At 68.7% G+C, this 47,725-nt stretch carries 34 protein-coding genes and 1 pseudogene; 21 read left to right on the top strand and 14 right to left on the bottom strand.

Annotation, left to right across the window (positions count from 1 at the left end):
• The first annotated feature begins 79 nt into the window (after positions 1 to 79).
• The gene (locus tag AC07PA_RS31170) at positions 80 to 1,048 is read left to right on the top strand and encodes a hypothetical protein (protein WP_494655416.1); all 969 of its coding nucleotides are present in this window, start codon (positions 80 to 82) and stop codon (positions 1,046 to 1,048) included.
• A gap of 137 nt (positions 1,049 to 1,185) precedes the next feature.
• Here the strand turns inward: AC07PA_RS31170 and AC07PA_RS31165 are convergent, their stop codons facing one another.
• Positions 1,186 to 3,861, bottom strand: coding sequence for a DUF1631 family protein (locus AC07PA_RS31165; RefSeq protein WP_494609575.1), 2,676 nt, complete (start codon positions 3,859 to 3,861; stop codon positions 1,186 to 1,188).
• Positions 3,862 to 4,289: 428 nt separating this feature from the next.
• On the opposite strand from AC07PA_RS31165, the gene AC07PA_RS31160 reads away from it, so the two are divergent.
• On the top strand, positions 4,290 to 6,209 hold the full coding sequence (locus AC07PA_RS31160; protein WP_494609576.1) for a glycosyltransferase family protein: 1,920 nt from the start codon (positions 4,290 to 4,292) through the stop codon (positions 6,207 to 6,209).
• A 217-nt stretch (positions 6,210 to 6,426) separates the two neighbouring features.
• On the opposite strand, the gene ettA is transcribed toward AC07PA_RS31160, so the two are convergent.
• Positions 6,427 to 8,088: an energy-dependent translational throttle protein EttA gene (gene ettA, locus AC07PA_RS31155; RefSeq protein ID WP_145697775.1), complete on the bottom strand. Its 1,662-nt coding sequence runs from the start codon at positions 8,086 to 8,088 to the stop codon at positions 6,427 to 6,429.
• 253 nt (positions 8,089 to 8,341) lie between these two features.
• Here ettA and AC07PA_RS31150 point away from each other — a divergent pair, with 253 nt between their 5' ends.
• Together AC07PA_RS31150 and AC07PA_RS31145 are read left to right on the top strand one after the other, a co-directional pair.
• Complete coding sequence (locus tag AC07PA_RS31150; RefSeq protein ID WP_494609577.1) at positions 8,342 to 10,189, top strand: DEAD/DEAH box helicase; 1,848 nt, start codon at positions 8,342 to 8,344, stop codon at positions 10,187 to 10,189.
• Entirely contained in the window at positions 10,179 to 10,868 is a 690-nt protein-coding gene (locus tag AC07PA_RS31145) for a Rossmann-fold NAD(P)-binding domain-containing protein (RefSeq protein WP_494609578.1), read from the top strand. The genes AC07PA_RS31150 and AC07PA_RS31145 overlap by 11 nt, the downstream gene beginning before the upstream one ends.
• 22 nt (positions 10,869 to 10,890) lie before the next feature.
• Here AC07PA_RS31145 and AC07PA_RS31140 read toward each other — a convergent pair whose 3' ends face one another.
• Complete coding sequence (locus tag AC07PA_RS31140; protein WP_494609579.1) at positions 10,891 to 11,325, bottom strand: hypothetical protein; 435 nt, start codon at positions 11,323 to 11,325, stop codon at positions 10,891 to 10,893.
• Positions 11,326 to 11,653: 328 nt separating this feature from the next.
• Between AC07PA_RS31140 and AC07PA_RS31135 the strand changes: the two genes are divergently transcribed.
• Positions 11,654 to 12,073: a hypothetical protein gene (locus AC07PA_RS31135; protein ID WP_494609580.1), complete on the top strand. Its 420-nt coding sequence runs from the start codon at positions 11,654 to 11,656 to the stop codon at positions 12,071 to 12,073.
• Positions 12,074 to 12,075: 2 nt separating this feature from the next.
• On the opposite strand, the gene AC07PA_RS31130 is transcribed toward AC07PA_RS31135, so the two are convergent.
• Complete coding sequence (locus AC07PA_RS31130) at positions 12,076 to 12,441, bottom strand: VOC family protein (RefSeq protein ID WP_494609581.1); 366 nt, start codon at positions 12,439 to 12,441, stop codon at positions 12,076 to 12,078.
• 221 nt (positions 12,442 to 12,662) lie between these two features.
• Here AC07PA_RS31130 and AC07PA_RS31125 point away from each other — a divergent pair, with 221 nt between their 5' ends.
• Positions 12,663 to 13,958, top strand: a complete 1,296-nt coding sequence (locus AC07PA_RS31125) for a hypothetical protein (RefSeq protein WP_494609582.1) — start codon at positions 12,663 to 12,665, stop codon at positions 13,956 to 13,958.
• Positions 13,955 to 14,737 carry a DUF2491 family protein gene (locus AC07PA_RS31120; protein ID WP_494609583.1) on the top strand — a complete coding sequence of 261 codons (783 nt, stop codon included), beginning with the start codon at positions 13,955 to 13,957 and terminating at the stop codon, positions 14,735 to 14,737. The genes AC07PA_RS31125 and AC07PA_RS31120 overlap by 4 nt, the downstream gene beginning before the upstream one ends.
• 67 nt (positions 14,738 to 14,804) lie before the next feature.
• Here AC07PA_RS31120 and AC07PA_RS31115 read toward each other — a convergent pair whose 3' ends face one another.
• From AC07PA_RS31115 to AC07PA_RS31100, 4 genes are all read right to left on the bottom strand, one after another.
• Positions 14,805 to 15,779, bottom strand: coding sequence for a magnesium and cobalt transport protein CorA (locus AC07PA_RS31115; protein WP_494609584.1), 975 nt, complete (start codon positions 15,777 to 15,779; stop codon positions 14,805 to 14,807).
• A 135-nt stretch (positions 15,780 to 15,914) separates the two neighbouring features.
• Positions 15,915 to 16,970 carry an aminoglycoside phosphotransferase family protein gene (locus AC07PA_RS31110; protein ID WP_494609585.1) on the bottom strand — a complete coding sequence of 352 codons (1,056 nt, stop codon included), beginning with the start codon at positions 16,968 to 16,970 and terminating at the stop codon, positions 15,915 to 15,917.
• A 48-nt stretch (positions 16,971 to 17,018) separates the two neighbouring features.
• Positions 17,019 to 18,791, bottom strand: coding sequence for an ATP-binding response regulator (locus tag AC07PA_RS31105; RefSeq protein ID WP_494609586.1), 1,773 nt, complete (start codon positions 18,789 to 18,791; stop codon positions 17,019 to 17,021).
• Positions 18,792 to 18,799: 8 nt separating this feature from the next.
• Positions 18,800 to 25,936, bottom strand: coding sequence for a HAMP domain-containing protein (locus AC07PA_RS31100; protein WP_494609587.1), 7,137 nt, complete (start codon positions 25,934 to 25,936; stop codon positions 18,800 to 18,802).
• Positions 25,937 to 26,169: 233 nt separating this feature from the next.
• Here AC07PA_RS31100 and AC07PA_RS31095 point away from each other — a divergent pair, with 233 nt between their 5' ends.
• From AC07PA_RS31095 to AC07PA_RS31070, 6 genes are all read left to right on the top strand, one after another.
• On the top strand, positions 26,170 to 27,123 hold the full coding sequence (locus AC07PA_RS31095) for an alpha/beta fold hydrolase (RefSeq protein ID WP_494609588.1): 954 nt from the start codon (positions 26,170 to 26,172) through the stop codon (positions 27,121 to 27,123).
• A 28-nt stretch (positions 27,124 to 27,151) separates the two neighbouring features.
• Positions 27,152 to 27,607: a hypothetical protein gene (locus AC07PA_RS31090; RefSeq protein WP_494609589.1), complete on the top strand. Its 456-nt coding sequence runs from the start codon at positions 27,152 to 27,154 to the stop codon at positions 27,605 to 27,607.
• Between the two features lie 59 nt (positions 27,608 to 27,666).
• Positions 27,667 to 28,059: a hypothetical protein gene (locus AC07PA_RS31085; protein WP_146187953.1), complete on the top strand. Its 393-nt coding sequence runs from the start codon at positions 27,667 to 27,669 to the stop codon at positions 28,057 to 28,059.
• A gap of 36 nt (positions 28,060 to 28,095) precedes the next feature.
• Entirely contained in the window at positions 28,096 to 28,419 is a 324-nt protein-coding gene (locus AC07PA_RS31080) for a hypothetical protein (RefSeq protein WP_494609590.1), read from the top strand.
• A 212-nt stretch (positions 28,420 to 28,631) separates the two neighbouring features.
• Entirely contained in the window at positions 28,632 to 30,296 is a 1,665-nt protein-coding gene (locus tag AC07PA_RS31075) for a DUF2142 domain-containing protein (protein WP_494655415.1), read from the top strand.
• 120 nt (positions 30,297 to 30,416) lie between these two features.
• Positions 30,417 to 31,043: a BON domain-containing protein gene (locus tag AC07PA_RS31070; protein WP_494609591.1), complete on the top strand. Its 627-nt coding sequence runs from the start codon at positions 30,417 to 30,419 to the stop codon at positions 31,041 to 31,043.
• Between the two features lie 46 nt (positions 31,044 to 31,089).
• Here the strand turns inward: AC07PA_RS31070 and AC07PA_RS31065 are convergent, their stop codons facing one another.
• The 4 genes and pseudogenes from AC07PA_RS31065 to AC07PA_RS31050 all read right to left on the bottom strand — a co-directional run bounded on the left by AC07PA_RS31065 (position 31,090) and on the right by AC07PA_RS31050 (position 36,297).
• Positions 31,090 to 31,791, bottom strand: a complete 702-nt coding sequence (locus AC07PA_RS31065) for a Crp/Fnr family transcriptional regulator (RefSeq protein ID WP_494609592.1) — start codon at positions 31,789 to 31,791, stop codon at positions 31,090 to 31,092.
• Positions 31,792 to 31,938: 147 nt separating this feature from the next.
• Positions 31,939 to 32,259 (bottom strand): annotated as a pseudogene (locus tag AC07PA_RS31060) (Crp/Fnr family transcriptional regulator); the annotation flags it as partial.
• 178 nt (positions 32,260 to 32,437) lie between these two features.
• A complete protein-coding gene (locus tag AC07PA_RS31055) occupies positions 32,438 to 35,254 on the bottom strand; it encodes a cation-translocating P-type ATPase (protein WP_494609593.1) in 2,817 nt (938 codons plus the stop codon).
• A 5-nt stretch (positions 35,255 to 35,259) separates the two neighbouring features.
• Positions 35,260 to 36,297: a zinc-dependent alcohol dehydrogenase family protein gene (locus tag AC07PA_RS31050; RefSeq protein ID WP_494609594.1), complete on the bottom strand. Its 1,038-nt coding sequence runs from the start codon at positions 36,295 to 36,297 to the stop codon at positions 35,260 to 35,262.
• Between the two features lie 250 nt (positions 36,298 to 36,547).
• Between AC07PA_RS31050 and AC07PA_RS31045 the strand changes: the two genes are divergently transcribed.
• The 7 genes from AC07PA_RS31045 to AC07PA_RS31015 all read left to right on the top strand — a co-directional run bounded on the left by AC07PA_RS31045 (position 36,548) and on the right by AC07PA_RS31015 (position 43,415).
• Complete coding sequence (locus AC07PA_RS31045; protein WP_494609595.1) at positions 36,548 to 37,618, top strand: endonuclease/exonuclease/phosphatase family protein; 1,071 nt, start codon at positions 36,548 to 36,550, stop codon at positions 37,616 to 37,618.
• 100 nt (positions 37,619 to 37,718) lie between these two features.
• Positions 37,719 to 38,270: a DUF4124 domain-containing protein gene (locus tag AC07PA_RS31040; protein ID WP_494609596.1), complete on the top strand. Its 552-nt coding sequence runs from the start codon at positions 37,719 to 37,721 to the stop codon at positions 38,268 to 38,270.
• A 171-nt stretch (positions 38,271 to 38,441) separates the two neighbouring features.
• Positions 38,442 to 40,319, top strand: a complete 1,878-nt coding sequence (locus AC07PA_RS31035; protein ID WP_494609597.1) for a M14 family metallopeptidase — start codon at positions 38,442 to 38,444, stop codon at positions 40,317 to 40,319.
• A 141-nt stretch (positions 40,320 to 40,460) separates the two neighbouring features.
• Positions 40,461 to 40,892: an energy transducer TonB gene (locus tag AC07PA_RS31030; protein ID WP_494609598.1), complete on the top strand. Its 432-nt coding sequence runs from the start codon at positions 40,461 to 40,463 to the stop codon at positions 40,890 to 40,892.
• A gap of 301 nt (positions 40,893 to 41,193) precedes the next feature.
• Positions 41,194 to 42,357, top strand: a complete 1,164-nt coding sequence (locus AC07PA_RS31025; protein WP_494609599.1) for a diguanylate cyclase domain-containing protein — start codon at positions 41,194 to 41,196, stop codon at positions 42,355 to 42,357.
• 21 nt (positions 42,358 to 42,378) lie between these two features.
• Entirely contained in the window at positions 42,379 to 42,798 is a 420-nt protein-coding gene (locus AC07PA_RS31020; protein WP_494609600.1) for a GFA family protein, read from the top strand.
• Positions 42,799 to 43,040: 242 nt separating this feature from the next.
• Positions 43,041 to 43,415, top strand: a complete 375-nt coding sequence (locus AC07PA_RS31015) for a hypothetical protein (RefSeq protein WP_494609601.1) — start codon at positions 43,041 to 43,043, stop codon at positions 43,413 to 43,415.
• A 36-nt stretch (positions 43,416 to 43,451) separates the two neighbouring features.
• Here AC07PA_RS31015 and AC07PA_RS31010 read toward each other — a convergent pair whose 3' ends face one another.
• Positions 43,452 to 44,447 (bottom strand): LysR family transcriptional regulator, encoded by a 996-nt coding sequence (locus AC07PA_RS31010; protein ID WP_494609602.1) that lies wholly within the window; start codon positions 44,445 to 44,447, stop codon positions 43,452 to 43,454.
• Positions 44,448 to 44,570: 123 nt separating this feature from the next.
• On the opposite strand from AC07PA_RS31010, the gene AC07PA_RS31005 reads away from it, so the two are divergent.
• Entirely contained in the window at positions 44,571 to 45,674 is a 1,104-nt protein-coding gene (locus AC07PA_RS31005) for an alkene reductase (protein ID WP_494609603.1), read from the top strand.
• A gap of 53 nt (positions 45,675 to 45,727) precedes the next feature.
• Here AC07PA_RS31005 and AC07PA_RS31000 read toward each other — a convergent pair whose 3' ends face one another.
• Positions 45,728 to 47,611, bottom strand: coding sequence for a DNA/RNA non-specific endonuclease (locus AC07PA_RS31000; RefSeq protein ID WP_494609604.1), 1,884 nt, complete (start codon positions 47,609 to 47,611; stop codon positions 45,728 to 45,730).
• Positions 47,612 to 47,725 lie beyond the last annotated feature (114 nt).

Here is a 47,725-nt window from a genome sequence, read left to right as displayed (position 1 = left end):
CCCCCCCCCCCCCCCCCCCCCCCCCCCCCCCCCCCCCCCCCCCCCCCCCCCCCCCCCCCCCCCCCCCCCCCGCCCCCGCATGCTGGTGGGGCTGGGGGCTGTGGCCGTGGTCGTGGTCTTTCCGCTGCTGTTCGCGGTGCAGGCCTATGCGGACTGGATGGCCTACACGCGCTTTCTCTGGGTTCCCTGGGCCGCCGCGTGCGTGCTGTGGTCGCTGAAATGGCCCGCGCGCCTGGCCCGCTGGAAGCTGGCCGCCCTGCTCGTCTTCGTGGCGGCGGTGGCGCAACAGTCGCTGGCCCAGCGCGCGCACGACCGGCCCATCGACGCCATGTTCGAGGCGCACTACGCCTTTGCGATGCAGCCGCCTGCGGGGCAGATCCTGGCGCCGTTCGAGTTCTTCTCGCCCATCTCCATGACCTCGATGATCATGAACGCGCATGCGGCGCAGGGGGTGCTCGAACCGGGCCAGCCCCATGCCCGCCCGGCCCTGCTGCGCACGCCCCCGACCGATGCCGCCGAGCGCGCGCGCATCCGGGTGTGGAGCGAGGCGTGCCTGTGCCTGGTGCCTCTCGACAGCCTGCCGCCAGACAAGCAGGACGACGCGATCCGGTCCCAGCTGTCCAATGCCGGGGCCGTGCTGTCGCTGGGCAAGACCCTGCCGCGCGTGGCCCATGGGTATGCAGGCTCCATCGACGCGATGACCGTCGCGGGCCGCCAGCTGCACCTGTCCGGCTGGACGCCGACCATCGGCCCCGGCCGCAAGCTGGTGATCACGGGCCTGCCCCCCGAGGCCCAGGCCCGCCTGGAAGAACTGGTCAGCACCGAGCGCCCCGACATCGTGAAGGCCTACCAGCGGCCCGACATGCTGCACGCGGGCTTTCGCGCCACGCTGGGCTTTGCCGACGAAGCCAGCGCCCAGGCGGCCAGCCAGGCGCTGTGCGCCCTGGTCACCGGCCACCTGCCGGGCCAGGAGCACCAGTTCTTGCTGCTGCCCGTGCAGGGCCACAAGCGCTGCGACCGGGTGCTGATACCTCCACCCACCCGTTGAGGATGGGTGGCGGGGCTGCAGCAGCAGCCCGGGCGCCCCGACACGCCTGAGCGCGGGGCTGCGCAAGCCCGCTGCACTGCCTTGGTGTGTGTTCTGCCCTGGGCGGCCGAGGCACGCTGCCAGGACATGGGTGCCGCTCAGCGCCCCTTGGAAGACGACGGCTTGCCCGACAGCGGTGCCTGCTTGCTGCTGGGCGCGCTGCCAAGCTTGCCGCGCGAGGTCTCCAGCGGTGCCGGCAGGCTGCCGCGGGTGGTGGCGATGCCGCCTGCCCGCGTGGGCGCCGGCACCGGTGGGCGCACCTTGGGGGCGGGCACCACGCGCAGGGAGCCTTCGTCGGCCAGCTTGTCGCGCATGCGGCGCGTCATGGACTGGGTGCTGTTGTCCGGCGCGGTGAACAGGAACAGCGTGCCGTGCGGGCTGGTCCAGGTGAGCTGGGTGCGCACGGCGCGGCCGTTGGTGATGAGCTCGACCCATGCGCCGACGACGAATTCGGCATAGGGCTCGGCAGGGGCGGCTGCAAGCGCCGCAGCCGCTGCCGGGGCAGCGCTGTCCACCGGGGCCTGGGCGCTGTCGTCGTAGCCAGCGACCGCTGCCACGGAGTCCATGGGGTCGCGCGAGTCCGGCGCACGGGAAGCATCCTCGGGATCGAGGGTGATCTTGGCGAAGTTGGCGCGCTCGAAGGCGTCCTGGTGCAGGCCCACCAGGCGCTCCAGGAAGGCGCTGGTCTTGGCGGCCGGGTGGTCGATGGTCTGCAGGCCTTCGCGCAGCTTGACGAGCAGGCCGGGAATGGCTTCGGACAGGCGTTCGGGCTCGGTGCGGGTGAGCTCGGGCTGGGCGCTCCACAGCAGCACGGGCACCAGGGCCAGGTAGCCGCCGGGGTCGTCCTCGCCGCCATCGGCCTGCGAGACCTGGGCCAGGGCCACCACCTCGGCCCAGGGGCCGGCGGCGAAGTCGAGCACGTCGGCCGGCACGCGCTCCAGATCGGGCAGCTTCCTGATGTCGGCGGCGATCTTGCCGGCCAGCATTTCGCGCTGCTCGGCCAGCAGCGCGGCCTTGTCCTTTTCGGCCTGGCGGGCCTTGGCCTTCTGCACCTGCGAGTTCCAAGCGGCCTGCAGGGCCTTGAGCACGGTCTCGAACGGGGTGGCGTCCTTGATCTCGATGCCGGCCAGGTAGCCCACGGATTCGTTGAGCAGGCGGATGAATCGGGCGAAGCCGGGGGCCTTCTCGTCAGGGAAGGCCAGGCTGCGCTGGGTCATCTCGTCGAGCAGCACGCGTGCCGGGTGGCCGGGCTCGGTGAAGAAGGTCTGGTCGCGGCGCACCAGGTGCTTGAGCGCGGGTTCCAGGTTCTGCACGGCGCGCTGCACCGAGGGCAGCAGGCGCGAATCGCGCGCGATGTTCTCCATCATGCGGCCCACCACTTCGGCGGCCATGGCCGGCGGGTCGTGCGGGGCCACCGCGGGCACGGTGTAGATCTGCTGGTAGGGCATGCCCGGCACCGTGTACAGGTGCTGGGGTGCCGTGCCTGGCGTGGTGGGGGCCCAGCCGCCCTGGGGCACCTGGTGACCCGGCACCATGACCTGGGGTGCCTGGTGCCCAGGCACCATGACCTGGGGCATGGCCGGGGCCTGCTGCCCACCGGCCAGGCGGACGACCAGGCGTTCGAGCTGGGCCATGTCGTCGATGGCCTCGGCTGCCGCTGCGGCCGCGGAGTTGCTGTAGCCACTGCTGCCGCCCAGGCCCGAATGCATGCTGGCGGGCTGCGACGGAACGCCGCCGCCCATGCCCGGCCCGCCATAGGAGCGCGGGTCGAACGGATCGCCGCCGGCCAGCATCTGGCGCAGGATGCCCACGGTGAGCAGCGCCTCCTCGGCGGCCGCGGCCTGCGGTGACATCATGGGCACCTGGGCATCGCCGTTCCAGTTGTTGCCGGGGTCGCCGCTCCAGTTGTTGTTGCCACCACCGCCGCCATAACCGCCGCGGCCGTAGCCGGTGTTGCCATAACCGGTGTTGCCGTAGCCCGGGCTGCCAAAGCCGCTGGGGCCGGCCATGGGGCCGCCATGGCTGTGGCCCACGTAGCCACCGCCATAGCCGGCGCTGCCGGAATTGCCACCGCCGCCCTGCAGGCCGCCGTAGCCGGTGCGGGCGCCCGGCGCGCCGACGACGGCGTAGCCCACGGGTTCCACACCGTTGTCGCGCAGGCTTTTGACCATGCCCTTGTATTCGTCGACCAGCAGCTTGCCCAGCAGGTCGCGCATGTGCTGCATCCACAGCCCGCGCACCTCGGCGTTCACGCCGGTCTCGCCCACCACCTGCTGCAGGGCGCGGATGTAGCTTTCGGGCCGCAGCGGGTTGCGCTCGGGTTGCACGCTGCGCAGGCCCTGGGCCGAGCTGACCAGGGTGTTGAGCTCGGCCAGCACCGCCTCGGTGGCGTGCGCGGCCAGTTGCTGGGCACGGGCCAGCTCCACCTGGTTCTGCACTTCGCTCTCGTCCAGGAGCGACAGCTCGCCAAAGTCCATGCCCATGTCATCGGCAGCCCGGGGCTTGCTGCCCGGGGCCGCGGCCGGGCCTTCGGCAAAGATCTCCAGCAGGGCCATGGAGTAGCCCTTGACCAGGGTCGCCTCGTGCTGGCCCAGCAGGCGCAGGCTGTCACTGGCCAGGTTGCGTTGCTGGATGTTGCGGACCGTGCTTTCTTCGGCCGTCAGCGCGCTGCGGGTGACCGCCACCAGCTTTTCCATGAGCACTTCGCCGCCACGCACCGCGTTGACCACGCAGGCACGGAAAACGGATCTCGAACGGGACGCTGGCTGGGACATGGTGGGCGGAAAAAGGCGAAATAGGAAAATTCGAAAAAATCGTTTCCAGCTGCAATCCTACTTGACCTCGGGGCCCTGTGCATAAATCCTTGCCGGCCGGTGGGAACACGGCCACGAACGGACTGCCAGCACCCTGCGCAGGCGCATGGTTCGGGATGCCAGACCCCAGCCACAGCCCTGAAACGCCATGGACCACGCTACCGGTCGTTCGATCTTACAGTGAATGTTCCATGCACAATCGCTGGACTGAGAGACACCCCCGCTTTCACACAGCGGGGAGCCATTCGGCGGAAATGCCCCAGGTCCATGCGCTGGACAGCGCATGCCGCCATGGCGCAGTGGCGTGGTGCGGGTGCAACGCGCAAACGACACCGCCAGCTTAACCCCTGCGCACTGCCGGCTCCGCCGGCTGCGCTTTTGCCTTGCCTATGAATTCATCCTTGCGGACTTCGCAGAACAGCCCACCGTCCTGGCGCGGGCATCTCCTGGCACTGGCGCTGTTGTGCCTGCTGGCCCTGGCACTGCATGGCAGTGCGCTGCAGGGGGGTTGGCGCTGGGACGACGGGCAGAACCTACTGTATTCAACACAGTACTCCCCCGGCTCCGTCTTCCTGGACCCGCAGGTGACCCGCTTCGTCTCCTCCAGCCAGATTGCGCCCTGGAACGTCTTCCTCTACCAGGTCAACTCCGCGCTCTTTGGCTTCAACCCCTGGCCTTATTACCTGCACCACCTGATTTCCCTGTCCTGCGCGGCATGGGCTCTGTACCTGCTGCTGTGCCACTGGCTGGGACGCTGGCAGGCATTGTTGCCAGCCGCCCTGCTGCTCCTGGGCGCACCGGCGTTCCAGATGGCGCAGCAGTTGATGGTGGGGCACTACCTGGACGGCCTGGCATTCGCCTGCCTGGCGCTGTGGGCGCAGGTCCACGCGATGCGGTCCCTGCAATGGCGCTGGAGCCTGCTTGCGGCAGGGATGTACCTGCTGTCATGCCTGTGCAAGGAGATCTATGTCCCCTGGATCGCCCTGCTGTTGTTCGTACCACCCCCAGCTGGCTCGCCATCGGCCCTGGCGCGCTGGCGCTATGCGGTGCCGGCCTTGCTGGTGGCCGTCGCCTACGCAGCCTTTCGCATCCATGTGTTCCAGGGCGTGGGAGGGTACACCCGCGTGGCCCTGGACGGCTGGCAAGCCGTTGGCGGCGTGCTGGGCGCCATCGCCCGGACGCTGAGCGAAGGCCTGCTGGGAGCCGGGACCCTGGGCCTGGTGGCCACCGGCCTGTGCCTGGCATGTCTGGGGGCGGGCCTGGCGGCACAGCCGGCCAACAGACGCATGCCCCTGGCCCTGGGCGCAGGGGTTGCCATCGTGGTCGCGGTTTTCCCGCTGCTGTTCGTGGTGGGGCCCGGTTTTGAATGGATGGGCAACGCCCGCATCCTGTGGGTGCCCTGGGTGGCTGCCTGCGTGCTGTGGGCCCTGCCATGGCCCCGGCGCCTGGCAGGCTGGCACAAGGTGGCACTGCCCGTGTTCGTGGCGGCGGCGGGCCAGCAGGCCTGGGTGCAGCGCCAGCACGACCGCCCCATTGCGGCAATGTTCGAGGCCTACTATGGCTTTGCGCTGGCGCCACCACCCGGCCAGATGCTGCTGCAGCCCCAGGCGCAGGCCAACGGCATGATCCTGCAGGCCATGAGCGTGTTCCAGGCGCGCCAGGCAATGGAGCCCCAGGTCCACCACACCGCACCCGCGCTGGCATGGCACTACCCGGCCACGGCGCAGGAGCGCAGCCGCGTGGTGACCTGGGATGACGGCTGCTCCTGCATGGTGCGATTGGGTGACATTCCGCCTGCACAGCAAGAGGCCGCCCTTGCGGCCCGCATGCGCAGTGACCTCTTCGTGCTGCCGATGAAGCGGCCCCTGCATTCCCTGGCCCATGCCTTTGGCGGCGCCGTGGACAACGTGAGCGTGCTCGGGAACCAAATGAACGTGGAGGGCTGGACCCCCACCCTGGGGCCCGGGCGCAAACTGGCGTTCGTGGGCTTCGAGCAGATGCCCCAGGCCAGCAGCATGGAGACGGTGCAGCGGCCCGACGTGGCCCAGACCTTCGGCCGCCAGGACATGCAGGGATCGGGCTTCCATGCCACGCTGACCTTCGCCACCGAACAGGCGGCCCAGGCCAGCGCCAAGGAATTCTGCGCCATCACCTTCAGCCAGCTGCCCGGGCAGGAACACCAGATCATGATGCTGAAACTGCCCGACAGCCAACGCTGCGACAGCGCCCTGACACCCAAACCGACCCGGGTACAGCGCACGCCCGGAGTCCCAGCTCAAGACCCGGTCCCTCCGAAGAAGGGGCCATAGCACCAGACCTTAGAAACTGGCGCGACCTGAGCCAGTGCTCCCGCGCAAGGGCCGCCCCGCCGCGCTGGGAGCGTCCCCCTTCCCGAATTGCGCAGCAAGTCGGGCGAAGGGGCTGAGGGCCGCGGCTCCAAGCCTGCCTGCGCAGGCTTGGACGTGCCCGAAGGGCCGCCGCCTCTGGCGCAGGCACCGAGGCGCGAAGCGCCTCAGGGGGTTGTACTTATTTCAAAGCCTTGTAGCGCATGCGCTTGGGCTTGGCGCCCTCTTCGCCCAGGCGCTTCTTCTTGTCGGCCTCGTACTCCTGGTAGTTGCCGTCGAAGAAGGTCCACTGGCTGTCGCCCTCGCAGGCCAGGATGTGGGTGGCGATGCGGTCCAGGAACCAGCGGTCATGGCTGATGACCATGATGGTGCCGGCGAACTCGAGCAGCGCGTCTTCCAGGGCGCGCAGGGTTTCCACGTCCAGATCGTTCGATGGTTCATCGAGCATCAGCACGTTGCCGCCCGCGATCAGGGTCTTGGCCAGGTGCAGGCGTCCGCGCTCACCGCCCGACAGCATGCCGACCTTCTTTTGCTGGTCGCCGCCGTTGAAGTTGAATCGGCCGCAGTAGGCGCGACTGGCCATCTGGAACTTGCCCACGTTCAGGATGTCGAGGCCGCCCGAGACGTCTTCCCACACGGTCTTGTCGTCCGAGAGGTCGTCGCGCGTCTGGTCCACGAAGGCCATTTTCACGGTGGAACCGATCTTGACGGTGCCGCTGTCCGGATCCTGCTTGCCGGCGATCATGCGGAACAGCGTGGATTTACCGGCGCCGTTGGGGCCGATGATGCCGACAATGGCGCCCGCGGGCACCTTGAAACTCAGGTTGTCGATGAGCACGCGGTCACCGAAGGACTTGGTGACGTTGACGAACTCGATCACTTCATGGCCCAGGCGGTCGGCCACGGGGATGAAGATTTCGTTGGTTTCGTTGCGTTTCTGGTACTCGAAGTCCGACAGCTCCTCGAAGCGGGCCAGGCGGGCCTTGCTCTTGGCCTGGCGGGCCTTGGGGTTCTGGCGCGACCATTCCAGTTCCTTCTTCAGGGCCTTGGCGCGCGATTCCTCGCCCTTTTGCTCCTGCTCCAGGCGGGCCTGCTTCTGGGTCAGCCAGTCGCTGTAGTTGCCCTTGTAGGGAATGCCGGAACCCCGGTCGAGTTCCAGAATCCACTCGGCCGCGTTGTCCAGGAAGTAGCGATCATGGGTGATGGCCACCACGGTGCCCGAGTAGCGCTGCAGGAATTGCTCCAGCCAGTCCACGGACTCGGCGTCCAAGTGGTTGGTGGGTTCGTCGAGCAGCAGCATGTCGGGCTTGGACAGCAGCAGGCGGCACAGGGCCACGCGGCGCTTTTCACCGCCGGACAGCAGGCCGACCTTGGCGTCCCACGGGGGCAGGCGCAGCGCGTCGGCGGCGATTTCTAGCTGGTGCTCGGAATCGGTGCCGGCCGTGGCGATGATGGCTTCGAGCTCGGCCTGTTCGGCAGCCAGCGCGTCGAAATCGGCGTTTTCTTCACCGTAGGCGGTGTACACCTCTTCCAGGCGGGCCTTGGCGGTCATCACCCGGCCCATGGCGGCTTCCACGCTCTCGCGCACCGTCTGCTCGGGGTCGAGCTGCGGCTCCTGGGGCAGGTAGCCGATGTTCAGGCCGGCCATGGGGATGGCCTCGCCCTCGATTTCCTTGTCCACGCCCGCCATGATCTTGAGCAGGGTGGACTTGCCCGAGCCGTTGGTGCCCAGCACGCCGATCTTGGCGCCCGGGAAGAAGCTCAGGGAGATGTCTTTGAGGATCTGGCGCTTGGGCGGCACGATCTTGCCGACCCGGTTCATGGAAAATACGTATTGAGCCATTTGCTTGAGTCTTGTACCTGCGAAATTTGGGCAGAAGAATTCTGCGTTCAGGGCATGATTATCAGGCCATGCGACAATACGCACCGTGACGGGCTCCAGTTGCCCGCCACATCAGCACACCGCTGGGGACGAAAGAGGCATTTCAGCCTCTGGGCTCCCACCCTTGAACCTCGTCGGCTTGAGACTGGCTCGGCAACCTACCGGTTGTACGACAGGCCGACACCCGGCGCCCCGGACGGGCGCATTCAACGACATGACATTTGACGAACTGAACCTGGCTCCTGCCATCCTGAAGGCCGTGCACGAAACGGGCTACGAAACCCCCACGCCCATTCAGGCCCAGGCCATTCCCGCCGTTCTCGCAGGCCACGACCTGCTGGCCGGCGCACAGACTGGCACCGGCAAGACCGCCGCGTTCACCCTGCCCCTGCTGCACCGCCTCTCGCAAAGTGCAGCGCCCAAGAACAAATTCGGCGGCAAGGGCATCCGTGCCCTGGTGCTGACCCCCACGCGCGAACTCGCCGCCCAGGTGGAAGAGTCCGTACGCGAATACGGCAAATACCTCGATATCAACTCCACCGTCGTCTTCGGCGGCGTGGGCATGAACCCGCAGATCGACCGCATCAAGCGCGGCGTGGACATCCTGGTGGCCACCCCCGGCCGCCTGCTGGACCTGCAGCAGCAGGGCTTCCTGGACCTGTCGACCGTGCAGGTGCTGGTGCTCGACGAAGCCGACCGCATGCTGGACATGGGCTTCATCCACGACGTGAAGAAGGTGCTGGCCCTGGTGCCCCGCGAAAAGCAGAGCCTGCTGTTCTCGGCCACCTTCAGCGACGAGATCCGCGACCTGGCCAACACCCTGCTCAAGAACCCCCAGAGCATCCAGGTCACGCCGAGCAACACCACGGTGCAGCGCATCACCCAGGTGATCCACCCCGTGGGCCGCGGCAAGAAGAAGCAGGTGCTGCTGCACATCATCCAGCAGCACAACTGGAGCCAGGTGCTGGTGTTCACGCGCACCAAGTTCGGCGCCAACAACGTGGCCGAGTTCCTGACCAAGAACGGCGTGAACGCCATGGCGCTGCACGGCAACAAGAGCCAGAGCGCCCGCACGCAGGCCCTGGCCGGCTTCAAGAGCGGTGACATCCGCGCCCTGGTGGCCACCGACATCGCCGCGCGCGGTATCGACATCGACGAGCTGCCGCACGTCGTGAACTACGAAATCCCCAACGTCTCGGAAGACTACGTGCACCGCATCGGCCGCACGGGCCGCGCGGGCAACAGCGGCGAAGCCGTGAGCCTGGTCTGCATGGACGAAGAAGGCTTCATGATGGAGATCGAGCGCTTCACCAAGCAGCAGATCCCCGTGCAGGTCATCGACGGCTTCGGCCCCGAGCCAGGCGAGAAGGCCGAGCCCATCGCCATGGGCCGCCAGACCATCTGGGGCGGCGCAGGCAAGCCCCCGAGCCGTGACGTGATGCAGGCCGCCGCCAAGGCCGCCCGCAGCGAAATGATGGAACGCATCCGCACCAACAAGGCCGGCCAGGGTGCTGGCGGCGGTGGTGGCGGCGGCGACCGCGGTCCCCGCCCTGCCGGTGGTGGCAATGGTGGTGGCGGTGGCGGCCGTGGTGGCCGCGCCGGTGGCGGCGCAGCCGCAGGCGGCGGTGGTGGCGGCAATGGCCCGCGTGGCGCCCGTGCCGGTGGTGGTGGTGGCGGCCAGGGCGGCGGCGCACGTGCCGGTGGCCAGGCCCCTGCACGCGGCCGCTCCGGCGGCGGTGGTGGCGGCGGCGGCGGTTACGAAGGCGGCGGCGGCAGCGGCCGTTACGATGACCAACCACCACGCCCCAATGCCCACCTGGGCACGCATTCGGGCCACAGCAACCCGGGCCATCGCCATTCCGGCAGCGCGGCCGGCGGCCAGCCTGACCCCATGCGCACCAGCGTGGACAGCATGGGCGGCGGCCGCCGTGGCGGTGGCGGCTATCGTGGCGGCAACTCTGGAGGTGGTGGCTATGGCGGTGGTGGCGGCGGCGGTGGTGGTGGTGGCCGGGGCAACGGGTCTCGTGGGCCGGGCGGTTCTCGCGGCTCTTTTGGACGCTGATCGCCCCACGGCGACCGCAGACAACAACAACCCAACGACAGCAGCAACAGCAGCGCCCGGCGCTGCGCCGCCCCAGGTGCATGTCCTGCATGCCCAGGGCCGGCGCGCACCGGACCTTGCACCCCATCCACGGCTGCACCTGCATGCCGTGGACTTCTCCACGCTGGGCGCAAGGCCCGTCGTGCCCGGCCTGCCGGAGCATGTGGACGACGTGTACATCACGCTCGGCACCACCATCAAGGCGACAGGCAGCCAGCAGGCCTTTCGCGCCGTGGACCTGGATGCCGTGATCGCCACGGCACGCACCGCCCTGGCGGCCGGTGCCACCCGCTGCGGCGTGGTCACGGCCATGGGCGCCGATGCCCACTCCCGCATCTTCTACAACCGCACCAAGGGCGAGGTCGAGCAGGCGCTCAAGAGCCTGGGCTTCGCCACGCTGGTGATCGCGCGCCCTTCCCTGCTGCTGGGCGAACGCCAGGCCCTGGGCCAGGCGCCGCGCGCGGCCGAGTCCCTCTCCATCCAGGCCTTCAAGCTGCTGGACCCGATCATCCCCGCCAACTACCGCGCCCGCCCGGGTGCCGACGTGGCGCGCGCGCTGGTGCGGGCCGTGCAGGCGGGGCCGCGCGAGGGGGTGCCGCAGGTGCGGGTGTTGATGGGGCGGGAGCTGCAGCCGGATTGAGCGCCGCAGCCTCGCAGCTTGCTTATTTCTTGCCAGCCAGCGACGCGCGCACCGTATCCGTCTTGGCCACCACCGCATCGGCGCACGCTGCGATGCGCTCGACATCGCAGGTGGCCAGTTGCCGGTCGATGAGGGTGTCCTTGCGGGTCGAGACCCAGGTCGCGGAATAGACGATGGAGCCCGCATCCTGCGCCGACATGGTGGCGATGCGCACCGTGAGCTGGGCCTTGGCGGCGGCGTCCTGGTAGCGCATGGAGCTGCTCTTGCGGATGCCCTCAGTCACCAGGGCCCCCAGGCGCTGGGCCTGCGGGCCATCGGACTCGGCCACGACGGCCACGTCGCGCGCCGTGGCTTGCGCATGGGCCTGCGGCAGCAGGCCGGCCATGGCGGCCGTGATGGCGATGGCCGCCGCGGCGGCGGCTCGGGCGATGGTGGTGCGGTTGTCGTTCTGGGCCATGGTGTTCTTCTCCCTCTGGATATTTGCTTGTTCGTTCTGCGATGCCGCCATGGCAACGCGCCGCAGGCGGCGCCACTGTCCATGGAAATCGCAGCCAAGAATAGGTGCGCGCATCCACCGAACATGCAAGCCTTCGTAACAGCCAGGCCCCTCGGCGCAAAAAGCAACAAGGCCATGCAAGCGCTGCATGGCGGCCTGCGCAGTCACGCATGAAGGCGGCCCGCCTCGCCACCGCCTGCTGCCACGACTTCACGCCCGCCTCATACGGAATGCGGGGCCGCACGCAACAATCGGGCGCCATCCAGAGCACTTTCGCAGCCGCACACCCATGCCACGACCACGCCCCTTTCTTGCACGATTCACCATCGCCGTCCTCGCCGGCTCGGCGCTGGCGCTGCTGGCGCCCCTGTTGGTGGTGGTGGTCGAGTTCTTCTCGCTGCCCCTGCTGCTGCCCGACGGCACACCCGATGATGGCTACACGCGCACCATCTTCATGACCCTGATGGCCTGGCCCGTGCTGTACCTGGTGGTCGCGGTCTTCCACGCCGTGCTGTTCTACCTGCTGTCACGGCTGGGCCTGCTGCGCTGGCCGGTGGCCATGGGGGTGTCCGCCGCCTGGCCGTGGGCCGTGTTCCCGGCGATGGGCGGCGGGATGCTGGCCACGGCGGTGCTCTCCGCGTCGTTTACGGCGGGGGCCTGGGTGGCGTGCCGGATTGCTGCGCCCCCCAAGATTGCGGCCGCAGCCTAAGGCTATTCGATGCTCTGCCCGATGCGCCACAGCACGCTGGTCGGATCGACCAGGCAGAAGTCCCGGATGCCCCAGGGCTGGTCCTGCGGCGCAATCACGCGTACGCCATAGCGGCAGGCCAGGTCCTGGGACACGACCCTCTCCCACCAGGCCTGCACGTCGGCCACCATCAGGTGCATCATGAAGTTCTCGGCGTGCTCCTTCACGTAGAAGTTCTGCAGCAGAAAACTGCAGTGGCCGGCGTTGAAGTAGGCCATGTCCGGTGAGAGCAGTTCTTCGCGAAAGCCGAGGTCGGTGTAGAAGCGGCGCGACAGCGCAAAGTCGCGTGCCGGGACATAGGCCTTGATTTCCAGTGTCTCCATTCCCATGGTGCTTGTCTCCTTCTTCCTTGGCCGCTGCGCACGGGGCGCTGGCCGGGTTCGCTGGAACGGCGGGGTGTGGAATGCCGGCCGGCCCTGGGCCGCATTCTGCCCTCGCCTGAGGGTGCTGCCCCGGCCCGCGGCAGCAGCATCCAGGCGCCCGCAGCATAATGGCCCTCCTGTCCCAACGGCCCGGGGCGCACCCCGGCCTGCACGCTCTTCACCGCCCCATGAGATCTGCCGACCGACGTCCCCGCGTTGATGCCCCCCTGCCCCGCGACGACGCGGCTGGCCTGTCCTCCCAGCGCCACACCGGGGCCCCTCGCTGGACCGGTTTGCTGGCCATCGCCGGCCTGGTGCTGGCACTGGCGGGCGGCCCGGTCCTGGCCAAGGATTCGGGCAGCAAGTCCGGCAGCGGCGGCAGTAACAGCAGCAGCGCGAAGCCCGCACCCTCGTCCGCCCCCCGGCAGAGCTTTGGCTCCTTCGGGTCCTCATCGTCTTCGTCGGCCAAGCGCGAGAGCGCTGCGGCGCCGTCGCGCGCGGCACCAGCGGCGTCCCCTGCGCGCTCCGACGACCGCCCGACCCGCTTCGGCTCGTTCGGCAGCGCGCCCGCCAAGAAGGATGCGGCCCCCGCCGACCAGGCCTCCGGGCGGCCAGAGCGCAAGCCCCAGCCGGCGACCAGTTTCGGCAGCTTTGGCGGCGGCAGCCAGAAGACGGAAGCCACCAAGCCATCCCCCGCAGCCCCGCCCCTGCAGGCGGTCCGGCCGAACAGCTCGGTGGCCAACGACCTGTCGAACAGCACGGCCCGCAACCAGGCGATGCGCTCGTTCGACAACCGGCAGCAGCCCGCGGCACAGCCGTTGCCGCAGGCGGCACGCGCCGAGGCGCAGGCGGCCGCGGCCATTGCCAACGCCCGGCAGCCGAGTGCCGCCCCAGCGGCGCAACTGCAGCGCCAACCACCCGCCCCAGCAGGCCCGAACTTCGGCGGCTATGCACCCGCAGGCGTGGGCGTGGGCGGTGCCACGGCGGCGTATGAGCGTGACCGGCGCATCCAGGCCGAACGGGTGGCCGATCAGCGCCAGCGCGCGCTGGACGAAGCGAACGAGCGGGCCTACCGCGCGCAGCGGCAACAGCAGCAACAAGCACAGTGGCCGGTGGACGACCGCCCCGCGCGCCCCTCGGCCCCGCGCAATGGCATGGGGCTGGGCACGGGAGTGGGCATTGCCGCTGGCGCCGTGGCTGGCGCGGCCCTGGCCACGGCGGCCACTGCGGGAACGGCCCCGCCCTCTGCAACGGGCACCGACAGCGGTGGATCGGCTATCGGGGGCCTGGCCACCGTGGGCGACGGCAGCACCCCGTTCAAGGATGCGGCGGCGCGCGTGCCCCCGGCCCCGGCACCAGCAGATTCGGGGCTGGGCGGTGCGTGGATCTTCATCACGCTGGGGGCCCTGGTGATCGGCCTGTACATCCGGGCCAGGCGGCTCAAGGCGCAGGCCGCAGAGCAGACCCAGAGGTACGTGCTGTGAGCTGGTCCCAGGCCCTGGCCCGGGCGCGGGGTCTTCTGGGCGGGCGCGGCGATGCACCGGCCCCCGCGGCCGATGCCGGCGTGCCCCTGGGCGGGCGCATCGGCGGCTCGATCAGTTTTGACGCCGCGCCCTTCCGCCTGGCGACCGACACGCTGGTGCCCGCCCCTACGGACCTGGTGCAGGTCGAGGCGATCTCGCGCCTGCGCTCGGCCGACCTGCAGGGCGCCGTGCACCGCCTGTACACCGCGCGCGGCGACCGGGGCGACGGCCCGGAGTGCTTTTTGCAGGTCTACACCGACCCCGAGGGCGAGGCCCGGGAGCTGGTCTACTACCACCGCATCCTGCGCCTGATTCCGGCCAGCGAGGAAGAGCAGGCGGCCTTCCTGGGCGAAGACGGCGCGGGCCTGGGGCAGATCCGCTTCAGCCTGCACCGCGCGCAGTTCGACGGGCTGGGCCTGCCCCAGGCCCTGGTGGAGCAGGCCTTCGGTGACGGCGACACCATCGACTACACGCGCAGCGCCGGCAGCCCCGCGCAGGAGCACATCGCCCCCTTCCGTGGTACCGAGAACCGCATCGACGACCGCCTGGGCCGCAACGGCCTGCGCCAGGACGTGGTGTTCATGCCCTACCGCCGCGGCGTGGCGGGCGGCGGCGAGGAGCAGTTGCTGATCTGCACCGAGATCGTCCAGGAGCAGGACGGCGATGCCACGCGCCGCGAGATCCACGTGGACTTCATGGTGGGCCTGGTGCTGGGTGCGGACTTCGTGGCCGTGCACTAAGTGCGTATTTCGGCGCTGCAGGACATGGAGATCGTGATACTCCATGCAGGAGGCCAGCTAGCTAGCGCTACAGCCAACCGGCCTTGCGGAAGCGGTAGTGGACGTAGGAACACACGCTCACGATCAGCAGCAGTGCACCGGGGTAGCCGTAGCGCCATTTCAGCTCGGGCATGTACTCGAAGTTCATGCCCCAGACGCCCACGAAGGCGGTGCAGATCGCAAAGATGCCGGCCCAGGATGCCAGGCGCTTGGTGATCTCGTTGTCCTCAATGGTCACCATCGACAGGTTGACCTGGATGGCCGTGCCGATGGTGTCGCGCATGCCCTCGATCAGGCCGTTGATGCGCACCAGGTGGTCCACCACGTCCCGGAAATACTCCTGCGATCCCATGCAGATCTGCGGCACGCGCCCGCCATGGAGCTTGCTTGCGCCCTCGAGCAGGGGGGACACGGCGTGCTTGAGCAGCATGACGCGCTGCTTGAGGTGGTAGAGCTGCTCGATGCTGTCGCGCGCCGCCTTCTTGGTGAAGATCTGGTGCTCGATCTTTTCGAGCTCGACCTCCAGGGCGTCGATGATGGGAAAGTAGCGGTCGACCACGGCGTCCATCAGCGCATACAGCACGAACCCCGAGCCGTGCCGCAGCAGGTCGGGTTCGCGCTCGCAGCGGTCCCTCACGCCCAGGAACCCCTGCTTGCTGCGATTGCGCACCGACAGCACGTAGTTGGGCCCCACGAAGACATCGACCTCGCCCGCGTGAAAGTGCCCGGGCCGCTCGGGCTCGGGCTCCAGCAGGTGCATCACCACGAACAGCGAGGCGCCGTACTCTTCGACCTTGGGCCGTTGGTGGCCGTGGTGTGCGTCTTCCACCGCCAGTTCGTGCAGGCCGAACTCTCCGCGCATTTCATCGAGCTCTTCGGGCGTGGCGTCGGCAAGCGCGACCCATACGAAGCACCCCGGCCTCACGATGCATTCGCTGATGTCGGCGACGGGGATGTCCCCCAGCTTGGTGCCATTCTCGTACGCAACGCAATTGATCAACATGGGGACCCTCCTGGTTTGTGGCTGCAGGCGGCATGGTGCCACGCGCCCAAGGCAGTCCCTGCAGTCTTTGCCCTCACTGCCGGGGAACCGCCGCCCTCCCCCCGGCCCCGGTCCGGGGATGCATGGGACTGCACCTCAGCCCAGCAGCTCCAGGCAGCCCAGGTCTTCCACGGCATCTGCAACGCGGCCGATCTGCGGCCACCAGACATAGGCCGACATGCCCCGCGCAAAGCGCGCCAGGGGCGTGCGCAGGTGCAGCAGCACCGCCAGCCGGTAGTCCTGCTGCAGGGTCTCGCGTGAATAGTCGCCCACCCCGCTGGCCACGAGCGCTGCATGGTAGCGGTCGAGCAGCGGCATCTCGAAGCGTGCGCGCACGCGGCGGTCCCATTGCAGCGCCATCATGTACGCAAGGTCCCAGACGCCCACGCCCAGGTGCCAGCCGTCCCAGTCGATGAGCTTGGCCACCCCGGCGGCGTTGCCCTCGCGCGGCACCATCCAGTTCCAGACGTGGGCGTCGCCGTGGACCCAGGTGCGCTGGGAGAGCCGGTCGGCGCGCTCCACCAGGGCCCCAAACCCGCGCAGGAACTGGGCGTACATGCCCCGCGTGCGTTCGTCCAGTGCATCACCGGCCTGGGCCTGCAGGCGCTGCCAGGCGCCGTCCTGCCAGTCCGATGCGCGCAGGCGCTCCCACAGCGTGGTGCCGCCCGTGACCGGCGCCTGGCCGGCATCCCGGCCGGCGGCATGAAAGCGCGCCAGCGCCTCGACGATCTGCGCATTGCGTGCCAGGGTCGGCGGCAGCGGCGCCTCGCTGGGGCGCTGGTGCGACTCCGACAAGTCCTCCATCAGCAGCCAGGTGCGTCCCGTGGCTTCGTCCACGCCACCGGCGTAGAAGCGGGGAATCACCGGGCTGGCGAGGCGCGCAGCAATGGTCTCGTAGAACGGCAGCTCCGGCTGGCCGAAGCCGGGGTGCGATACCTTGAGCACGGCGCGTGCCGGGACGCCGGCGACTGCATCGCCCCAGTCCAGCACCACGCCCGTCAGGTCGGAGAGGTAGCCCGGGGCATCGATCTCCCGGGGGGTTGCAGAGCGCAGCGTGGCGCCCTGCAGCGCCAGGTGACACGCCGGTTGACGCGCCATGTGTTCGGCCAGAAAGGCCGGCGCCAGCAGGCGCGCGAGGATGGTGGGGTCCAATGGTTCCCTGGGGTATGGTGGTCGGCGGGTGATTGTGGCCGAAGCCTTTCAGCCCGGCGCGGCAGACCGGGCCGGCGCCGCGTCGGCGAGCATGCCGATCAGCGTATCGGGGCTGACGGGCTTGACCAGGTGGTGGTCGAAGCCGGCCTCGCGCGCCCAGCGCATGTCCTGCGCCTGCCCCCAGCCGGTGATGGCCCACAGCTGCAGCAGGCTTCGGCCCCCGAGGGCGCGGATGGCGCGGCAGGCTTCGTAGCCGTTGAGCCGGGGCATGCCGATGTCCAGCAGCACCAGCTCGGGATCGAAGTGCCGCGCCGCCTCGACCGCGGCCTCGCCATCGTAGACGCAGTGCACCGTGTGGCCCAGCGCGCCCAGCAGCTCGGCCAGGGCGTCAGCCGCGTCCTGGTTGTCGTCGGCCACCAGGATGCGCAGCGGCGCCGCCGCGCGGGCGCCCTGCGCGGCACCGGCGTTCAGCGCCACGGCCGCCCGCTCGGCCGGGCCGACCAGGGGCAGGCGCACCACGAAGGAGCTGCCGCGGCCCACGCCCTCGCTGAAGGCCGCGATCGCGCCGCCATGCAGCTCGATCAGGCGCCGCGTGAGGGCCAGGCCGATCCCCAGGCCGCCGCGCGAGCGCGACAGTGCGGCCTCCTCCTGCGAGAACATCTCGAACACCTTTTCCAGGCGGCCGGGGGCGATGCCGATGCCCTGGTCGGTCAGCGTGACCCGGGCCTCCTCGGCCGAGGTGTCGACCGACAGTTCGATGCGCCCGCCGGCGTCCATGTACTTGGCCGCGTTGAGCAGCAGGTTCATGAACACCTGGGCCAGGCGGGTCGGGTCGCCTTCGAGCGTGAGCGACGCGGGCGGCAGCTGCATCTCCAGCGTGTGCTTTTGCTCGTCGATCATGGGCCGGGCCGCGTCGATGGCGTCCTGCAGAATGCCGGCCAGCGCCACGCGGCTGCTGTGCAGCTGGATCTTGCCCTGGTTGATGCGGCTCACGTCCATGAGGTCGTCGATCAGCCGGCTCATGGACTTGACCTGCCGGTCGATGAGGTGGGCCGCGCGCTCGACATGCGGCGCCTGCTCGCCCTTCAGGCGCAGCAGCCTGAGCGCGTAGCTCACCGGGGCCAGCGGGTTGCGCAGCTCGTGCGCCAGCGTGGCCAGGAACTCGTCCTTGCGCCGGTCGGCCTCGCGCAGCTGCGCGTCGCGCAACTGCAGCGCATGGGTGCGCTCCTGCACCCGGCGCTCCAGGGTTTCGTTGAGCAGGCGCAGTTGCTCCTCGGCGGCGCCGCGTTCCGCGACCTCCTGCACCAGGGCCTGGTTCAGCTGCTCCAGCGCCAGGGTCTTGCGGTACAGATCGGCGAAGATGGCCACCTTGGAGCGCAGCACGCCCACGTTGAAGGGCTTGTGCAGGTAGTCCACGGCGCCGCTGCCGTAGCCTTCGACGACATGCTGGTCGTCGTTGAAGTAGGCGGTCAGGAAGATGATGGGCACGTGCGCCGTCTTCTTGCGCTGCTTGATCAGCTGCGCCAGCTCGAAGCCGGTCATGTCCGGCATGTTCACGTCCAGCACCAGCACCGCGAACTCGTGGGTCATCAGCGCCATCAGCGCCTCGGAGCCCGACGAGGCGTACACCAGGCTGTAGCCCGAGTCCTGGAACACCGCCTCCATCACGGCCAGGTTCGAGGGCTCGTCGTCCACCACCAGGATCTTCACGGGCACGCCGGGGTCCGCCTCGGGCGTGGCGGGCGCGCCGGTGCCGCCCTCTTCCACCGGGGTGGCGGCGGGCACCGGAAGGTCGGGAGAAACAGGGACCATGGTCGTCATGCCCGGGCTCAGCGGTGCAGCCATACGCGCATCAGCGAGAGCAGCTGGTTGGTGTTCACCGGCTTGGCGATGTAGTCGCTGGCACCGGCCTCCAGGCATTTCTCGCGGTCGCCCTTCATGGCCTTGGCCGTGAGCGCCAGGATGGGCAGCGTGCCGAAGCGGCGGTCCTTGCGGATCTCGCGCATGGTCTCGTAGCCGTCCATCTCCGGCATCATGATGTCCATCAGCACCATCGACAGCTCGGGCGTGCGGTCGATGATCTCGATGGCCTGGCGGCCGTTGGTGGCACTGATGACCTCCACGGCATGGTTCTCCAGCACCGAGGTCAGCGCGAAAATGTTGCGCGCATCGTCGTCCACCACCAGCACCTTACGCCCGCGCAGCGCGTCGGACGAGTTGTGCAGGCGCTCGAGCATGGCCTGCTTGTCGGGCGGCAGCTCGGTGATCACCCGGTGCAGAAAGAGCGCGGTCTCGTCGAGCAGGCGCTCGGGCGACTGCACGTCCTTGAGGATGATGCTGCGCGACAGCGTCTGCAGCCGCTCCTGCTCGCTGCGGCTCAGGTCCTTGCCGGTGAACACCACCACCGGCAGCTGCGACCAGGCCGGTTCGGCGCGCACCTGCTCGAGCAGCTCGAAGCCGCTCATGTCGGGCAGGCGCAGGTCCAGCACCACGCAGTCGAAGGGCTCGGCCCGGAGCGCCTGCAGCGCCTCGCCGCCGCTCGGGGCGGGCACGATCTCGATGTCGTCGTTGCCCAGCAGCTCGAGCACGGCCGCGCGCTCGATCTCGTTGTCCTCGACCACCAGCAGGCGCTTGGTGCGTGGCACGATGAAGTCCTTGATGCGGCCAAACGCCGCCTCCAGGCCGGTGGTGGTGGGGCCCTTGACCAGGTAGGCGAAGGCGCCGTGCGACAGCCCGTGCTGGCGCTCCTCCTCCTGGGTGATGATCTGCACCGGGATGTGGCGCAGCGCCGGGTCGAGCTTGAGCTGGTTGAGCACCGTCCAGCCCAGCATGTCGGGCAGGAAGATGTCCAGGCACACGGCCGCCGGCCGGTACTCGCGCGCCAGCGCCAGGCCCAGCGCGCCCTTGTTGGCGACGATGCCCTTGAAGCCGTGCTCGCGCGCCAGGCCCAGTAGGATGCGCGCGTAGTGCGGGTCGTCCTCGATGATCAGCAGCACCTGGTCCTGCGGGATGATGGCCTCGCGGTCGTCGGCCACCTGCTCCTCGCGCAGGCCGCCCAGCGTGGCCAGCGCGCGGCTCGTGGCCTGCTCGGCCAACTCCGCCGGCCCGCGCGGCCCGGTGGCCTCGGCGTCCACATGCTCCAGCGGCAGGTACAGGGTGAACACGCTGCCCTGGCCGAAGACGCTGGTCAGCCGGATCTCACCGCCCAGCAACACCGCCAGCTCGCGGCTGATGGCCAGGCCCAGGCCGGTGCCGCCGTACTTGCGCGAAGTGCCGGCATCGGCCTGCTGGAAGGCCTCGAAGATGAGCCGCTGCTTCTCGGGCGCCACGCCGATGCCGGTGTCCTCCACCGCGAAGGCCACCACCTGCTGCGCCTGGCGCAGCACCGGGTGCTCGGGCGTCCAGCCGACCTTGGCGATGCCCACGCGCACCTCGACCTGGCCCTGGCTCGTGAACTTGACCGCGTTGGACAGCAGGTTCTTCAGGATCTGCTGCAGGCGCTTGGGGTCGCTGGCCATGGAGCGCGGCAGGTCGCGCTCGAAGCGGATGTGGAACGGCAGGTTCTTGGCCTCGGCCACGTGGCGGAAGTTGCGGTCGATGTTGTCGCGCAGCGCCGCGAAGCTGATCTCCTCCACATCCACCGTGACCGTGCCCGATTCGATCTTGGACAGGTCCAGAATGTCGTTGATCAGGTGCAGCAGGTCGGTGCCCGAGGAGTTGATGTTGCGCGAGAACTCGATCTGCTTGGGCGAGAGGTTGCGCGCGCCGTTCTCGGCCAGCTGCTGGCTCAGGATGAGGATGGAGTTGAGCGGCGTGCGCAGCTCGTGCGACATGTTGGCCAGGAACTCCGACTTGTACTTGGAGGTCAGCGCCAGCTCCGAGGCCTTTTCCTCCAGAGCCCCGCGCGCCTGCTCGACCTCGGTGTTCTTGCGCTCCACCTCGGCGTTCTGCTCGGCCAGCAGGCGCGCCTTGGTGCCCAGCTCCTCGTTGGTCTGTTGCAGCTCGCTCTGGCGCGACTGCAGCTCGGCGGTGAGCTGCTGCGACTGGGTGAGCAGGCCTTCGGTGCGCATGGTCGCCTCGATGGTGTTGATCACGGCCCCGATGTTCAGCGCCAGCTGGTCCAGGAAGTTCAGGTTCACCGCGGTGAAGGGGTGCAGCGAGGCCAGCTCGATCACCGCCTTGGTCTGGTTCTCGAACAGCACCGGCAGCACCACCACGTTCACGCGCTGCGCCTCGCCCAGGCTGGAGCCGATGCGGATGAAGTCGGGCGACACGCCGGTCAGCAGGATGCGCTTTTGCTCCAGCGCGCACTGGCCCACCAGGCCTTCGCCCAGGGCCAGCCGCTCGGCCAGCCGCGCCTGGCCCACCTGGGCATAGCCCGACAGCCGCGCGAGTTCGCCCCCGACCCCGTCCTGGCCGTCCAGGTGGTAGACCGTGCCCTGGTGGGCATCGACCAGTGGCGCCAGCTCCGACAGCAGCAGCTTGCCCACCGTGGTGAGCTCGCGCTGGCCCTGCAGCATGCCGGTGAAGCGCGCCAGGTTGGTTTTGAGCCAGTCCTGCTCGCGGTTGCGCTCGGTGGTCTCGCGCAGGTTGGAGATCATGGTGTTGATGTTGTCCTTGAGCTCGGACACCTCGCCCTTGGCATCGACCTGGATGGAGCGCGTGAGGTCGCCCTTGGTCACCGCAGTGGCCACCTCGGCAATGGCGCGCACCTGCGTGGTGAGGTTGGCCGCCAGCAGGTTGACGTTGCCGGTCAGGTCCTTCCAGGTGCCGGCCGCGCCGGGCACGTTGGCCTGGCCGCCCAGCCGGCCGTCCACGCCCACCTCGCGCGCCACGTTGGTCACCTGGTCGGCAAAGGTGGCCAGGGTGTCGGTCATGCCGTTGATGGTGTCGGCCAGCGCCGCCACCTCGCCCTTGGCCTGCACCGTCAGGCGCTGGCTCAGGTTGCCGTCGGCCACGGCGGTCACCACCTTGACGATGCCGCGCACCTGCTCGGTCAGGTTGCTGGCCATGAAGTTCACGTTGTCGGTCAGGTCCTTCCAGGTGCCGGCCACGCCGGGCACCGCGGCCTGGCCGCCGAGCTTGCCCTCGGTGCCCACTTCGCGCGCCACGCGCGTGACTTCGGAGGCAAAGCCGTTGAGCTGGTCCACCATGGTGTTGATGGTGTTCTTGAGCTCCAGGATCTCGCCCTTCACGTCCACGGTGATCTTGCGGTTCAGGTCGCCGCGCGCCACGGCGGTGGTCACCTCGGCGATGTTGCGCACCTGGCTGGTGAGGTTGGCGCCCATGGTGTTGACCGAGTCGGTCAGGTCCTTCCAGGTGCCGGCCACGCCGGGCACCACGGCCTGCACGCCCAGGCGGCCCTCGGTGCCCACCTCGCGCGCCACGCGCGTCACCTCGGAGGCGAAAGAGCGCAGCTGCTCGACCATGGTGTTGATGGTCTCCTTGAGCTGCAGGATCTCGCCACGCACGTCCACCGTGATCTTCTTGGACAGGTCGCCATTGGCCACGGCGATCGTCACCTCGGCGATGTTGCGCACCTGGCCCGTGAGGTTGCTGGCCATGGAGTTGACGTTGTCGGTCAGGTCCTTCCAGGTGCCGGCCACGCCGGGCACGGTGGCCTGCCCGCCCAGCTTGCCCTCGGTGCCCACCTCGCGCGCCACGCGCGTCACCTCGGAGGCAAAGGCCGACAGCTGGTCGACCATGGTGTTGATGGTCTCCTTGAGCTGCAGGATTTCGCCCTTCACGTCCACGGTGATCTTGCGGCCCAGGTCGCCCCGGGCGATGGCGGTGGCCACGTCGGCGATGTTGCGCACCTGGCCGGTGAGGTTGTTGGCCATGGAGTTGACGTTGTCGGTCAGGTCCTTCCAGGTGCCGGCCACGCCGGGCACCTGGGCCTGGCCGCCGAGCTTGCCGTCGGTGCCCACCTCGCGCGCCACGCGGCTCACCTCGGCGGCAAAGCTGCGCAGCTGGTCGACCATGGTGTTGATGGTCTCCTTGAGCTCCAGGATCTCGCCGCGCACGTCCACCGTGATCTTCTTGGACAGGTCGCCGTTGGCCACGGCGATCGTCACCTCGGCGATGTTGCGCACCTGACCCGTGAGGTTCGATGCCATCGAGTTGACGTTGTCGGTCAGGTCCTTCCAGGTGCCGGCCACGCCCTCCACGGCGGCCTGGCCGCCGAGCTTGCCCTCGGTGCCCACCTCGCGCGCCACGCGGCTCACCTCCTCGGCAAAGGCGTTGAGCTGGTCGACCATGGTGTTCATGGTCTGCTTGAGCTGCAGGATCTCGCCCTTGACCTCGACCGTGATCTTGCGCGAGAGGTCGCCGCGGGCAATGGCGGTGGCCACGTCGGCGATGTTGCGCACCTGGCCGGTGAGGTTGCTGGCCATGAAGTTCACGTTGTCGGTCAGGTCCTTCCAGGTGCCCGCCACGCCGGGCACCTCGGCCTGGCCGCCGAGCTTGCCCTCGGTGCCCACCTCGCGTGCCACGCGTGTCACCTCGCTGGCAAAGCCGTTGAGCTGATCCACCATGGTGTTGATGGTGTTCTTGAGCTCCAGGATTTCGCCGTTCACTTCCACGGTGATCTTGCGGCTCAGATCCCCGCGTGCCACGGCGGTGGTCACGTCGGCGATGTTGCGCACCTGGCCGGTGAGGTTGTTGGCCATGGAGTTGACGTTGTCGGTCAGGTCCTTCCAGGTGCCGGCCACGCCGCGCACCTGGGCCTGGCCGCCGAGCTTGCCCTCGGTACCCACCTCGCGCGCCACGCGCGTCACCTCGCTGGCGAAGCCGTTGAGCTGGTCCACCATGGTGTTCAAGGTGTTCTTGAGCTCCAGGATCTCGCCCTTCACGTCCACCGTGATCTTCTTGGAGAGGTCTCCATTGGCCACCGCCGTCGCCACGTTGGCGATGTTGCGCACCTGCGCGGTGAGGTTGCTGGCCATGGAGTTGACGTTGTCGGTCAAATCCTTCCAGGTGCCGGCCACGCCGGGCACCTGCGCCTGGCCACCCAGCGCCCCTTCGGTACCCACCTCGCGCGCCACGCGGCTGACCTCGCCGGCAAAGCCGTTGAGCTGGTCGACCATGGTGTTGATGGTGTTCTTGAGCTCCAGGATCTCGCCACGCACGTCGGCGGTGATCTTCTTGGACAGGTCGCCGCGCGCCACGGCGGTAGTCACTTCGGCAATGTTGCGCACCTGGCCCGTGAGGTTCGACGCCATGAAGTTCACGTTGTCGGTCAGGTCCTTCCAGGTACCGGCCACGCCGGGCACGGCGGCCTGGCCGCCGAGCTTGCCCTCGGTGCCCACCTCGCGCGCCACCCGCGTCACCTCGCTGGCAAAGCCGTTGAGCTGGTCCACCATGGTGTTGATGGTGTTCTTGAGCTCCAGGATTTCGCCGTTCACTTCCACGGTGATCTTGCGGCTCAGATCCCCGAGCGCCACGGCCGTGGTCACGTCGGCGATGTTGCGCACCTGGCCGGTGAGGTTGTTGGCCATGGAGTTGACGTTGTCGGTCAGGTCCTTCCAGGTGCCCGCCACGCCGGGCACGGCGGCCTGGCCGCCGAGCTTGCCTTCGGTGCCCACCTCGCGCGCCACCCGCGTCACCTCGCTGGCAAAGCCGTTGAGCTGGTCCACCATGGTGTTGATGGTTTCCTTCAATGCCAGGATCTCGCCCTTGACCTCCACCGTGATCTTGGAGGACAGGTCGCCCTTGGCGATGGCGGTGGCCACGCCGGCGATGTTGCGCACCTGGCCCGTGAGGTTGCTGGCCATGGAGTTGACCGAGTCGGTCAGGTCCTTCCAGGTGCCGGCAATGCCGGGCACCTGGGCCTGGCCGCCGAGCTTGCCCTCGGTGCCCACCTCGCGCGCCACCCGCGTCACCTCGGACGAGAAGCCGTTGAGCTGGTCGACCATGGTGTTGATGGTTTCCTTGAGCTCCAGGATCTCGCCCTTGACGTCCACCGTGATCTTGCGCGAGAGGTCGCCGCGCGCCACGGCCGTGGTCACGGTGGCGATGTTGCGCACCTGCGAGGTCAGGTTGTTGGCCATGGAGTTGACCGAGTCGGTCAGGTCCTTCCAGGTGCCGGCCACGCCGGGCACCACGGCCTGGCCGCCCAGGCGGCCATCGGTGCCGACCTCGCGCGCCACGCGCGTCACTTCGGAGGCGAAGGAGCGCAGCTGGTCGACCATTGTGTTGGTCGCCTCCTTGAGCTGCAGGATCTCGCCGCGCACGTCCACCGTGATCTTCTTGGACAGGTCGCCGTTGGCCACGGCAATGGTCACGTCGGCGATGTTGCGCACCTGCGCCGTGAGGTTGCCGGCCATCTGGTTGACCGACTCGGTCAGGTCCTTCCAGACGCCCGAGACGCCCTTGACCTGCGCCTGGCCGCCGAGCTTGCCCTCGATGCCGACCTCGCGCGCCACGCGCGTCACCTCGGAGGTGAACACCGAGAGCTGCTCGATCATGGTGTTGACGAGCTCGGCCGAGCGGTGGAACTCGCCCTTGAGCGCGCGGCCATCGACCTGCAGCGCCATGGGCTGGCCGAGGTCGCCCTTGGCCACCGCGCCGATGGTGCGCGCGATGTCGGTGGTGGGCCGCACCAGATCGTCCACCAGGGTGTTGAGGGCGACGACCTGCGCCGCCCAGCTGCCCTGCGCCGCGGGCGCCGTGAGGCGCTGCGCCAGCCGGCCTTCCTTGCCGACCGTCTCGTTCAGGCGGGCGACCTCGCCGGTGAACCCCGCGGCCTGCCGGATGGTCTGGTTGAAGGCTTCGGCGACGCGGCCGTCCGTGCCGGGCCAGTCGACCGGCAGGCGTGCCTGGAAGTCGCCTTCGGCAAAGGACAGCAGCGCCGACAGGATCTGCCGCGATCGCGCCTCGCCCAGCGCGTCCGGAGCCGAAGCGCCCAGGGCATGCTCGCGGGCTGGCGGTTTCTGGTCCACGGACTCGGGTGCAACGGTCTGCGTCATGGAACTGCACTCGCCTTTCGAGAATTTCGTTGAGACAAACCAACCTACCTGCCCCCCGCGAGAGCGCGAAATGAGTGTAGCCCTTTGTAAATTTATCGCTGTAGGAGAGAACCGACAGCAAGCGGGCCCTGCAAAGCGGCCCGGCACGCCCGGCGTATCACCCATTTGAGTGCTGCCCGAGCGCGGGGAATCTCGCCACAATGGCGCCCACATTCACTTTCCCGTGCCTGCCAATGACCCTCCTCGCCGTCCTGCTGATCGCCGCGCTCGCGGGCCTGGCCGCGGCCATCGCCTGGGGCGGGCCGCGGGACATCGAGCCGCTGGCCAGCGTGAACAGCCCCTTCGAGGGCGTTGACTTCAGCGGCCTGCCCCCGGTGCAGCGCTATGCGGCGCGCGATGGCACGCGGCTGGCCTGGCATGCGTATGCGCCGACGGGATCGCCCGCCGCGCCGCGCCAGCGTGTGGTGCTGGTGCATGGCTCCTCGTCGCGCGCGCGCTCCATGCATGTGCTGGCCCAGGCGCTGGCCGCTGCGGGGTACGAGGTCGCGGCCCTGGACATGCGCGGGCACGGGGATTCCGGCGCGCGCGGGCAGGCGTCCTACCTGGGGCAGATGGAGGATGACCTGGAGGATTTCCTGCGCGCAGTGCCCCATGCGGGGCCGCAGACGCTGATGGGTTTCTCCGCGGGCGGCGGCTTTGCGCTGCGCTTTGCCGGCAGCGCCCGGCAAGGCCTGTTCGAGCGCTATGTGCTACTGGCGCCCTTTCTGCACCAGAATGCGCCCACCGCGCGGCCCGACGTGGGGGGCTGGGCATCGGTCGGCCTGCCGCGCCTGCTGGCGCTGCGCCTGCTCAACCAGCTGGGCATCCGCTGGTGGAACCATCTGGTGGTGCTGCGCTTTGCGCTGGACGAGGCCTCGCGCCCCCACCTCACGCCCAGCTATTCGTACACCGTGGCGATGAACTTCCGGCCCCGGGGGAACTACCTGGGCGATATCCGCCAGGCCCGCAGGGCGCTGTCCATTGTGGCCGGGCAGGACGACGAGGTGTTCCACGCCGACCGCTATGCCCCCCTGTTCGCCCAGGCCGGCCGGCCCGTGCCCGTGGCCGTGGTGCCCGGCACCAGCCATATCGGCCTGGTCCTGGACCAGCGGGCCGTGCGCACCGTGGCGCAGGCCTGCGCGGCCTGAATCCTTGTCCACCATGGGAGTGAGCACCATGCACCGCTGGAAGACCCCTCTCCTGTGCAGCCTGGCCTTCGTGGCCGCGGCACTGGCGTACAACGCTGCCACGGCGCTGGCCGTGACCGCCCTGTGGATGCCGCAGCCCGGCTGGTGGATGCCACCGCTGTCCCGGACCCTGTCCGCGATCACATGGCTGCATGTGGCGCAGGGCATCGGCGTGCTCGCGGGGGCGCTGCCCTTTGCGCTGGCGCTGCGCCTGCTTGCGCTGCGCCGGCCCGTGGCGCTGGCCTTCGGGCTCAGCATCGCAGCCCTGGTGCTGCCCAACCTGTGGCTGCTGTTCTTCTACCTGCCCTCCTGGCCGCCGCGGATGCTGGCCTCCACCGCGGTGGACTTCATCAAGTGGCTCTGCGTGCTGCCGCTGCTGACCTGGCTGCTGCCCAAAGTGCAGCCGCGTCTGCCGGCTGCGCCCCCGGTGGCTTTTGCAGGTTGACCGACATGCACACACCCCAGCCTGCCCCACCGTTGGAACCCAACCGCCCCGCCCCCAAAATGAAGCTGTCCGAACTGCGCATCGCCAGCCTGGAGTTCGCCTTCAGCGCTGCGCTACCACTGGGCGTCTGGTTCATGCTGCTGTCGCCCGATGCCTCCTCCGGCGTGCCCTTCCTGCAAAGCGCAGGCTCCTTCCTGGCCTACGCCTTCACCGATTCCGAGGTGTCGCCCACGCTGCGGGTGCACTACATCCTGCTGACGGTGCTGCCGGCCCAGTTGCTGCTACTGTCGGTGATGACCTGGCGCCAGGCGAGCTCGAAGGGGCGGTGCCATTTCTGGTGCATCTACCTGGGCTGGGTCGCGACGGTCATCGCCATCGCGCTGTTCTACTGGCCCTCTGCCATCGCCTCGGCCCTGGCCACCTACCACGCAGGCAAGGCCGCGGTCGCCTGAGCTGTTCCAACGCGCAACGCACACCCCCAGCAGCCCATGGCACTCGACTTCATCGCCGGCAACGGCCCCCAGATCCGCAACCCGGCCCACCATGTCGGCAGCATCGACCACCATGAGCTGCCGGCGATCCTGCGCCTGCTCGCGCATGCCGACTCGTTCTTCCTGCACCGCATCTTCGGCCTCTACGAGGACCAGACGTTTTCGACGCAGGAGGTCGAGCAGGCGCTCTCGCACCTGGTGCCGCTCCTGGCCCACCCCCTGGAGAGCGACGACCGCACCCTGCTGCACAAGCTCATCGCGGTGCTGGCCTATGCCAAGGTCACGCAGCAGTCGCTGCACGGCGTGGCATTGACGGAGTGACGGACTGAACAACGAACGCGCGCGGGCATGCGCTGCCCAGCCGCAGCTAGAATGGGATGGCGCCCCTGCCTCAAGCAAGCGCCACCGGGACGTGACGGGAATCACCGCCCATGAACCCGGGCTCGCGCCACAATGGTTCACCTTTCGATTTTCGGGTGCACCCCGGTCCGGATGCCGTTTCCGCCATTTTCAATTGCTGATCGCGCCCGGCGATGGATATCCATCGCCCTGAATTTTCGCAGCCCGGTTTTTTTCTTCCATGGCCATGGAGGCGAGGCTGGCCTTGGCCGATTCAAAGGCACAAACTCTCTCCAGGCGCCGCCGGAATCTCTCGAAATACAAAAAGCATAAACCCAACAGTGCAGAACGATATTCGAATGCAAGCCACCCTCGGGGCCGACCCACCAACGCTGGCCACAAGGCCTGGCAGTACCGCGGCAAGTGCGCCGCTGCGTGCTGAGCCAGCAGTGCCGATGCGAGGCGGAATGCGGCTCCCCTTGCAAATCGGATTACTGTGTCTCGCATTTCTTCTGGCCGTTGGAATGGCGCGGTTGATTCCCGCCTTTCAGTCACCGGACGAAGTCGTTCACCTGTTCCGAGCCGACATGATCGGCAATGGCCATTTGCTGCTGCAAAAGCCCGCCCCGGACGCCAAAGGTTATAGCGGCGGTTATGCAGACCAGCACCTGGTGCAATTCGCGCAGTGGATGCTCAAGATCGCGGGGCCCGACAGACAGGATGTTTCTGCCGCCTGGCTCATGGACCAGGCATCGCAGCACAGGTGGGCGAACAGCAGGCAGTTCGTGGACGTTGCCGGCTCGGCCTACTACATACCGCTGATCTACCTGCCGCACGCCGTCGGCCTGGCCATCTCGCGCCACCTGGACTGGTCGATGCGGGCCAGCTACGACTTCACGCGCGCCCTGGTGACGTTCACGGTGCTGGCCCTGCTGGCCTGGGCATGGCAGCTGCTGCCGCCCAACCTGCTGGTGCGCGCCCTGGTGCTGATGCCGATGTCGGCCTTCCAGATCCTGTCGCCGACCATCGATGGCCTGTGCATTGCCATGATGCTGGTGCTCGCGGGGCTGACCATTGTGGAGTACCAGGCCCCGAGCAAGGGCGGCACCGCACCGCCCTGCCGCTGGCGGTTTGCCGCCATTGCGGGCTTCACCTTCGTGCTCGTCACCTCGCGCACCAACCTGCTGCCCCTGCTGGCGATCCCGCTGTTGCTGCTGTGCCAGCGCTTCTCGCGGGCCCGGCTCGGCGCTTTCGTGCTGCTGTGCGCGGCCAGCCTGGGCTGGACGCTATTCGTGCTGCTGACCACGACGGATGGGCGGGTCGTGCGTTCGCACACCACGCTGCAGATCGTGCAGATCTACCTGGGGGACCCGCTGTATTTCCTGGGCCTGGTCGGCAGCACGCTGGCGGACCCGGACAAGGGGACCTTCCTGGCCGACTCGTTCGTCGGCATCCTGGGCTGGCTCGACGCCTTCATCCCCAAGCCGGCGATCCGCGGCATCTGGGCCGTGCTGGCTGCCCTGGCACTGCTGGCCACGGCCTACGCGCAGCGCGAGGAGCGGCAGTACACCCTGCTGCGCGCCGTGCTGACGGCCTGCGCCATCACCAGCACGCTGCTGGTCTTCTTTGCGCTGTCGGTCACCTGGAACGATTACCCGGCTACCGCCATCTCGGGCTTGCAGGGGCGCTACTTCATCATACCGGCGCTGCTGTTCGCTCTGGCGATCGGGCCGCTGGAGCACCAGCGCACCCCTGTTCAGCAGGCCACCGAGTTCGGGGTCACCGGCGCGATGGCGGCGTACTTTCTCCTCGTGCTGGGAGTGACGCTGTATGGCCGCTACCAGCTGGCAGCATTCTGACGCGGGCCAGCGCCGGCGCCCATCTGCGCTGCGTGCGCTCGCGAACGGACGCCGGCCTGCGCAAGGGTGACACTGGCCCCATGGTTGCCGCTGGCAACCGCTGCTCCGAGGGCCCTTGCCATGTTGAATACCACCGCTGTGCGTGTGGGTGTCTGCCTGGCCGGCGCCATGGTCGGGGTGTTCCTTCTGGTGGCCGTGCCGGGGTGCCAATGGGGCGATGGCGTGGCGCTGTTGCCGACCGACCGCCTTGCCGCTGTCGAGGCCACGCTGGACGACAGCGTGCTCAGCGCTCGCATCGAGGCGGCTCTGCTGCTTTCGCCGGTGATTGGCAGCACCCGCATGGCCGTCGATGTGATCAAGGGCGCTGTGCTGCTCAGCGGGCCCGCAGACGACCCGACGCAGGTCGAACTGGCGCTGTTCGTCGTGACGAATGTGCCGGGCGTCGTCCGGGTCGAAAGCATTCTGTTCACGCGCGCTCAAGCCCCAGCGCTTGATGCGGAACAGAGCCAAACGGTCGATGTCGGCGCGGCTCGGGCCAGCTTCATGCGCAGCGGAACGCTCATTCGCATGCCGAGCCCCGACGGGGAGCAGCCCACACTCCTGCAGCGCCCTGTGGCAGATGGCGTGGATGAAGCCGACACCCTGGTAATGCAAGCCAATGGCCTCTCGGGCAACGGCGCCAGTTTCGCCACCCGCAGCCGGGCCATGCTCTACGGGGTTCTGGGCATCGCATCCGTGCATGACTAGCTGCTGATCAAGCGCTGACCCGGCAGGGGCTGCGCTCCAGCGGCTTTCATGCAGCCACACCCATCAGCTCGGTATAGATGGCCTTGTCGGCTGCATAGCAGCTGCAGGCCTGGGCCTGCATGCCCTGGCGGTCCAGCACGGTCATCTCGCCCCGGCGGTAGGAGATCAGGCCGCTGTCCTGCAGCTCGCTGGCAGCCACCGTGACCCCCACGCGGCGCACGCCCAGCATCAGGGCCAGAAACTCCTGGGTGACGTGAAAGCGATCCCTGCCTGCACGGTCCTGGCTCATCAGCAACCAGCGCGCCAGGCGCGGGCGGATGGTGTGGTACCGCTCGCACGCGGAGGCGGTGGCCTGCTGGTGCAGCCGCACCAGCACGCTGCACTGCAGCAGCCGCAGCAGTGCGGGGTTGGTGGCAGTCTCCGCGCGCAACGCAGCCGCGCCAATGCGCCAGCTGGCGCCGGCACCCTGCACCAGCGCCCGCCAGGGGGTGCTGGCGGCGCCCAGAATGAGTTCGGCCCCCAGCATGGCCTCGCGCCCCACCATGCCCACCTCCAGCGAGGGGTGCCTGTCCACGCCCACCACCAGCGAGACAAAGCCCCCGCGTGGAAAATAGGCGTGACTCAAGGGGCTGCCGGGCGCGCTCAGTTCGGCCGACAGGGTGAGCTCGAAGGGCTCGCACTGGTCCAGCAGCTTCGCGCGCGCAGCCGGCGGAAGCCGTTCCAGGAGTTGGTTTTCGGTGGGTGCCATGGCCTTTGGTACTCGTGTCATGCGGCACCTGGAAAGCCAGGCACCGTCTGCCCATCTCCAAGCCTGTTCTTCGGACGGTGGGGCGGAGCGCCAGTGTGGGAGCAGCGGCAGCGGCTGACTGTCTGGCAGCACACATAGGCGCCGGCTCTAGGTGGCAATGGTCCCCGGCAGCAGCCGGTCATATTCCCGCTTGACCACTCCATAGCACTCGCAGGTGCGTGCTTCGAGCCCCGGGCGGTCCAGCACGCTGATGCGGCCGCGCGCATAGCTGATCAACGCGGCCTTTTGCAGCTTGAGCGCCGCTTCTGTCACGCCCTCGCGCCGCACACCGAGCATGTTGGCGATCAGCTCCTGCGTCATCACCAGCTGGTTGCCCTGCAGGCGGTCCAGGCTCAGCAGCAGCCAGCGGCACAGTTGCTGGTCCAGCGTATGGTGGCGGTTGCACACCGCCGTCTGCGCCATCTGGGTGGTGCGCACGAAGTCGCAGGCATCAAAAGTACCGGTGCCTCGGGCAACCATGCTCTGCGGTGCGTTGACGGGCAGGATGAAGCCGAAGCTCACCACGAGGAACTGCAGCAACATGGTCATGCCGACCACGTTGATGCCCGGAGTATGCACCGCTAGGAGCACGCTCGGATGATGGGGATCATCGTGGATGCCAGTGCCGTGGCGTTCGCGGGCTCCACCTTGTGAGCAGCTTGCGCAACTCGCTGAACCAAAGCACGGTGCTGCCCATCGCGGCACACACCAGCCACTGGCCTAGCGACAGCGGTGCGGTGCCGAAGGCCAGGTTCAAGACCTCCAGGTGCACCACTGCCACCTGCAGCAGGGCGGACAGGGCCACTGCGCCCCACAGCCAGGGGTTGGTGGCCAGGTTGGCGAACGCGCTGGTGGTCTCGGAGCGGGCGTTGAAGCAGTTGAACAGGTGGGCGAAGACCAGCACGGTGAAGCCCGCCGTGCGTGCGTTGGCCAGGTCGCGCCCGCCCTCGATCAGGCCGCCCGGCAGGTACATGTCCATGGTGATCAGGGTGGCCACGGCCACGACAACGCCGACCTGTACCACGCCCCACCACATGGCGGCGTCGATCACCCGCTCGCCCGGATGGCGGGGCTTGCGCGCCATGGCGTCGTCGCTGGCCGGGTCCATGCCCATCGCCAGCGCGGGCCAGGAGTCGGTGATCAGGTTCAGCCACAGGATCTGCGTGGCCAGCAGCGGCAGCACCAGCGCGCCGCCGGGGACCGCCAGGCCGATGACACCGGCCCCCACCACACCCAGGAACACGGTCAGCACCTCGCCCATGTTGGACGACAGCAGGTAGCGCAAGAACTTGCGGATGTTGTCGAAGATGCCGCGCCCCTCGCGCACGGCTTCGATGATGGTGGCGAAGTTGTCGTCGGCCAGGACCATGCGGGCCGCGCCCTTGGCCACCTCGGTGCCGGTCACGCCCATGGCCACGCCGATGTCGGCGGCCTTGAGCGCGGGGGCGTCGTTCATGCCGTCCCCGGTCATCGCGACGATGTGGCCGTCGGCCTGCAGGGCGGCCACGATGCGCAGCTTGTGCGCGGGCGCCACGCGGGCGAAGATCCAGGTGTGGCGCACCGCCTCGGCGAAGGCCGCGCCGTCCAGCGCATCGAGCTCGGCCCCGGTGAGCGCTGTGGCACCGGGCGGCACCAGCCCCAGGTCGGCCGCGATGCGTGCCGCCGTCCGCGGGTGATCGCCGGTGATCATGATGACCCGGATGCCGGCCCGCCCTGCCTCGCGGATCGCCACCGCTGCCTCTTCGCGCGGGGGGTCGATGATGCCCGCCGTGCCCACGAAGACGAGGTCGCGCTCCAGCGCATCCTGCGCCTGCAGGTCCTCGTGCGCGGCCAAGGGGCGGTACGCCACCGCCAGCGTGCGCAGGGCGTCGCCCGAGAGTGCGTCCACATCGGCCAGGATCTTCGCGCGCAGGCGGTCGTCCAGCGCCACCACATCCATCCCCACCCGGGCGTGCGTGCACAGGCCCAGCAGCACATCGGGCGCGCCCTTGCAGATGAGCACCCGCTCGCCGCCGTGCTCTCGGTCGCGCTCGATGGTGGACATGCGCTTGCGCTCGGAGGTGAAAGGGTGCTCCGCAATGCGCTCGAACCGCTGCTTGCGCCGCGCGGTGAGGCCCAGTTTGTGCTCGGCCACCAGGAACGCGGCCTCGGTGGGGTCGCCGTGGACTTGCCAGGCGCCGTTGTCGGCCTGCTGCAACGATGCGTTGCCCGCCAGGCTACCGCCACTGAGCAGCACCACCTGCTCGGCATGCAGCAGGCCCGGCTGCAAGGGCGTGCCGGCCGATAGCACCTTCCCTTCGGGGGCATAGCCCACGCCCGTGACGGCCGTGGTGCCCGAGGCGGTCACGATGCGCACCACGGTCATCTCCGCGCGCGTGAGCGTGCCGGTCTTGTCGGTGCAGATGACCGAGGTGGCGCCCAGCGTCTCCACCGACGACTGGTTCTTGATGATGGCGTGGTGCCTGGCCATGCGCTGCACCCCCAGGGCCAGCACCACCGAGAGGATGGCGGGCAGCCCCTCGGGCACGGCCGCCACCGCCAGCGCCACACCCAGCAGCAGCACGCCGACGACCTCGGCCATGCTGTCGGGCCGGGAGATGAGCAAAATGGTGCCCACCACCACGGCGGCGATGGCCAGCACGGCCACGCCCAGCATGCGCCCGATGTGGACGATTTCCCTTTCCAGCGGCGTGGGCTGCTCCACCGTGGCGGCGAGCATGCCGGCAATCGAGCCCATCTGCGTGGCCATGCCGGTGGCGACGACCAGCGCGCTGCCGCTCCCCTGCGCGACAAAGGTGCCCTTGAACACCATGTTCAATTGGTCGCCCAGTGCTGCGGGGCTGGGCAGGGGCGCGGGGTCCTTGGGCACGGCCTCGCTCTCGCCGGTGAGAGAGCTCTCCTGCATGCGCAGCGAGGCCGCGCGCACCAGGCGGGCATCGGCGGGTGTGGCATCGCCCTCGGCCAGGACCAGCAGGTCGCCCTTGACCAACTGCGCGCTCGGCACCCGCTGCACCTGGCCGCCGCGCACCACGGAGGCCGTGGGTGCGCTCATGCGTGCCAGCGCGGCCACGGCGTCGTGCGCCTTGGCTTCCTGCACATGGCCCAGCACCCCGTTGAGGAGGACGATGGCCGCGACGACGATGGCGTCCACAGGCCAGCCCTGCAGGCCCTCGAACACCCATGCCAGCAGCGACACCACGATTGCGCCCAGCAACAGGTAGATGAGGGGGTCCTGAAACTGCGACAACAGGCGGCGCCAGGCAGCGGTGCGGGGGGTGGCCCGGAGTTCGTTGGGGCCATCCTGCGCCAGCCTGCGCGCGGCTTCGTGCGCCGTGAGCCCGTTGACAAGGTCGGTACCCAGCAGACGCGCCAGCTCCTCGGCGCCTTGCGTCGAGGGATCGCCAGAGCCCTGTGCATGCACCATGCGGGCTACGCCTCGATGATCACTTTCAAGGCCTTGGTTTCCGCGGCCCGGCCAAACGTGTCGTAGGCCTGCAGGATGTCCGCGAGCTGGAAGCGGTGGGTGATGAGCTGCTTGGCGTCGATGCGCCGGGAATGCACGGTCTTGAGCAGCATGGGCATCGACACGGTATCGACCAGGCGCGTCGTGATGGTGATGTTGTGCGACCACAGCCGCTCCAGGTGCAGGTCGGCCTTGACGCCATGCACGCCCACATTGGCGATGGTGCCACCCGCCGCCACGATGTCCTCGCACATCGTGAAGGTGGCCGGGATGCCGACGGCCTCGATGGCCGTGTCCACACCCCGCCCCTCGGTCAGCGCCATCACCTGCCGGGCGGCGGTGCCATCGGCGCTGTTGACCGTGGCCGTGGCGCCGAAGCGCTTGCCAACGGCCAGGCGGTTGTCGTCCAGGTCGATCATGATGATCTCCGAGGGCGAATACAGCTGCGCCGTGAGCAGTGCCGCCAGACCGATGGGACCGGCGCCGACGATGGCCACCGTGGAGCCGGGCTGCACCTTGCCGTTGAGCACGCCGCACTCGAAGCCGGTGGGCAGGATGTCGCTGAGCATGACCAGCGCTTCTTCATCCGCGCCGTCGGGAATCGGATACAGGCTGGTGTCGGCATGCGGGATGCGCACAAACTCGGCCTGGGTTCCGTCGATGCGGTGGCCCAGCACCCAGCCACCGGTGCTGCAGTGCGAGTACATGCCCTTGCGGCAGTTCTCGCAGCGCCCACAGGCGCTGATGCAGGAGATGAGCACCCGGTCGCCGGGCTTGAAGGTGGTGACGCCCGGGCCCACCGAGTCGATGACGCCCACGCCTTCGTGGCCCAGGGTGGTGCCGGGCTGGCAGGTCGGCACGTCGCCCTTGAGGATGTGCAGGTCGGTGCCGCAGATGGTGGTGCGGGTGATGCGCACGACGGCGTCGGTGGCGTCCTGGATGGTGGGCTTGGGGCGTTCGTCCAGCTTTTTCTGGCCGGGGCCGTGGTACACGAGGGCGAGCATGGTAAGGAGTCCTTTTGGGTGGTCAGGGTGCCGATCCACTGTCTGCGCCATCCAGGTGGCTGTCAGTGCGCTGGCGCACACATTCCCTACGGGCCGTGCTTTATTCGGCCGGCTTTTGATGCTGATCAAGCGTGCCCCACATCGCCATTGCGCAGGCCATTGCAACCAAAGCCCGCTAGGATGGGCCCTTTGCAGACACCGCCTGGGCAATCGCCCTCCTTCCCTTTTCCTCCCCTGCTGCCCTCTCCCCATGCGCCCCAACCCTGCCGACACGCCCTCCCCGCTGGACACGCTGATGGTGGCCACCTGCAACCTGCTCAACCTGGCCAACCCAGGCCGCATGTTCTACCCCAACCAGGATGCCTATAGCGAGGCCGAGTACGGGCGCAAGGTGGAGTGGCTGGGCCACCGGTTTCGCACGCTCAACGCCGACGTACTGGCCGTGCAGGAGGTGTGGGACGAGGCGGCGCTGAAGGCGGCCATCGCGCACAGCGGGCTGCGCTACGACTTCGTGGCGGTGCCGGGCGCCGAGAACGACGCCACGCGCCATGGCGCCCAGGGCACGCCGCGCGTGGGCCTGGCCACGCGGCTGAAGGTGGAGGCGCTGCAGTCGTTCGCCCAGTTTCCGCCGGCCTTCCAGGTCGACGTGCCAGGGCTGGGCCTGCACACGCGCTTCGAGCGCCCGCCACTTGTGGCCACGCTGCGCATGAAGCATGGGCAGCGGGTGAACGTGCTCACGGCGCACCTCAAGTCCAAGCGCCCCAAGTTCCTGCAGGACGCCAATGGCCATGCGCTGGAGGACAAGGACGACCGCAAGGTGGGCGCCCTGGCCTCGCTGCGCTCGCTGGTGATGCGCGGCGCCGAGGCCATGGCCCTGCGCTGCCTGGTGATCGACCTGCTGCAGCGCACCAGCGTGCCGCTGGTGGTGATGGGCGACTTCAACGACACGCCCGACAGCGTGACCACGCAGCTGATCTGCGCCACCACCGAGATCGCCTACGACCGCTCGGCCCGTGACGTGGCGCTGTTCAACGCCTACGACCTGCAGGGCGAGATGGCGCTCAAGAAGGACGTGGCCTTCTCCCACATCCACCAGGGCTCGCCTTCGGTGCTGGACCAGATCCTGGTGAGCGAGGAGTTCCTGCCCCGCGGGCGCAACAGCCTGGGCGACGTGCGCCGCGTGGACTACTTCAACGACCACCTGCACGAGGGCCGCGACCGCACGCGCTCGGACCACGGTTTCGTGCGCGCGCTGCTCAGGCTGCAGATGGGGCCGCAGCAGGCCCAGCCGGCGCCTGCCCCCCCGCAGCCGGTGGGCTGAAAGCACACCCGCCACCGACGGCGCGGCATCACCCATTTGCCTGCCCACACCGGCGCATGCTGGTGCTACATTCCTTCCGGAAAATTCGAGGAAAAGACAGATGCGTTGGAGAACCCTCGCCCTTGCCTGCCTGGGCCTTGCCGCCCTGTCCGCCGGCGCGCAGGTACACCGCTGCAAGCAGCCCGATGGCAAGATGGTCTACAGCGACCAGCCATGCACCCGCAGCCAGACCGGCGGGGTGATACTGCCCGACCCCACCGTGCGGGAAGTCGCCTGGGAGCAGGCGCGCAACCGTGCCCAGGGCGCCGGCACGGCCAACTCCGCTCCCTGCCGCACGGCCAGGGAAGAGCTGGCCCAGCTCGCCGGCCTGCGCACCCTGCCACCCGAAGAAAAGCGCATCCGCGTGCAGGCCCAGGAGACGCGGGTGGCGGCCGCCTGCGGCACCGATCCGGCGGCTGGTGCGCCCGCGCCGCCCGTGGCCGGCAAGGCACCTGCCGCGACGGCGTCCGCGCCCGTGGTCCTCATCTACTGCGATGCCGGCCTGTGCCACGACAACAAGGGCGGCGTGCACATGAAGAGCGGGCCGGACTTTGTCGATCCGGCCAGCGGAAAGCGCTGCGCCCGCGTGGGCGCCCAGACGCTGTGCACCTGATCTGCGCCTGATCAGCGCCTGAAGTCCCTGCGCCACCAGGGGCATCGCGCTGCCACAGGCCGCGCCAGCGCAGGCTTTGCAACACGGCGTGCCGGCTGACACAAGTCGTAACCAGCCCCCCAGTAAGATGCCGGACCAAGCCCCGGATTGCGTGCGGGCGACGAGACCAACATGACCATGCCCAGAGCCCATACCTCCACACCGCCCCAGCAACCCGACGCCCGCGCCAGCCGCTGGCCGGTCCGTACGGCGGCGGCCGCCCTGGTGGCCGTGCTGCTGGCGGCCTGCAGCAGCACGCCGCTGCCACCCTGGAACTCGCCAGGCGCCCCCGCGCCGCGCCCCAATGCCCCGGCCCCGGTGCCGCGCGCACAGCCGGGCAAGGTGGTGCCGGCGCCGCTGGGCGCGGCCCAGCAGGCACCCGCCGCCCAACCTGCCGCCACGGGCGTCATCGCCGCCCCGCTGCCGCCCACGGCACCGGTGGTGGCCCGCAACGAGCCCCTGGCCACCCCGCCCTATGGGCCGGCCGTGATGGCCCGCTTCCCCGAGCCCCAGGTGCGCTACAGCACGCCGGGCCTGGCGCCCGACCGCCGCGCCTTCACCACCAATGCCGAGCTGGAGCAGTGGCTGCAGTCCGTGGCCCAGGGCGCCGCGGGCAGCCCCTCGCGCGCCAGCGTGCTGCGCCTGGGCACCTCGCAACGCGGCGAGCCGCTGCTGGGCCTGCTGCTCACGCGCGCCCAGGGGGACGACCCGGCCAGCGTGGACGCCGGCAAGCGCCCTACGGTGGTGCTCATCGGCCAGCAGCACGGCAATGAGCCGGCCGGCGCCGAGGCGCTGCTGGTCATCGCCCGCGAGCTGGGCCAGGGCCTGCTGGAGCCGCTGCTCGAACGCATCAACGTGATCGTCGTGCCGCGCGCCAACCCCGATGGCGCGCAGGCCGACACGCGTGCCACAGCCAACGGCATCGACATGAACCGTGACCACCTGCTGCTCAAGACGCCCGAGGCCCAGGCCATCGCGCGCCTGGTGCGCGACTACCGCCCGATCCTGGTGGTGGACGCGCACGAGTACACCGTGGCCGGCCGCTACAAGGAAAAGTTCAACGCCGTGCAGCGCTACGACGCGCTGCTGCAGTACACCACCACGGCCAACTACCCCGAGTTCCTGACCAAGGCCTCGCAGGAGTGGTACCACCAGCCCATGGTGGCGGCGCTCAAGGCGCAGGGCCTGTCCAGTGAGTGGTACTACACCAATGCCACGGGCGCGGACGACCGCACCCTGTCGATGGGCGGCACGCAGCCCGACACCGGCCGCAACGTGCACGGCCTGAAGAACACCGTGAGCCTGCTGGTCGAGACGCGCGGCGTGGGCATCGGTGCGCTGCACATCCAGCGCCGCGTGCACACCCAGGTCACGGCCATCACCAGTGCGCTGCGCTCCACGGCCGAGCGCGCCGCCAACCTGGAGCAGGTGCGCAGCTTTGTGGTGCGCGACATCTCGGCCAAGGCCTGCCGCGACAACGTGGTCATCGAAGCCGGGCCCACGCCCACGCAGCGCGAGGTGGTCTTCATCGACCCCGAGACCGGCGTGGACCGCCCTGTGCGCGTGGACTGGAATTCCTCGCTGAGCCTGCGCACCCTGAAGTCGCGCGCCCGCCCCTGCGGCTACTGGGTGGCCAGCCAGGCCGCTCCCGTGGTGGAGCGCCTGAAGCTGCTGGGCCTGCAGGTGCTGCGTATCGGCGAAGGCGGTTCGCTGCTGGCCGACACCTACCGCGAGACGGCACGCGAAACCTCGGAGCGCCGCGACGTGCTGGGCACCATCAGCGACAGCGCCGACATCCTGCGCGTGCAGGTGGCCCCGGTGCGCGCCGCCATCGACGTGCCCGCCGGCAGCTACTACGTGCCCCTGAACCAGCCCCTGGCCCACCTGGCCGTGGCCGCGCTGGAGCCCGACACGCAGAACAGCTACTTTGCCAACCGCCTGGTGGAAGACCTGTCGCAAACGGTGCGCGTGATGTCCACGCCGTCGCTGGTGTTCGACGAGACGGATTGACCAGGGCCTTCGGCACACAAGCGAGGACCCGGGGCCCCGCCCCACGAGGGCACGGGCTTTGCCCTGGCGGCGCTGGACGCCACCACCGGCCGCAACCTGCGGCCCCACGCAACCCTGAACGGGATGGCCATGACTCTGCGGATGCCGAAGTTTCCAAGGGCGGCCAGGCTCTGGCCGCTTCTGGCCCTGGTGTCGTACGGTGTGGTGCAACCCGCACTGGCACCTCTGCGCAAGGAACCCGCCAGGTATGCGGCCATGAAGAAGCCGGACTATCCCCCCGAGGCCCTGCGCGCCGGCATGCAGGGCACGGCCGTGCTCAGCGTGCACATCAGTGCCGCGGGCACAGCCAGTCGCGTGACGGTCTACAGGAGTTCGGGGCACCCGGTACTGGATGCGGCAGCCCTGCAATCGGTCCAGCAGTTCCAGTTCACCCCCGCCAGGATGGACGGGGTGGCACGCGCCTCCTGGGCCCGGATTCCCATCCGCTTTGCCATCGACAGCCCCATGGCACTGCCATGCCCGTCGACCTGGCTACCGTGGTGCCAGGCAGAGGACACAAGCCACCCCCGATAGCCCTGAGCAGCCCGGCGAAGGGTCTGCAATCCGGCAGCGCTGCCCGGCACATGGGACAGGCCACCCCAGCGCGAAACATCTTCTTGCCCGGCACGGGCCTGAGGGCCCTGCAGTGGCCGGGAGTTGTTACAAAACGTCCCGGATTGCAAGGGGATTGACCCGGGGCATGCCACCCACGAGGTGCGCCCATACTGTGCGGGAGCAGCGGGGCTGGGGGCGACAACAGCCCATCGGCCACGCGCAGTCACAGCGTGGCCATGGGAGCGAAAGCCGATGACCACGCTGCCCATGGAGCGCCGTCATGCCCAGCGAAATAGTCCATACCATCGGCTGCACCATCTACTTTGTCTTTGCCCTCCTGTTCCTGTGGATGGGCAGGGTCCCCAGAACCCGGGCCGGGCCGGGTTGGTGGGCGGCTGCGATGTCGTTTGCCCTGGCGGCGCGCCTGGCCTACTCCGTGCTGCTGAGCGGCACCGACCTGGCCGTGGCCGTGTTCGTCTATGCCGCGCTGGTGGTGGTGGAGAAGGCGCTGCTGGCCATCGGGCTGGTCGAGTTCCTGGGCCTCAAGGTGCGCCACCGCTGGTTCTGGGGGGCCTTGCTGGTCGCCGAATGCTGGGTGCTGCTGGCCTGGCTGTCGGAGGTGGATCCGGTGGCCCGCAGCTTCGGCCTGGCGGCGTTCAACGCGGGTTTTCTCAGCTTTGTGGCCTGGACCGCCTTGCGGCAGCGCAAGGAGGTGCCCCACCACCTGATGCTGCTGACGGCGGTGGTGAGCGCGGCCCTGGTGGTGCACTGGATGTCGGCGTTCGTGATCTTCCAGGCCCTGCCGGGCTGGCGCGTGCAGGGCTTTCTGCTGGGCACGGTGCTGGTGCTGGCGCAGTACCTGTCGCTGCTGGCGGCGGTGCTGATGGATTTTCAGCGCCGCCTGGTGCAGGCCGAGGCCAGCGCGCTGGACATGGCCTTCCAGGACCCGCTGACCGGCCTGAACAACCAGCGCTACATGAACACCCTGTTCGAGAAGGCCCTGGTGCTGGCCAACCGGCCCCACCAGTCGGCCGCGGTGATCTTCATCGACCTGGACAACTTCAAGCCCATCAACGACCTCGCAGGCCACCACGTGGGTGACGAGGTGCTGCGCACCGTGGCCGGTCGGCTCAAGAAGAGCACCCGCAGCACGGACATCTGCGCGCGCATCGGCGGCGACGAGTTCGTGGTGATCTGCACCCAGCTGGAACGCGGCGAGCAGGCCGGCGACATCGCCAGCAAGCTGCTCGCGGAACTGATCCGGCCCATCACCGTGGAGGAGCGCAATTTTGCCCTGGGCGCCAGCATCGGGATCAGCCTGTACCCGGCGCACGGCGACACGCTGGGCAAGCTCCTGGAGTACGCGGACAGCGCCATGTACCAGATCAAGCGCTCGGGCAAGAACGGCTACCAGATCCACGCGGCGGGCGCTGCGGGGGCATAGCGGACGGTGCAGAATCGCGCCATGGCCGACGAAGACACCCCCACCGCACCGCTGTACCAGGGCAGTTGCCTGTGCGGTGCCATCCGCTACGAAGCCCGCGCCGAGATCAAGGCGCCATCGCACTGCCACTGCGGCATGTGCCAAAAGGCGCATGGCGCAGCCTTCGGGTCCTATGGCAATGTGCCGGTGGGCAGCTTTGCCTTCACGCGCGGCGCAGACCTGGTGAAGCGCCGCGACTCATCCCCCGGCGTCACGCGCAGCTTCTGCCCCGAGTGCGGCTCGCCGCTCACCTGGCACAGCGCGCATGGCGATGCGGCGGCGTGGATGTCGTTCTCGCTGGGCACGCTGGACACGCCGTTCGTGCCGAAGAAGGCGCTGCGCAGCATCCATGGGGATGCGGTACCTGCATGGCATGGGGGCGGCGCAGCCCGAGAGAGCTAGACGCCCTTTGGGCGGCCCGCCGCGGCGCCGTTGGCTCCCGGCAACGCTCCGCCTGTCGCCCCGGGTTGATGGTCCCCCGCGTCCCATGGCACCATCCCGCCACCGCAGACCCTGGCTGATTCGGCAGCTGCGCAATGCGGTATCCAAAATCAAATCCAACAAGGGGAAACCAATGAAGACGCGAGGCGCCATGGCCGGTTGCGGCCAGCATTGCAGCGGGGCCGTACAGCCAGGAGTGCACCATGCCTGATACCTACAACGGCATAGGCACCTCCTACCTGGGCAAGTGCAAGTTCGAGCAGGACGACTCGTTCGTCACCACCAAGTGGTTCCAGATCGTGGCGCCGATCTTTCCGCTGGGCAGTGTGCGGCTGCGCGACCTGGGCAGCGAGGGCGTGCCCTTCCTCAAGCGCACCACCAACTACGAGTTCATCGAGGAGGTGCCGCTCGATGTGATGCAGGTGCTGCGCACCTATGCGTACACCGCCTTCATCGTCGCCTGGTTCGGCCACTGGGCCATGGGCAACCAGCCGCCGCTGGTGCGATTCATCATGATCACGCTGGGGATCCTGTTGCCGTTTGCGATGCGGCTCCTGTCCAAGCGCATGTCGCAGTAATAACCGATTCGCGGCCTCGCAAGGCTGCGCGAACGTTCAGCGCCGGGGGCGCCGGCGCACTGCCACTGGCGCGGATGGCCTTGCCGCCGCATCCATCGCATCAGGCTGGTCGCCAGCCGGCCCCCCTTCCCCCACCAGCTCCTGTGCCACCTGCGCGACCAGGGTGCGCAGCCAACGGTGCGCGGGGTCGTCGCGGTAGCGCACGTGCCAGCCCATGTGCAGCGGAAAGGTACCCAGGTCCACGGGTGCCGGCAGCACCTTGAGCCGCGCATCGTGCGCCAGGCGCCGGCATATCAGCCGCGGCAGCGTGGTGCAGTAATCCGTCATGGCCACCATCTCCGGTATGGCCAGGAAGTGCGTGACCGAAACGGCCACGTCGCGCTGCAGGCCCTGGCGCTCCAGCGCCTGGAACAGGCCGGCGCGCAGCCTGCCCGGTGGCAGCACGTTGACGTGGCGCAGCTGCTCGTAGAGCTTTTTCGTGAGGCGGCTGCCGCCGACCTGCGGATGGTCGGCGCGCACCACGCAGGCCAGGCCATCGTCGCCCAGGTGCTGCACGATGAGGTTGTCCGGTGGGTCCACGATGCGGCCCAGCACCAGGGCCGTGGTGCCCGAGACCACGCCGGTCTCGGCCAGGTCGGTGCCGAACGGGACCAGGCGCAAGCGGATGCCTGGGGCCTGCGCGCGCAGCCGCGCGACGATGGCCGGCAGCAGCGCGAACTCCATGTAGCTGTTGGCGGCAATGGTCACCAGCTGGTCGGCGCTGGCGGGGTCGAAGGCCTGCTGGCCCAGCACGATGCCGTCCAGCGCGCCCAGGGCCTGCGCGATCTGCGGCGCCAGGGCCAGGGCCCGCGCGGTGGGCTGCATGCCGTAGCGCTCGCGGATGAACAACGGGTCCTGAAGCAGCGTGCGCAGCCGCGCGAGCGCGTTGGACAGCGCGGGCTGCGTGGTGCCCAGGCGCTCGGCGGCGCGGGTCACGCTGCGCTCTTCCATCAGGGTCAGGAAGACGGGGAGCAGGTTGAGATCGTAGCGCATAGATATGCTTTTATACGTATATCTGGAATCCAGCAAATAAATTGGATGAATTGCACCTCGGCGCGCATCCTTCGTCCTGTGCAAGCCCTTTGTCTTCATCCACTGTCACTGCAAGGAACCACCATGACCGCCACCGAAACCCTGTTGACCCCCACCCGCCTGGGTGCCATCGACGTCAAGAACCGCATCGCCATGGCCCCGCTGACGCGCTCGCGCGCCGGCACGGACGGCGTGCCATCGGCCCTGGCGGCGCGCTACTACGCCGAGCGTGCATCCGCCGGCCTGCTGATCGCCGAGGCCACCAACATCTCGCGCCAGGCACGCGGCTACGCCTTCACACCCGGCATCTACACCGATACCCAGGTCACGGGATGGAAGCAGGTGACCAACGCTGTGCACTCGGCCGGTGGCCGCATCGTGCTGCAGCTGTGGCACGTGGGCCGCATGTCGCACACCAGCCTGCAGGAGAACGGGGCCGCCCCCGTGGCGCCCTCGGCCCTGCAGGCGGGCGGCAACGTGTTCACCGAAGCCGGCTTCGAGGCGCCCAGCACGCCGCGCGCGCTGGAATTGCCCGAGATCGCCGCCATCGTCGAGGACTACCGCCAGGCCGCGCTGCGCGCCCATGCCGCAGGCTTCGACGGGGTGGAGGTGCATGCCGCCAACGGCTACCTGCTCGAGCAGTTCCTGCGCGACAGCACCAACCGGCGCGAGGACCGTTACGGCGGCTCCATCGAGAACCGGGCCCGGCTCACGCTGGAGGTGGTAGAGGCCGTGGCCGGCGTGTGGGGTGCGGACCGCGTGGGCCTGCGCCTGTCGCCGCTGTCCACCGCCATCGGCGATACCCCCCTGGACAGCACGCCCATGGAAACGCATGCCTGGCTGGCCCAGCGCCTTGGCGCCATGGGCCTGGCCTATCTGCACGTGGTGGAAGGCCAGATGCATGCCGAGGATGGCAGCACCACCCGCTTCGACAACCAGGCACTGCGCGCGGCCTTTGGCCATGGAGGTGCCTACATCGCCAACAACGGCTACGACCGCCAGCGCGCCGTCGCCGCCACGGACTCGGGCCACGCCGACATGGTGGCCTTTGGCCGCGACTTCATCGGCAACCCCGACCTGGTGGAGCGGCTGCAGCACCGGCTGCCGCTGTTCAATGCGCCAGCTGCGGGCTACTTTGGCGGCGGGGCCGAGGGCTATACCGAGTTCACCACCGCGCAAGCGGCCTGAATTGACTCCGCACCGCCATGCCCCCAAAACGCCCACCCGCGGCGTTTCGGCCGCTACCGTCCGATGTCGATGTCGGCACCCACCCGTACCTCTCCGTCCACAGCCGGGGAGAGTGGGCCGAGAGCCTCCGGTGTCGATCCGCGTTTCGGATCTGCATGGGAGAGGCCGAATTGCAGGCCTGCCTGGGACTCGATGTAGGAGAGTGGCCGCTGGTAAACCGCATAGTCCGACAGGTCCAGGCTCTCCAGGTTGGCCACGAGCGTCCTCTGCGTCAGCACGAATCCCAAGGCGACCAGCTTGTCGGTCTGGTCGTCCACATAGACCACGACCTTCCAGAATTCCCGCGGAATCCTGACGCGCTCTTCGGTGGCGGGAATGGTGAAGAACCTGTCGTTCTCTCGCAGCACAGGCCCTGCAAAGATCGACAGGCGAATGCCCCGCGGAGCAGCCTGCCCGATGATGTCGTCCTCCAGTCCCTTCCAGACACTGGGAACGGCCTTGGAGCCGCGGTTGAACAGCTCGTGCTGGGGCGAGCAGTTGGTGTAGGTGAACGAATCGTTGTTGGCGGCACGCGCCTCCTCGATGGTTCCCCACACCAGATCCTCGCGCTTGCAGATGTGCCCCTTGTCGAACGCCGTGGCGTCATAGAGCTCGGACCCAAGCTGACAGCCCTCGGCACGGCCATCAAACTTCCAGGTGTCCGAGCGATTGGCCTTGCCCAGCTTGACCATGCGGCTGCCGTCGATGTTCCAGGCGCCATACCGGGCCAACTTACGGGAGCGCGACATCAGGATGGAGAAATGGGTGTACCGCAACAGCGGATGGCTGCCATCGTAGATGGCATCGTTCAAGTGGCTCGGAATGGGCTTGGGTGGTGGCACGGTTCGCCCCAGGAAGTCGACGTCGAAGCCGAGAGGGCGGGCCCGAGCGGCGGCTTCGATCTTCGCCGGAGGCGAGAGACTGGCATTGAGCTTCATCAAGGTGGAATGGGCATAGCATGCCAAGGCGTGCTCGCTGGCTTCCTCGCCCGCTTCTCCTGCGAAGTGGACACCCAGCATGATGTCGGTCGGCTTTCCCTTTTCCATGGCGAGCCAGACGGATCCGGAATCACCGCCAGAACTGATTTCGCCGCCTTTGGGGAGGCGCAGGGGATCGGGTTTGATCTCGAAGCCACCGATGTTCCTGACACCGGTCGATCCCTTGTAGTCGATTGCAGTGATGACATCTACCCGCGAGACGATGCCGTAGGTGAGGCCGGTGGTCCGGCCGACCTTGACGACCTTGTCATCCAGCTCGGCCCGCGCTACCCGCGCTGGCGCCAGTTTGGTGCCGATCAGCTGAGGGACGAACTTGCGCGAATCGATTTTGGCGATGGCGAAGTCACCCGCTTCGCCCACATAGCCGCGAACCAGCGCACCCAGGCGGTTGGACGCGAGTTCCGCATCGTCCCGTGGCCCCGGTTGGTAGGTCGGATCGCCAGGCTGGTTCTCGTTACCCTGCAGAACGTGCCAGTTGGAAAGCACGCAGGGCGAGCCATCCTTGTTGTCATAGACGATGGCACCCAGCGTTCCGGTGTGCTGCGCCGATCCCACCGAGATGCCGGGCATGACCCGCTCATGGCGCAGTTTGCGCGGGTCGTCGGTGGTGCTGACAACGGGCTCGTAGGCCAGGCAGTACTTGCGTTCCAGTACATCGCTGGGGACCTCGATGCCGCCTATGAGGAACTTTTCCGGAAGCTCGGGTTCGGAGAGGCCTTCGAGCACGGAGGGCGCGAATTTCTCTGCGACGGTGAACTGGATGGAGACCTGCTTGGTCACGACCCCCTTCGTCACCTTGTAGCCGACCCCCACGGAAGTCACGCCATTGCGCCGCAGGTAGGCGGCTCCTTTGGTGCGTACAAATTCCCGCAGCTCGACTGCAGACGGTTGCTGTGCCATGGTCACCTCCTCCGGATGCCCGGATTCTGCGAACTGGTGCTAGTGTGCTGTCCCGCTGATACGTGAGCAAAGTCGATGCAACTTTTCGAGGATCGAATCAGCGGTGGCGGTCCA

This window comes from Acidovorax sp. GW821-FHT09B03 (genome assembly GCF_059418305.1).
This window is presented reverse-complemented; position numbering and strand designations above follow the sequence as displayed.

What these genes read in the sequence shown, in the direction of transcription:
- AC07PA_RS31005 (WP_494609603.1), top strand. Translation starts at nt 44,571, where the DNA reads ATGACCGCCACCGAAACCCTGTTGACCCCCACCCGCCTGGGTGCCATC.
- AC07PA_RS31000 (WP_494609604.1), bottom strand. Translation starts at nt 47,611, where the DNA reads ATGGCACAGCAACCGTCTGCAGTCGAGCTGCGGGAATTTGTACGCACC.
- AC07PA_RS31035 (WP_494609597.1), top strand. Translation starts at nt 38,442, where the DNA reads ATGACCATGCCCAGAGCCCATACCTCCACACCGCCCCAGCAACCCGAC.
- AC07PA_RS31130 (WP_494609581.1), bottom strand. Translation starts at nt 12,441, where the DNA reads ATGGGAATGGAGACACTGGAAATCAAGGCCTATGTCCCGGCACGCGAC.
- AC07PA_RS31040 (WP_494609596.1), top strand. Translation starts at nt 37,719, where the DNA reads ATGCGTTGGAGAACCCTCGCCCTTGCCTGCCTGGGCCTTGCCGCCCTG.
- AC07PA_RS31100 (WP_494609587.1), bottom strand. Translation starts at nt 25,936, where the DNA reads ATGACGCAGACCGTTGCACCCGAGTCCGTGGACCAGAAACCGCCAGCC.
- AC07PA_RS31020 (WP_494609600.1), top strand. Translation starts at nt 42,379, where the DNA reads ATGGCCGACGAAGACACCCCCACCGCACCGCTGTACCAGGGCAGTTGC.
- AC07PA_RS31095 (WP_494609588.1), top strand. Translation starts at nt 26,170, where the DNA reads ATGACCCTCCTCGCCGTCCTGCTGATCGCCGCGCTCGCGGGCCTGGCC.
- AC07PA_RS31015 (WP_494609601.1), top strand. Translation starts at nt 43,041, where the DNA reads ATGCCTGATACCTACAACGGCATAGGCACCTCCTACCTGGGCAAGTGC.
- AC07PA_RS31150 (WP_494609577.1), top strand. Translation starts at nt 8,342, where the DNA reads ATGACATTTGACGAACTGAACCTGGCTCCTGCCATCCTGAAGGCCGTG.
- AC07PA_RS31125 (WP_494609582.1), top strand. Translation starts at nt 12,663, where the DNA reads ATGAGATCTGCCGACCGACGTCCCCGCGTTGATGCCCCCCTGCCCCGC.
- AC07PA_RS31115 (WP_494609584.1), bottom strand. Translation starts at nt 15,779, where the DNA reads ATGTTGATCAATTGCGTTGCGTACGAGAATGGCACCAAGCTGGGGGAC.
- AC07PA_RS31085 (WP_146187953.1), top strand. Translation starts at nt 27,667, where the DNA reads ATGAAGCTGTCCGAACTGCGCATCGCCAGCCTGGAGTTCGCCTTCAGC.
- ettA (WP_145697775.1), bottom strand. Translation starts at nt 8,088, where the DNA reads ATGGCTCAATACGTATTTTCCATGAACCGGGTCGGCAAGATCGTGCCG.
- AC07PA_RS31135 (WP_494609580.1), top strand. Translation starts at nt 11,654, where the DNA reads ATGCCACGACCACGCCCCTTTCTTGCACGATTCACCATCGCCGTCCTC.
- AC07PA_RS31090 (WP_494609589.1), top strand. Translation starts at nt 27,152, where the DNA reads ATGCACCGCTGGAAGACCCCTCTCCTGTGCAGCCTGGCCTTCGTGGCC.
- AC07PA_RS31080 (WP_494609590.1), top strand. Translation starts at nt 28,096, where the DNA reads ATGGCACTCGACTTCATCGCCGGCAACGGCCCCCAGATCCGCAACCCG.
- AC07PA_RS31170 (WP_494655416.1), top strand. Translation starts at nt 80, where the DNA reads ATGCTGGTGGGGCTGGGGGCTGTGGCCGTGGTCGTGGTCTTTCCGCTG.
- AC07PA_RS31105 (WP_494609586.1), bottom strand. Translation starts at nt 18,791, where the DNA reads ATGACGACCATGGTCCCTGTTTCTCCCGACCTTCCGGTGCCCGCCGCC.
- AC07PA_RS31050 (WP_494609594.1), bottom strand. Translation starts at nt 36,297, where the DNA reads ATGCTCGCCCTCGTGTACCACGGCCCCGGCCAGAAAAAGCTGGACGAA.
- AC07PA_RS31165 (WP_494609575.1), bottom strand. Translation starts at nt 3,861, where the DNA reads ATGTCCCAGCCAGCGTCCCGTTCGAGATCCGTTTTCCGTGCCTGCGTG.
- AC07PA_RS31075 (WP_494655415.1), top strand. Translation starts at nt 28,632, where the DNA reads ATGGATATCCATCGCCCTGAATTTTCGCAGCCCGGTTTTTTTCTTCCA.
- AC07PA_RS31045 (WP_494609595.1), top strand. Translation starts at nt 36,548, where the DNA reads ATGCGCCCCAACCCTGCCGACACGCCCTCCCCGCTGGACACGCTGATG.
- AC07PA_RS31010 (WP_494609602.1), bottom strand. Translation starts at nt 44,447, where the DNA reads ATGCGCTACGATCTCAACCTGCTCCCCGTCTTCCTGACCCTGATGGAA.
- AC07PA_RS31055 (WP_494609593.1), bottom strand. Translation starts at nt 35,254, where the DNA reads ATGGTGCATGCACAGGGCTCTGGCGATCCCTCGACGCAAGGCGCCGAG.
- AC07PA_RS31160 (WP_494609576.1), top strand. Translation starts at nt 4,290, where the DNA reads ATGAATTCATCCTTGCGGACTTCGCAGAACAGCCCACCGTCCTGGCGC.
- AC07PA_RS31030 (WP_494609598.1), top strand. Translation starts at nt 40,461, where the DNA reads ATGCCGAAGTTTCCAAGGGCGGCCAGGCTCTGGCCGCTTCTGGCCCTG.
- AC07PA_RS31140 (WP_494609579.1), bottom strand. Translation starts at nt 11,325, where the DNA reads ATGGCCCAGAACGACAACCGCACCACCATCGCCCGAGCCGCCGCCGCG.
- AC07PA_RS31025 (WP_494609599.1), top strand. Translation starts at nt 41,194, where the DNA reads ATGCCCAGCGAAATAGTCCATACCATCGGCTGCACCATCTACTTTGTC.
- AC07PA_RS31070 (WP_494609591.1), top strand. Translation starts at nt 30,417, where the DNA reads ATGTTGAATACCACCGCTGTGCGTGTGGGTGTCTGCCTGGCCGGCGCC.
- AC07PA_RS31065 (WP_494609592.1), bottom strand. Translation starts at nt 31,791, where the DNA reads ATGGCACCCACCGAAAACCAACTCCTGGAACGGCTTCCGCCGGCTGCG.